Source organism: Aquimarina muelleri DSM 19832 (assembly GCF_000430665.1).
Taxonomy (GTDB): Bacteria; Bacteroidota; Bacteroidia; order Flavobacteriales; family Flavobacteriaceae; genus Aquimarina; species Aquimarina muelleri.
The window spans coordinates 1-57,671 of sequence record NZ_AUML01000028.1 but is presented as its reverse complement, the minus strand read 5'-3'; the positions used below and the strand labels follow the sequence as shown (position 1 = coordinate 57,671).

Sequence of the window (57,671 nt, the reverse complement as noted above, 5' to 3'; positions counted from 1 at the left end):
GAAAAAACCAATGGATACTTTGATATTATAGTAAAAAATAAAATTACTAAAACCAAAAATATTGAAGATGAAAATGGAGAATGTGATTCTAAAGAAATCATTACTAATAGAACTGTAGTACTAAAATTTAATGGAGAAACTTATCCTAAAAATGAATAATACGATTTACGAATAAAAATCTCGCATATAATCGCATTCTTTTTCTACTATATTTTCTTCATAAAATGAAACAATAGCTATGGCTATTCTTTAATTTGATTCATCAATCTAGCGAAAAACCTTTGCAATTATTTATACGCAATTCTCATCCGTAAATTGTATAAAACAAAAGAAGAAGTTTTAATCTTTATATAAAATTATCAACAGAATTTTAAACTCACGCATTTTAAATGAATCTAAGCTTAGATGAATACATATAATCAATCAGATTTAAAGCCGAAGGCATAGAGTTTGATTTTTGGCATGTAACTATCTAGGCTGAAAGAACAATAATTATTGTGAAATGTAAAACAGTGAAAAAATAAATAAGATTCAATAAAATTATCAAAGCCTACAATATAATTAATGCTTTTCTGTAAGGTATAGTTTTTATAGATAAAGTAAAAAAATAACTTAATAATGGCACTAAAGCATGAAGTGGGTGACTTAAAAAATCTATTTTTAAGTATCTAAAAAGAGGGTGCTTGAAAAGTCAGACACCCTCTTTTTAGATTTTTAGAACAAGTATGTTTTATACTTGACTTAATCCACCATCTACTTCTAATTCTACACCATTTATATATGATGCATCCTCTGAGGCTAGAAATAATGCTGATTTTGCTATTTCTTCTGCTGTACCAAAACGTCCAAGTGGTACTTGTTGTGCAAAACCTTTACCCATTTCTTCTACAACATCTTGTGGTAGCCCCATTTTTCCATAAATAGGAGTGTCTATTGGTCCCGGAGCGATAGAATTAACACGTATACCTCTGGATTTTAATTCTGAAGTTAAAACACGTTGATATGCACGTAAGGCACCTTTGGTTGCAGAATACACTCCTAATCCATCAAATCCTTTTTGATGAACAATAGAATTGGTAAAAAGAATAGTTCCTCCATCATTTATATGTGGTATAGCTTCTTTGGTTGCCAATATAGGACCCTTAACATTAGTATTAAATAAAGTATCATAATGTTCTTCTGTAATTTCATTGGTTGGAGTAGGAGGAGCAATACCTGCATTAAGAAAAAGAATATCAATTTTCCCGTATTTATTTGTTGCTTCTTCAATTAACCTTTTATTATCTGCGGCGATAGATACATCTGCCTTAACTGTAATAAAATCTCCATCTAATGTAGCTGCAATTTCGTCTAAAGCTTCTTGCCTTCTTCCTGAAAGTACGACTTTAGCTCCTTCTTGTAAATATAGTTTAGCAGTTGCTAATCCAATACCACTATTTGCACCTGTAATAATAGCTACTTTGTTTTGTAATTTTTTCATTGTAATTATTCATATATTTATTAATTCTTATTGAAACGATCATTTCAAAATAAGACAAAAAAATTTAGTATAAGATCTTGGTTGTTATATATATAAGATTTTTAAGCTCTTTTTCGTTTTTGTTTAAAATTCCTATCATTCGCAATCCTTGTATAGACGAAAACAGATATAATGCATATTGATTTGCTGTTTGGTCTTGATTAAAAATCTTTTCCATTTGTCCTTTTGTAACAATATCTTCGAACATAGCTATCATTCTTTCTTGATTTTTTTCCATAAACGATTTTATAGAAACTTCTTGATTAGCCATCTCTGATTTGCAATTTATTACTAAACATCCTTTTCGATCATTGTCTTTAATAATTTCATTTAAATGAAGGTTAAAGATAGTCTCAATTGCTTCCTTAGCATTATATGACTTGACTAACGCCTGATTAAAATTGGTGCTATGTACAGATTGATAAAAGGAAAGAACTTCTAAAAACATGCTTAATTTGCTACCAAAAGAATTATAAATACTAGAGCGATTTAAGGATGTTGCATCTACTAAATCCTGCATAGAAGTACCATTGTATCCTTTTTTATGAAATACTTCTGTTGCTTTTTCTAAAACCTGAACTCTATTGAATGTTTCTTCTTTTGGCATTATCTTATTGAAATGATCGTTTCAAAATTAATAAAATATTTAATTAAAATTGTTATCAAAATCATAAAATTTACTTTAGCGGCTTATAATTCTAATTTCATGATAATATCTGTTTGTAAATCTGTTCCTAATAAAAACTGATGCGTATCGAATTGTTTAAAATCATTTCTTTTATAAAATCGTATAGCATCGATATTTTTTTCCCAAACACCTAACCAGATAAAATCTATTTCTTTTTGTTTGGCTATTTTAACAGTGTATTCCAGAAATAATTGGCCTATTTTTTTACCTTGAAATTCTTTTAAAACATAAATTCGCTCTATTTCCATAGAGTTATCATTTATAGGCTCGGTTTGTGCATAATCAAAATTTATTTTAATATACCCAGCTATTTCTTTATTGATAATTGCAAAATAAAATTTGGATTTTGGATTATTAATCTCTTTTACAATATTATTTAGAGTAATTTTTTCATTTAAATAATTAGTAATATTTTCCTCGCTATTGTGTGGTGGTCCAAAAGCTTCATAAAATGTCTGTCGACCAATATGTAATAATTTCTCAACATCCCTAGGTTGAACAGATTGTATTTTAACTTGTTTGTAGACCATTTTAATATTGTTTAAATACTAAATAATTATATCTTTTTTAAAAGATAAGTTTTGTAAATAAATATAGAGTAGGTTTTTTTAAATTGGTTAAGGGATTATACCAAACAACCTTAGAGCAAGTTCGTGAGAGATGCACTTACAGAAAATGTGTTTTTTTTCGAGACAAGTTTCTGATAATTAGACTTTCAATGGGGATTAAATAATTCGTTTAATAACTCTTAATTTATGGGTGTGTACACGTTTGTCTACATTATAAATGCCAGAGTGATCAATACGATCAATACGTACTTTACCATGTGCATGAATGATATAGTTGTCTTTCATCATAATTCCAACATGAGTTATTGCTCCTTCATCGTTATCAAAAAATGCTAGATCACCAGGTTCGCTTTCTTCGATAAAACTAAGTGATTCTCCTTGTGTTGCTTGTTGAGAAGCGTCTCTCAGTAATTTGTATCCGTTAAGTTTGTATACCATTTGTGTAAATCCACTACAATCGATACCAAAATTTGTTTTTCCTCCCCATAGATATGGAGCATTAAGAAATAAGAATGCTGTATTTATAATATTCTTTTTTTCTTGTGTTTTAATAATCCTAGTACCTTCGTAGTGGTGATTAAAGAAGTCTAAAGCACCTAAAGAAGACCCTAGGGGTATCGGCATTAATTGATTGTTTTTACAACTTACAAATTCTATGAGATCCCCGACTATAGAAAAGGGTTGTTTATCAAACTCATTATACTTTTCTGTAGTTATTTCTAAAAATTGTTTGTTATCTACCCAGCCTTCATAATTATCAAAAGCTAAACGAATTTTACTCCATTTTTTACGTTGTTCCAGAACTTTAAAATGTTCACCATATAAAATTTGAGAAACCATTTCACTAGTGTCTTGAGGCTCAAAACGTAATGGGACAATACTTAAATTACAAATACCGTATTGCATTAATTTTTTTATAGAAACAGACGATAAAACGTCAGATATTAATTAAAATTATTGATTTGGGTTATCTTAATAAACAGTGGTTACTATAAGGTTTAGATTTCATTTCATGTGTTGCGTTGGTTTATCCAAACCTTATAGTATAGTAACTGTATTATATTATTATGCTCGTTCTATAACCATAGCAGATGCACCACCGCCACCATTACAAATAGCAGCTGCACCTATCTTGGCATTATTTTGTTCCAGAACATTAATTAATGTAATTAATATTCTTACTCCAGAGCAACCTAGTGGATGTCCTAAAGAAACTGCTCCACCATTTACATTTGTATTGGTATCTGTAAGACCTAATATTTTTAGGTTTGCAAGCCCTACTACAGAGAAAGCTTCATTAAACTCAAAGAAATCAACATCATCAAGGGATATCCCTGCCTTTTCTATTGCTTTTGGTAATGCTTTTGCAGGAGCTGTTGTAAACCATTTTGGTTCTTGAGCAGCATCTGCAAAGCCTTTAATTTTAGCTAAAGGTTTTAAACCAAGTTCTGCCGCTTTTTCTGCACTCATAACCACTACAGCTCCAGCACCATCGTTTATAGTAGAAGCATTTGCCGCAGTAACGGTTCCTTCTTTAGAAAAAGCAGGACGTAAAGTAGGTATTTTTTCTAGTTTTACGTTTTTGTATTCTTCATCTTCTGTAACCATAACAGGCTCTCCACGACGTTGTGGTACAGCAACAGGAACAACTTCATTATCAAATTTACCTTCTGCCCATGCTTTTGCAGAACGCTCATAGGATTGAATAGCAAATGCATCCTGATCTTCTCTGCTAAAACTATATTCGTTGGCACAAAGATCTGCACATACTCCCATTGCATTTTGGTCATAAGCATCTACCAATCCATCTTTTTGCATACCGTCTTCTAAAGTTTGAGAACCAAACTTATGACCAGTTCTTAATCTTACGTAGTGTGGTATTAAACTCATGTTTTCCATTCCTCCTGCAACAACAATATCTGCATCACCAAGAGCTATTGTTTGTGCTGCAAGCATAACAGATTTCATTCCACTAGCACATACTTTATTAATGGTAGTACAAGGAACAGTATCGCTAATTCCAGCAGCAATTGCAGCTTGTCTAGCAGGAGCTTGCCCGTTTCCAGCTTGTACAACATTACCCATATATACTTCTTGAACCAATGAAGGGTCTAGGTTTATTTTATCTAGTGCACCTTTAATTGCAGTAGCCCCAAGTTGCGTTGCAGGAACAGTAGATAAACTTCCCATAAAACTTCCAATTGGCGTGCGTACTGCAGATACGATTACTACTTCTTTACTCATTATTTATATTTTAAAAAGTGTGTGTATTGTTATTTTGCGAATTTAATGATTTTTGGAGTATATGCATAAGGAAGTTGGTAATAAGAATGTTAATGTAATGCTCTCCAATTTTTTAGTATTTTTGGCTCATTTACAGAACATGAAATGAATTATAACTATAAATGAATACTAATCGAGGTGATTATTGGCGGTTTTATCTGACTTTTGAGATGACAAAAACTATGTATAGATGAAAAGAATTTTAAACAAATTATACAGAAAACAGTCTTCTATATATAAGATTTTTCTTTTTATATGTACGACACTATTGATAGTATATTTATTTCCTAAAGGGGGAGTGTTTAAATATGAGTTTGCTAAAGGTAAACCTTGGCAATATGAAAATCTGTATGCTCCATTTGATTTTGCGATAGCAAAAACCCAAACAGAGATTGAAGCAGAAAAAAAAGAGATTACTGATAATGTAATACCGTATTTTGAGTATGATACTATAATAGCAACTAAAGCTAAAGAATCTTATGATAAAGCTTTTTCTAATTACTTATCTGCTATTAATCAAAGTAGTGCTAAAGATCAAGCCAAACTTTTTGGTAGAATATTACTTAATGATATATATAGATATGGAGTATTACAAGAGACTTATTCTTATAATAATAAAAGACAAATCTTTTTAAATAAAGGCAATACTGCGGAAGCAATTACTTATGGTCAGATTTTTACTCCAAACGCATTAACTAAAACCATTAGCTCAAGGATATATAATAGTGAATATATTAAGTTTAAAAGTGACTTTGTAGCACTATATTATGATATTGTAAAACCAAATGTAAAGTTAAATAAAAGGTTAACAGAGGGTATATTAGAAAGTGAACTAGCAAAAGTTCTTACAACAAGAGGTGGTATTTCAAAAGGGATTAGAATCATTGCAAAAGGCGAAGTAGTAGAGGGTGAGAAATTACAAATTTTAAATTCATTAAAAGCAGAGTACGAATCTCAAGTATGGAGTGATAAAAACTTTTATTGGATAGTTTTAGGATATTGTGTTTTAGTTTCTTTGGCATTAATGATGCTTTTGTTATTTATTAAAAAATACAGAAATGACATATATGATAATAATACACAAGTAACTTTTATTTTCTTTAATGTTCTTTTTATGGTATTCATAACAACCATGGTTGTTAAATACAAATCAGATTTTATATATGTTGTTCCACTTTGTATTCTTCCTTTGATATTAAAAGCATTTTTTGATTCTAGGTTGGGGTTATTTACTCATATAATAACAGTATTAATTCTTGGGTTTGTAGTTCCTAATAGTTATCAATATACTTTTTTACAAATTATAGCTGGTATAGTCACTATATTAACAATTTCAGAATCTTTTAAAAGAGCGAACTTGTTTATCTCTGTAGGGCAAATTACAGCTATATATATTATTGCATATATTTCTTTTCACGTAATTCATGAAGGTAATATAAATAATATAGATTGGATTATTGTTGGTTTGTTTATTATTAGTGGGTTTACTACTTTAATAGTACATCCTTTAATTTATGCTTATGAAAAGATTTTTGGATTAATATCTGACGTATCCTTATTAGAGCTCAGCGATACAAATTCTATTTTACTTAAAGAGTTATCTAATAAAGCTCCTGGAACTTTTCATCATTCTTTAAATGTAGCTAATATTGCAGAGGCAGCGGCAAATGAAATTGGTGCTAATGCAATGTTGGTAAGAGTAGGAGCATTATATCATGATATAGGTAAAATGGCTAATCCAACCTATTTTATCGAAAACCAATCTGCCTCTGGCAATGCTCATGATATATTATCGCCTATAGAAAGTGCAAAAATTATTATCAATCATGTTATATTGGGGATAGAGATTGCTAAGAAATATAAACTTCCGGATCGGGTAATTGATTTTATTCGTACTCATCATGGAACGAGTTTGGTATATTATTTTTATACCAAAGAAAAAGAGAGTAATGAAAATGTAAATATAGAAGACTTTAGATATCCAGGACCAAAGCCTTTTTCTAAAGAAACAGCTATTTTAATGATGAGTGATAGTGTTGAGGCTGCATCAAAAAGTCTTAAAAACCCAACGAGTAGCTTAATAGATATATTTGTAGAGAAGATTGTAAGCAAGCAGATGGAGGATGATCAGTTTATTAATGCTAATATCACTTTTAAAGAAATTCAACAGATTAAAAAAATATTTAAGCGTAAACTAACCAATATATATCATCTTAGGATAGAATATCCAGAGTAATATAATTCTGGATATTCTAGTTATATTAAAATAAATGTATGTTTTAAGTAAATAACTTTTTAAGATTCTTTGGTTAAATATTTTTTATCCATCCAAAAGGTTCCGAAAGGGATAATAGAGCAAAGTAATACAATGACCAAAGTTTTTGGGCTCCATTGTTTTTCATATTTTACAAGAATTGCAAATACGATATAAATTAGAAAAAGAAAGCCATGTGCCATACCAATAATTTTATTAGGCTCTGGAGAGTCAAACATGTACTTTAAAGGCATAGTTACAAATAGTATTAATAGGTATGAAATACCTTCGAGATAGCTAATAATCCTAAAACTTGATATCATAAAAATTGTATTAGTTTAATAATTTATTTTTCTATAGTCAATAATCTCGGAATATATTCACAAGGCATGCTTCCGAAATATATTTTGTTTTCGAGGCAAGCCTCTGGTAATTAAACCCTCAATGAGGGATTAAATTGTAATTCAAAAACTTCTAATTTGAAATAAGGGATTGCAGATAGTAAGTGATCAAAAATATCTGCCATGATTTTTTCATAGTTTTTCCATACTTTATCATTACTAAAAGCATATATCTCTAAAGGTGTTCCTTGGGCAGATGGTTCTAACTGTCGACTCATTATCGTCATTTCCTTATTAATATGTGGGTGCTTCTCCAAATATATTTCTAAATAGGCTCTAAAAACTCCCATATTGGTTAAGTTCCGACCGTTGATCAATATATTTTTATCTATAGAGCGTTCTTGATTATAACTATTAATTTCTGTTTGAATTGAATTAAGATATTCTTTAAGAATGTCTATTTTTTTTAATTCTTCGATATCTTTTGTAGATAAAAATGAAATACTTGAAGTTTTAATAAGAAGAGCTCTTTTAATTCTTCTTCCTCCAGAATTCATCATACCACGCCAATTTCTAAAAGATTCTGAGGTAAGGTAATATGTTGGTATTGTGGTGATAGTTTTATCAAAATTTTGAACTTTTACAGAGGATAGATTGATTTCAATGACATCTCCATCTGCACCATATTTTTCCATAGTAATCCAATCTCCTATTCTAACAGTATCATTTACTGCAACTTGAATACTGGCAACAAAACCTAATATAGTATCCTTAAAAATTAATAAAATAACAGCAGACATCGCTCCTAGGGCAGTTAAAAATGTCCATATAGATTTTCCGGTTATAAAAGAAAACATCATGATTCCACCTATAAACCATATAAAGATCATAAATACTTGAACGTAGCTATCGATTGGCTTGTCTTTAAAAGAATTTAAAGATTTTAAAAAATCTCTAAATGTTCTAAGGATGCTTCTTATAATCCATATAGCTAAAACGATGGTCATGATAGCAAATAGATTTTCTAAATATTTTTCTGCTGTTGGAAAAGCATGAAATAATAAAGGAACAATCCAAATAGTTAAAGATAGAGGAACAATATGTGCTAAGTAATCAAAAGTTTTATTTTTAACCAAATAATCATCAAAAGTGTTTTTAGATTTTGAGGCATAATTTTTAAAAACAGTTACAATAACTTTTGTCATTACAAAATCTAATATAAAAAGAACGACAAGTAATATAAAGACACCTATAAGAAGATTTAAATATTCTGCAGTATTTTCAGAAACACCTTTTGAAATAAGAAGGTTATAGAAGTATCGTGCTAAATCTTTCATGAATGTGTATTACTAAATTTCCTGCAAAAGTATAACTCTATGGATTGATAAGGGATATAAAATGTAATATTTTTATTGTTAAAAATATTACAAAAAATTACCCTCCTATGTTTTCAGAAAAACATAGGAGGGTAATAGTGTTAAATTAAATTAGGATGTTATAATTTATAGTTTAAAGATAAGCTAAACATAGTGCCTAATTGACTAAAGTGATATCCATCATAAGTCATTTGTGAATACCTTTGGTTGAATGTAACTAAATTAGAAGCTGTTTTTTCTGCTGCAGCATTATTTAAAACTGCTGTTCCTGTTGGGGTAAGAGATTTAAACTCCCATTCTGGTAAAACATTTAAAAGATTATTTACATTTAATGCAATTGTTAATTTATCTGTTGCACTGTAATTTATACCTAAATCAGTTACAACTTTTGTTAAAAACTCAACACTCAAATCCGATTTACCATCACTGTCCGAAGCATTACCACCTACCAATGACTCTAAATCTTGTAATCCTTGATTTTTAAATCTAGTAGGACCAAATAAAGTATTATTTAAAGAAAAACTGAATTTACCTATGTCATAATTAGTTCCAAGTATTACTTTATATTCAGGTCTGGAAGTAAAAAATAAAGCTTCTTGGGTGTCATTAACTACAGATTGACCAGTTCCTGCTAAAAATGCAGGATCTTTAACTTTTCCATCTCTTTCGTTTTCTATAGTGTAATTACCAGAAAGGCTGAAGCTAAGTTCTCCTTTTCCTAAAGCTATATCTCTATAATTAGCTACTAAATCAACTCCTGATGTTTTGGTATCTAAAGCATTTACAAAGAAACTTAAATCAGATAAACCTTCAAAAGCAGGTCCTGCAGGAGGAGTAACTTCTGACCCTAAAACAATTCTGTCTTCTACTGCAATATTATAATAATCTACAGTAAAATTGATCTTACTATTTATTTTTGCACCAATACCAACTGTAAAGTTTGTAGATTTTTCTGCATCTAATTTATCAAGGTTTAATAACCTTGCTTGAGGCGAAACATTATTTACTAAACCGCCCACTTGAATTCCTTGCCCCGGAACAAAACTATATTGTGCTTTTTGAGTGTATATTTGATGTAGTGTAGGTGCTCTAAACCCTGTAGATACAGAGCCTCTTAGTGTTAATTTATCTTGTAAAAACTTATATCGGGTACTTAACTTCCAAACAAAAGCCTCTCCAAAATCACTATAATCTTCTAATCGAACGGTACCATTAACTAAAAAATCTTTGGTAATATCTGCAGAGATATCAAAGTACCCTCCAAAATTGTAGCGATTAAATTTACCTGAATTTTCAGGGCTATTACCAGCAAAAGAATCTGCTCCACCACCATCATAAGAAGCAAGATCTCCTTCAATAATTTCAAAAGTTTCGGTTCTAAACTCTGCTCCAAACCCTATACTTATTTTCTCGGTTACTAGTTTAGCAATATCAATATTCCCTACACTATGTCTAAATCCAGTTCCTCCTGGATCAAAAGATATAGGGCTATTTTCTCTATATAGCTCAGACCCCTCAGTAACCTCACCATTATCTACTATACCATTACCATTTGTATCGGTCCATGTAGAAGGAGAGTATACAGTGTTTCCATTCTGAGAATTATTTATAGAATAATCCTGTGTATTTCCTCCAGTTGTATAACTTAAATCATAGTTCCAACCGTTCTTTTTAGTTTTAAAACCAATGGTTGCATTATAATCATTAAGATCTCCTTCAAAAGTAGGAGCATAGCCAACATAAGAACCATTTGGTCCATCAGGGAAAAAATCTGCTAAATAAGGAAATTCAGATTCTGTTTTCCAATATGGTGTTCTATAATTAGCAAAACTGTTTACTTTTTTATACACATAGGCTGCATTCATATAGATTTGAGTATTTTCATTAATATCATATCCACCATTTACTAAAAACTTAGCAGCAGCTGTTTCTGGAGCACCATTAATATTTCCTGCATCAGGTTTTAGAGCAAGAAAACTTCTAACATCTGCTATATCTGCTTCAAAATCTACCGCATCTCCTTCTGCATCAACGGTACCTGGTCTATTTGCAAGTTCTACTTTAGAAAAGTCTACTGTATAATTAAAGAACCCTTTATCTTCTCCGATAGAAGAGCCGTTGTTTAAACTAACCCCTACCATTTCTCCATCACCTTCAGAAGTAATCCCAGATCTTATAGTTACAGACCCATCTTTAGGGTTATCTTTTAAAATAATATTCATAACTCCTGCAATAGCATCAGAGCCATATTGTGCGGATGCCCCGTCTCTTAATATCTCAACTCTTTTGATAGCATCTGTAGGTATTGCAGAGATATCAGAACCAGTTTCTCCTCTTCCTGGTGAGGTTTGAGTATATAATAAGGAGCTTAAGTTCTTACGTTTTCCGTTAATAAGGATCAAAGTTCTACTAGGTCCCATATTTCTAATTTCATAAGGATCTAATAAAGAAGTAGCGTCATTTACAGGTGTTTGTACTGTGTTAAAGGAGGGGATCTTATATTGTAGAGCCTTGTCGAATGTGATTTGACCAGTAGAAGCTAGTTCTTTAGCTGGTAATACATCTACAGGAAGAGAAGAGGTTGTATTACTTCTTGGTAATGCTCTAGACCCTACTAAAATAATTTCTTCAAGTTCAGCCCCGCCACTTAAAGAAATATTAATAGTGCTTTGAGAGTTTACAGGTATTTCTTTAGTATTGAAGCCTATATAACTAAATATTAAAGTGCTTTTTGGGCTAACTTCAATACTATATTTTCCGTCAAAATCAGTTGTAGAACCATTTGAAGTTCCTTTTTCTATAATGTTAACTCCTGGTAAAGGAGCTCCATCAGGATCAGAAACAAGCCCTGTTACAGTTTGTTGTGAAAAACACAAACTAAAGGAAAATGCGATTAAAATAAATGTGAGTTTTTTCATGTGTTAAATATTTGTTTAAATGATTGTGGATCTAAATATATCCAAAATGACTTTGTTTAACATAAATTTTTAAGGAATTTTTAAATTATATTAAAAAAACATAATTAAAATTCAATATTTACTTTAAAACATTATCATTTTTACTGTTTTTAAGTAATTTTACTTATGTTAAATAAATAATAAAAAAGGGGTAGTAACTTAAATTACCACCCCTTTTTTCAATAGGTTTTTGTATATAATAAATAATCTACTTAATGTTTTATTGAAGATTTACCTTCAGAGTCTGTTAACCTTTTAAATTAAAAAAAATGATTTAATCTTATAATGGTTATCTTGGTTTATAAGATGTGAAAATAAAACCTAAGATAGGTGTTTAATTGTTGTGTATAGTAATAAAAAAAAACTTAACTATTTGATTTTGTATATTGTGACTGTTACTTGATCTATTTTAGAATCGTATTTTTCAATAATAAAACTATTGTTTTCGTCAAAATGGCCAATACAATTATTATCATCTCCAAAATTAACAATATAATATTCATTGCTAAGAGGTCTTACTTTAGCGATTTGATTGTTCGTTTTATTAAAAAAGGTAATTACAAATCCTTTTTCATCAGGGATTTTTGTATAACTTCCCATTTCGGTAGAATCTAGAGATTCTTTTATTATTACCTCTTTATCTGTATATATGGCAGATTGATCGGTTTTACCTTCATCCTCTGGATTAAGTTTTATTTCACTTTTTGTTGTTATAACTTCTTGTTTTTTTATAACTTTTTCTTCTCCATTAGCTCCTTTAATACGTATAATTTTAGTTATGGTTTCTTCTGAAGAATTTTCTTGACCTTTTTTTTCTTCTGTTTGCGCGTAACCAAAGGTATAACCTGCTATTAAGATTGTTGTTGTTATAATTTTTAAAGCTTTCATTTGAAATTTATTAGTCTATAAAATTACAAAAAAAATATAAATGATAACATTCAATTTGTTTAGTGAGATATCAAAAAAACTTTTATAATTGTAATAGTCTACTATTATTTACTTCACTATTTATAAGAAACAAAAAACAAAAATGATAAACAGATCAAACTGTATTTGTATACTATGTAAGAATACCATTATCTTTGCATTTTTAAAATTGGGAACAGAATCTTTAGAATATCCCAAACCTTATTAATTTGTGTATCATGAAAGCAGGAATCGTAGGATTACCAAATGTTGGAAAATCAACATTATTTAATTGTTTATCTAATGCCAAAGCGCAAAGTGCTAACTTTCCTTTTTGTACTATAGAACCTAATATAGGAGTGGTTAATGTGCCAGATTCGAGACTAGAAAAATTAGAAGAGCTAGTAAATCCAGAACGAGTAATTCCTGCTACAGTAGAAATAGTGGATATTGCAGGTTTAGTAAAAGGAGCAAGTAAAGGAGAAGGATTAGGAAATCAATTTTTAGGTAATATTAGAGAAACAGATGCTATAATACATGTTTTACGTTGTTTTGATAACGACAACATTGTTCATGTCGATGGTTCTGTAGATCCTATTAGAGATAAAGAAACTATCGATATCGAGTTGCAACTTAAGGATCTGGAGAGTGTAGATAAAAAATTAGAAAAGGTAAAGCGTGCAGCTAAAACAGGTAATAAAGATGCTCAAAAAGAGGAATCCATTTTATTACAGTTAAAAAAAGGATTAGAAGCTGGAGTTTCGATTAGAGCATTGAGTATCTCTGATGATGATCGTGTTGCCTATGTTATACCAGGACAATTTATTACCGATAAACCAGTGCTATACGTTTGTAATGTAGATGAAGGTGCAGCTGTTTCTGGTAATGATTATGTAGATAAAGTTAAAACTACAGTTGCGTCAGAAAATGCAGAAGTAATTGTTTTGGCAGTGGGCACAGAAGCAGATATTACAGAATTGGATGATTATGAAGAAAGAAAAATATTTTTAGAAGATATTGGCTTGGAAGAAGCAGGTGCTTCTGTTTTAATTAGAGCAGCATATAAATTATTAAACCAACAAACTTATTTTACTGCTGGAGTTAAAGAGGTTAGAGCATGGACTATAAACGTTGGATCCACTGCGCCACAAGCGGCAGGAGTAATACATACCGATTTTGAAAAAGGTTTTATTCGTGCTGAAGTAGTAAAATATGAGGATTTTGTAAAGTATGGAAGTGAATCTAAAGCTAGAGAAGCTGGTAAATTAGGAGTAGAAGGTAAAACATATATAGTAAATGACGGAGATGTTATGCATTTCTTATTTAATGTTTAAAAAAAAAATATTTTGATTTTAAAAACCTTTCTGATAAATCTAGAAAGGTTTTTTTATTGGGTATCGTAATAGTAACTTTTAAAAACAGGTATTAAAAACAAGTACGATTATTTTTGATAAATGCAAAACACCCAGTTATCATCCCAAGGAATTATTTTAGCTATTATTGGTATCATCTTATTTTCTGCAAAAGCAGTATTAGTCAAATTAGCATATAAATATAACATAAGTTCAGAGCATTTATTATTATTTAGAATGCTTTTCTCCCTACCTATATACTTAGTTTTTGCTACATACAAAAAACCATTACAGAAAGAAAAAATTAGAAAAATAGATTATGTCTGGATTTTGTTTTTTGGATTTGTAGGGTACTATTTGGCTAGTTATTTTGATTTTTTAGGTTTGCAGTATATAAAAGCAGGCTTAGAACGAATAATTCTTTTTGTTTATCCAACATTAGTCATTATTATTTCATGGCTGTTTTTTAAAAAATCAATAACAAATAAACAGTTATTTGCTATTTTAATCACATATATAGGCGTGATAGTTACCTTTTGGGGAGAAATACAGCTAGAAAATACTAATATCGTTTTAGGAGTATCTCTTATTTTTTTAAGTGCCTTGACTTATGCTATTTATTTAGTTGGTAGTGGATGGCTAATTCCAAAATTTGGAGTCGTAACTTTTACCTCCTATGCAATGATCGTATCTTCTATGTGTATTATAATTCAATATATAATGTTTGATAGGCAAGATATAATGAGTTATCCGTTAGAACTATATATTATTTGTATTATAATGGCTATTTTTTCAACAATTATTCCATCTTATTTAATTTCAGCAGCTATAGCCAAATTAGGAGCTTCTGATTTTTCGATTATAGCAAGTTTGGGACCGGTATCTACCATTGTTCTTGCACACTTTTTTTTAGGAGAAAACCTATCCTATATTCAGATTTCAGGAGCCGTAGTTGTCATCTTGGGAGTATATGTAGTTTCTAATAAAAACAAAACGATCTAGAAATAGATTATTAAAGTATAAGAAGTAACTATATCATTTATAAAGGAGGTTACTATTTTTTTATTAATTTAACAACCTAAATTTGTAAGTGTTTGTTTCTATAAAACATCCATGCACTATACTTAAAAGAAGTAGCATAATAATTAGACTACGAGGATTTATGAGTAAAAGGCGTTTAAAAATAATGATATTTTTATGTTGTATCGTTTTTATTGGATATGGACAAATAAATTATGTCGCTAATGAACTATCATTACTACAAAAAAATAGCGAAGAAAAATTAGAAATAAATACCAATCAAAATATACAGAAAAAACAAAAAATAGTTACTGATAATCAAAAGTATATAGAAGAAATAGCTAGAAAGGATTTGATTATTACTATTTTTTTTGTGGGGTCTATTCTATTTTTAGGGATCTTGTTTTTCGTGTTTAGAAAATATAAATCAGAGAAAAAAAGTAATGATAATCTAAAGAAGGAAAATCAAAAATTAATTGAAGCAAAAATAGAAGCGGAAAAACTTACCAATACAAAATCTCAATTTATTTCTACTGTAAGCCATGAATTAAGAACCCCTTTGTATGGCGTTGTTGGTATTACGACCTTATTATTAGAAGAAAATGATATTGCTTTAAAGCATAAAAAATTATTGAGATCCTTAAAGTTTTCTGGGGATTATTTGTTAGATTTAATAAATAAAGTTCTTAAAATAAGTAAGATAGAGTCTAATAACGAAAAATTAACAAAAACTCCAACAAATCTTTTTAAACTTTCTCAAAATTTACTTCACTCTTTTGAGTATCAAGCAAAAAATAAAAATAATGAACTAATCCTTGAAATACCGCAAGAATTACCAGATGTTTTGCAGGTTGATTCTCTTAAAATATCTGAAATTTTAATCAATTTAATAGGGAATTCTTCCAAATTTACCGAGAATGGTAAAATTTGGCTTAGAATTAAAATAATCTCTTTAGAAAAAGCTTATATAACTATTCGATATGAAGTAGAAGACAATGGAGTAGGTATCCCAGAAGATAAAAGAGAATTTGTATTTGAAAAATTTTCTCAAGTAGGCAGAGAATTTAATAAATCTGAGGGGACAGGGCTAGGATTATCTATTGTAAAAAACCTTCTTGAAATGATGGGTAGTCAAATTCATTTAGATAGTAAAGAAGGTCGAGGTACCCGTTTTTATTTTGATTTAAAATTAGAAATAATTAAGATTAAAGAAGAACAAGATTTAGATACACATAATAATACTATAAGTAATATTTATAGAAGAATATTAGTAGCAGAGGATAATAAGATAAACCAAATCGTCACAAAAAACTTTTTAAACATTATAGGATACGATTGTATTATAGTCGAAAACGGTTTTAATGCTTTGCAAATGGTGCAAAAAGAAGATTTTGATCTTATTTTAATGGATCTTAATATGCCATACCTTAATGGAACAGAGGCGACTAAACGTATTAGAGAGTTTGATCAAACTACTCCTATTATAGCCCTTACTGCATCAGAGTTAAGTGAAGTAGAAGAAGAGTGTTTAAAAATAGGGATGAATGATATCATTAATAAACCATTAAATAAGAATGATCTAAAAAATATAATAGCCAAACACTTAATACATTAATAATGTTGTTTATCTTGTTTTAAACTATTAATAAAGGAAACAACATTTTTAATAACAATATTTGTGTTTTCTCTATGAGGAGTATGTCCGATTTTTGGTATTATAACAGAAGTAGATTTGCCAGATGTGTTTTTTATGATAGAGTGTACTTGATCAATTGTACCATATTCATCTTGTTCTCCTTGAATTATTAGTGAGGGACATTTTATTTTTGGTAAATACTGTTCAATATTCCAAAGTTTATACTTTTCAGAAAGCCAGGTTTCTGTCCACAACCTAAAAACAGCATCCGTTTTATCTTCATGATATTTGCTTAATTTTTCTTTTAAAGATGTTTTATGATAAGCTAGTTTAGCAGCTTTAATCCCATTAAGAGTTTCTTGCTCTACAAATACGTGTGCTCCTTCTGTTATAATACCTATTATTTTTTCTGGAAACAAAGCCGCTGTTAATAAAGCAATACTACCGCCATCACTATGTCCAAATAGTATAATATCCTTAGATGGGATTATATCTAGTATTTTACCTAAAACGAGCGCTTCTTTTTCTAAATAATCAAGTTCTCTTTCTTTTATAGTAAAAGGATCCGATTTTCCATACCCTTGTCTATCATATGCTATGGTGTTATAACCTGTTTGAGATGTTATTTGTTCAGGAAAATTTTTCCATAATTCAATACATCCCAAAGAGTCATGTAGGAAAATTATAGTCGTATTATCTGGATTAAGTAAAGCGAAATCTTTAGAAAATCGTAATCGATGCCTGTCTATTATTACATCCAAAGTGCATGGTTTTATTATAAAAAGTGCTAAAAATAAGCTAAAGTCTGCACAAATTGTATATTTTGCACAATTAAACTCGAAACACTAGACTTTTTTTACAGTTCTAGATAATAGTAAACAGTTAATTTTATAAAATGAAGAAAACATTTGCCAAGATTTCAATTGGTGTATTATTAATTGGTTGTGGAACCAAGAATCCTACAAATGACATAGCAACGAGCTTACCAATAGTAACTGCTATAGATTTAACCCAAGTAAAAGAAGATAAGGTACCAGTACTTATCAATCCAGGACGATTTGTTCAGGACACAGTAAAATATTATATTCCAAAAGTCGTGCAGGGTACTTATGCAGTTAGTGATTTTGGGAAATTTATTGATGATTTTAAAGCTTTTGATTATGAAGGTAAAGAGCTTAAAACCATTAAAGAAGACACCAATATATGGGCTATTCCTAATGCAAAACAATTAGATAAGATAAGTTATTTTGTAAATGACACCTATGATATAGAAAATACAGACATAGGAACCCCTTTTTCTCCATCAGGAACTAACATAGAACCAGAGAATTACGTATTAAATCTTCATGGATTTATTGGTTATTTTGATGTATTAAAAAATAGCCAGTATGCTTTAGAGGTAAAAGCCCCTACAAGCATGAAAAGAACTTCTGCGTTACAAAAATTAGGATCTGATACCAGTACTGATGGGACTGTTACAATAGATAAATATCTGGCAGCACGATATTTTGAAATTACAGATAATCCAATGATGTATGGAGATTTAGATGTTGAGGAGTTTATGGTAGGAGATATTAAAATTGTATTAAGTATTTACTCTCCAAATAAAGTGCATACCGCGGCTAAAATAAAAGAAACGGTATTTAAAATGATGAAAGCACAAAAAGCATACCTTGGGGATATTAACAGTACACCCAGATATGATATATATTTATATTTAGCATCTGGTGATGAAGACGCACCTATGGGATTTGGAGCATTAGAACACCATACATCTACAGTTGTTGTACTACCAGAACAAATGCCAGATGAAGCTTTGGCGTCTGCAATGATAGATGTAGTATCGCATGAGTTTTTTCATATTGTAACACCACTTAGTGTACATTCTGAAGATGTACATTATTTTGATTACAATAATCCAACATTTTCTAAACACTTATGGATGTATGAAGGAGTGACAGAGTATTTTGCTACTTTATTTCAAGTAAATCAAGGATTAGTAGAAGAGCAGGAGTTTTATGATAAAATAATGGATAAAATTCAAGGAGCTAGTGGTTTTGATGATACAATGAGCTTTACAGAAATGAGTGAAAATATATTAGAACAACCGTATGCGTCTAATTATATTAATGTATATGAAAAAGGCGCATTGATAGGTATGTGTATCGATATTTTGATGCGCCAGGAAAGTAATGGTAATCGTGGAATTTTATCTTTAATGAAAGAATTGTCTTTAAAATATGGTAAAAATAAACCTTTTGAAGATGATAAAATTATAGAAGAAATTACAGCAATGACATATCCATCTATTGGGGAGTTTTTAAAAACACACGTCATAGGCAAGACACCAATCCATTACGAAGGATTTTTTAAGAAAGCCGATCTCGAGGTAATTATAGAAAAAGTAGAAACCAATTATATTCAAAATTCAGGAGCTTTAATTGTAGCAGGTAATCAAGAAAAAGAGACTATATTTTTTACAGAATTAGTTGAAGATAATAGCTTTTGGGCAGAAAATGGCGCTAAACCTAACGACGATATTATAGAAGTAAATGGTACAAAACTAACACTACAAAACGCCAATAATATACTGGGCTCTACATTTCAGTGGCAAGAAGGAGATGATATCGAAGTTAAATTAGGTAGGGCAGGAGAAGAAATAATTATTAAAACGAAGGTAACTAAGTCTTTTACCAAAGGAAAAAAGCTTGCAATAACCAAAAATCCAACAAAAGAAGGCGAAGCTCTTAGAAAAGCATGGTTAAAAGGCTAGTTCTATAAAATGATTATAATAAATTAATCAATTAATCAATAATCTTGGATTAATAAACCTTTAATAAGATTTTAAAGATTTAAAAAATAAGAGTTCGTTTCAAAAGCGAACTCTTATTTTTTTAACATATCCATAAGCACAAACATATTCGCTAGGTTTGATCTAATTACCAATTTTAAAGAGGGATTTTCGGATTATACAATAGTATGTTTTAACATATTGATTATAACTTCCCTGTTGCCTATAATAACTTCAAAAGAAAAAATATTTTTTATACCAGTTTTAAAAAAACACATTGAAATCTGTTTTTTCTTAAAAAGATACGGATTAAAATGACCAATTCGCTGCATATCAAATAGTCAACAAAATTTAGTATAGATTTGTTAATTACTTTGTTGGTTGGCTGTTTTTAATTTGTGTGTGATATATTATATTAGCCAGCATACTACCCAAAATTTTATGAGCGAAGAAACCAAATATACCGAAGATAATATACGATCCCTCGATTGGAAAGAACACATCCGTATGCGCCCCGGAATGTATATCGGGAAACTAGGGGACGGATCTTCTGCAGATGATGGAATCTATATTTTAGTAAAAGAAGTACTCGATAATTCTATCGATGAATTTGTAATGGGAGGCGGTAAAACCATTGAGATTTCTATACAAGGAGACAAAGTTATTGTTCGGGATTATGGTCGTGGTATACCACTTGGTAAAGTTGTGGATGTAGTGTCTAAAATGAATACCGGAGGAAAATACGACTCTAAAGCGTTTAAAAAATCAGTAGGACTTAATGGAGTTGGTACCAAGGCAGTTAATGCATTGTCATCATTTTTTAGAGTAGAGTCTACACGAGATGGCAAATCGGCTTCTGCAGAGTTCGAAAAAGGAAACCTAACCAATCAGGATATATTAGACGAAACCTCGAGAAGAAGAGGAACCAAGGTGTCTTTTGTGCCAGATAATACTATTTTTAAAAATTATAAGTATCGTACAGAGTATGTAGCAAAGATGCTTAAAAACTATGTATACCTTAATCCTGGCTTAACCATTATTTTTAATGGAGAAAAGTATTTTTCTGAAAATGGATTAAAAGATTTACTATCCGATACTATAAATGAAGAGGATAGACTGTATGATATTATTCATCTTAAGGGAGAGGATATAGAAGTAGCCATAACACATAGTAAAACACAATATAGTGAGGAGTATCACTCTTTTGTAAATGGACAACACACCACACAAGGAGGTACTCATCTTGCAGCTTTTAGAGAAGCAGTAGTAAAAACAATACGAGAGTATTATGGCAAAAACTATGAAGCTAGTGATATTCGTAAATCGATTGTTTCTGCTATAAGTATTAAAGTAATGGAGCCTGTTTTTGAAAGTCAGACCAAAACGAAACTGGGATCTACAGAAATGGGAGAGAAATTACCTACAGTACGTACCTATATTAATGATTTTCTTAAAACCAAATTAGATAATTTTTTACATAAAAATCCACAAACAGCAGAAAACCTGCAACGTAAAATTTTGCAGGCAGAGCGAGAGCGTAAAGACCTTTCAGGGATTCGGAAATTAGCAAAAGACAGAGCTAAAAAAGCAAGTTTACATAATAAAAAATTAAGAGACTGTCGAGTGCATCTTACCGATAGTAAAAACGAACGAAATTTAGAGAGTACTTTATTCATTACCGAGGGAGATTCTGCAAGTGGTTCTATAACCAAATCCAGAGATGTAAATACACAAGCCGTTTTTAGCTTAAGAGGAAAACCTCTTAATTGCTATAATATGAGTAAAAAAATTGTGTATGAAAATGAAGAATTTAATCTTTTACAAGCAGCACTAAATATCGAAGAATCGTTAGAAGATTTAAGATATAATAATATAGTAATAGCAACAGATGCCGATGTCGATGGTATGCACATACGATTATTACTAATTACCTTCTTTCTACAATTTTTTCCTGAAGTAATAAAAGAAGGACATTTATACATATTACAAACCCCTTTATTTAGAGTACGTAATAAAAAAGAAACCATTTATTGCTATTCTGAGCAAGAAAGAAGAAATGCTATAACCAAACTAACAGGTAAACCCGAAATAACACGATTTAAAGGATTGGGAGAAATATCACCAGATGAATTTGTTCACTTTATTGGAGATAATATACGGTTGGATCCTGTAATGTTGGATAAAGAAAGATCTATAGAAGATCTACTGTCATTTTATATGGGAAAAAACACACCAGATCGACAAGAATTTATTATAGACAATCTAAAAGTAGAATTAGATACTATTGAAGAAGAAATCTAACTAAAACATTAGAATTGTAGGAATATACTATGAAGAAAATAGAAATACATAAAAAAGAGAAACTATATTATAATTTAATGATTATAACCAGCGTTTTGCTTTGTATTCCAGGTATTCTTTTTTTGCCTTATATGTTACTTATAGGACTTTTTGTTTTTCTTAGTACAGGTCTTTTTATTGGATATATTAAAGGAAGTGGAGTACATGTAAATAAAGATCAATTTCCTGATTTATATACTATAGTAATAGAACAATGTAAAATATTATCTATTAAAAAAGTGCCAGAAGTTTATATTGTAGAGTCCGGAGGACTGCTTAACGCCATGGCTACAAAATTTGTTGGAGCCAATTATTTGATCATATATAGTGATCTCTATGAAGTTATAATGGATGGAAGAAAAGATATCGTAGAATTTATTATTGCGCATGAACTTTGCCATGTAAAAAGAAATCATGTATACAAAAAGATGTATGTATTTCCATCTCTGATTATTCCGTTTTTACATTTGGCATATTCTAGGGCATGCGAATATACATGTGATAGAGTAGGTTATGAATTAAGCCCTAAAGGTGCTATTGATGGAATTAAATTATTAGCTTCAGGAAAAAGACTCTATACAAAAATGGATACAAGAGTGTATGCAAAACAACTTGAGGTTACCGATAGTTTTTGGGTTTGGCTTTCCGAAAAACTATCTACACATCCTCATCTTTCAAAACGAATAACACCAGAGATGCAGCGTGCAAGCTTTAATTCATTTCGGTATTCAGATACTAAAAAAACACTACCTAATACAACAGCAAAAGACGATATAAACAATACTCCTGATTTTAAAAAAAATAAAGAAGGAGACACGCTAAAAAAAGAAGATAACCAGAGATTTATGCCTAATTTTTAATGCAAATTATAGCAGAATTACATGTCAGAAGAAAATAAAAACGAAGAACTACATCACGATTCTATACCAGAGGCTCACCAACCGCAAGAGGTGATTACAAAGGTAACAGGAATGTATAAAGACTGGTTCCTGGATTATGCATCCTATGTAATCCTTGAGCGTGCAGTACCTGCAATAGAAGATGGATTAAAACCAGTACAACGTCGTATTCTTCATTCAATGAAAGATTTAGATGACGGTAGATACAATAAAGTAGCCAATATTGTTGGGCATACAATGCAATATCATCCGCATGGAGACGCTAGTATTGCAGATGCCATGGTACAGGTTGGACAAAAAGAATTATTAATCGATATGCAAGGTAACTGGGGTAATATCCTTACAGGGGATAGAGCAGCAGCATCTCGATATATTGAAGCTCGTTTATCTAAATTTGCATTAGATGTAGTATATAATCCTAAAGTTACAGAATGGCAATTATCTTATGATGGGCGTAAAAAAGAACCTATTAATTTACCAGTTAAATTTCCATTATTATTAGCCCAGGGGGCAGAGGGTATAGCAGTAGGATTAAGCACAAAGATTTTACCACATAATTTTATAGAGTTAATCGATGCATCGATTAAACATTTACAAGGAAAACGATTTACTATACTACCCGATTTTCCAACTTCGGGGATAGCCGATTTTACAAACTATAATGATGGACAAAGAGGAGGTAAAGTTAGAGTGCGAGCAGAAATATCGCAATTAGATAAAAATACATTAGTTATTAATGAGATACCGTTTTCTACTACAACTACAACTTTAATCGATTCTGTTCTTAAAGCAAATGAAAAAGGGAAGATAAAAATCAAAAAAATCGAGGATAATACAGCTGCAGAAGTAGAAATATTAATACATCTTCCTGCAGGAATTTCTCCAGATAAAACAATTGACGCCTTATATGCTTTTACGAATTGCGAAGTCTCGATCTCTCCATTAGGCTGTGTTATCGAAGATAATAAGCCAAACTTTATAGGAGTTTCAGAAATGTTACGCCGATCTACAGATAATACTGTAGAACTATTAAAAAGAGAACTGGAAATTCAGTTAGAGGAGTTACAAGAGCAATGGCATTATGCATCCTTAGAAAGGATATTTATCGAAAATCGTATTTATCGAGATATTGAAGAAGTAGAAACCTGGGAAGGAGTAATAGAAGCAATTGATAAAGGATTAAAACCACATATAAAACACCTTAAAAGAGCAGTTACAGAAGAAGATATTGTGCGATTAACAGAAATACGAATTAAACGTATTTCGAAATTTGATATAGATAAAGCACAACAAAAAATTGATGCTCTCGAAGAAGATATAGCAAAGGTAAGACACCATTTAGAACATCTTATAGAGTTTGCTATAGATTACTTTAAAAGACTAAAAACTACCTACGGTAAAGGAAAAGAACGTAAAACCGAAATCAAGATTTTTGATGATATCGAAGCCACCAAAGTAGTAATTCGTAATACTAAATTGTATGTAAATCGAGAAGAAGGATTTATAGGAACTTCGCTTCGTAAAGATGAGTATGTAGATGATTGCTCAGATATTGATGATATTATCTGTTTTACGGCAGACGCTAAGTTGATGATAACAAAAGTTGATGCAAAAACTTTTATAGGCAAAGATATTATTCATGTAGCAGTCTTTAAAAAGAAAGATAAACGTACTATTTATAATATGATTTATCAAGACGGCAAAGGAGGAGCATCCTATGTAAAACGATTTGCCGTTACAGGAGTAACCAGAGATAAAGAATATGATCTGGCACAAGGCAAAAAATCTTCTAAAATAGTATACTTCTCAGCTAATCCAAATGGAGAAGCCGAAGTGATAACTATTTTATTACGCCAAGCAGGAAGTATTAAAAAATTAAAATTTGATCTTGACTTTGCAGATTTATTAATTAAAGGAAGAGGAGTAAAAGGAAATATAGTCACCAAATATAATATCAAACGAGTAGAATTAAAAGAACAAGGAGTCTCTACTCTAAAACCTCGTAAAATTTGGTTTGATGAATCTGTTCGACGCCTTAATGTAGATGGAAGAGGAGAATTATTAGGAGAATTTAAAGGAGAAGATAGACTTTTAATAATTACCCAAAAAGGAATAGCAAAGACTGTAACACCAGAAATGACACTACATTTTAGCTCCGATATGATCGTTCTTGAAAAATGGAAACCTCAAAAACCAATATCTGCTATTTATTGGGATGGAGAAAAAGAAAAATATTATGTAAAACGATTTTTAATCGAAAATACAGAACGAGAAGAAATTTTTATTACAGAGCATTTAAAATCGTATTTAGAAGTTGTTTCTATAGATTACAGACCAATTGCAGAAATTGTGTTTACTAAGATAAGAGGCAAAGACCAAAGACCAAATGAAGAAGTAAACTTAGAAGAATTTATTTCTATTAAAGGAATTAAAGCTTTAGGAAATCAACTTACAACTCATATGGTAAAACAAATTAACCTATTAGACCCTTTGCCGTTTGAAGAACCAGAATCTATTCCTACCGAAGATATAGAAGTAATAGAAGAAGAAAATGTTTCTTCTGAAATTGCTGATAATCAAGAATCAAAAAAGTTGTCATCTAATAATGATGACGATAATACAGAAAATGGAGAGCAAGCAAGTTTATTTTAAGATAAGTGGTGATATCCAATAAACTTAAAATAATGTTTAGAATGATGTTTTTATAATTTAACGGTCATTCTCTTTATTGTCGACTTATAAAGTTAAAATAATATTACTTCTGAATTCTCTTCAACGAAGAAATTCAGAAGTAATTAATTATATACGTAATAGCTTGTTACACAATGTAAAAAGCATATTAGATTTAACCACATTTTTTTTCTAAATCAGGAAAAGGTCTGTATGCATAATACTGTAAAACTTCTTCTAAAGCCATTTTAAGAGCTTTGTTTACAGGTATTATTATGTTTCCTAAGTGAAAATCTATTTGATTTAATCGCATATAATATTCTGTAAATACGGGGACATACAACCCTTTAGTAATTGCTTCAGCAACAGAATTATAGTTATCAGTCTGACCTTCTTTGATAATTTTACAAGTAGCCAATCTCAAATTTCCATATTTATCTGTATTGGCTGCAAATCCAAACAGTCGACAAATTAAACCCCGGTATTTATAACTACTACAACGTCCCTGATTAATTATAGATAATGGCTTGTAAATAAAACAGGTAGAGGCTTGTGTTTTATTAAGTAAAGTGTGGGTTTTTTCTGCTTTTCCATTTAAAAACAAATGAAACGCCCAAGGTAAGAACTCTAAAGGAGAAGCTTCTATTTCTGGATTGGTACAGCATTTTCCACAACCAGCTACACAGCTAATCCCTGATGATTTTTCAAATCGAGCGCTTTCTTGTTCTAATTTATTAAAAAGGTCTTCTACTAATCCCACTCTTCGCTCTATCGACATTATTTTTTACCGAAGGTAGACTTAATAGGTCTATGAAGTTTGATTTTTTTCTTAAAAGAAACTAAGATGACTTTATTTTCTTATATCACTTTAATGTTGAAATCGTGCATATGGAAATTAAATTTGTTTTTTAATCTATTATAGTAGAGTATATTATTCTGTCACAGTTTTTTCATTTTTAGTTGGAGTGCGATACAGTTTTCGTTTTGCAGGTTGTTCTTCAAAAACATAATTTGCAACAGTATTTACTTTTTGCAACAGTTTATACAGCTCGTTAAGTGTTTCTATACGTTTTGCAGTAGCTACAGCACGCTTTCCTTTTTTTTGTTCTTGATTTTTGTTAGCTATACGTAACGTATTGGATAAGATAGAAGATTGGTTTAGTAACTCTATAGGAGTTCCTGCGGCTATCATTTCAGACCGATATTCTTCTATTGTTTCTTCAAGACCTTCGATATACTGCATCATTTTAGGCTGGCTGTTACGAATGTTTTTAAGCATTCCTACACCAAAGTGCTTTTGTATTGCATCCTCCTCAGGAAAAGTTTCTACAACCCAATATTTTAGTCTCTTGTAATAGGTAAGGCAGGATTTCATAGCATTTTCTACTAATTTTGTATCCTGTTTTAACTCCATCATATTGGATAAATCACCGCCTTCTTCATACCCTTGTTTTATCTGTTGTTGCAAGTTTGTAATAAATTGGGTATCAAACTTTGGATCAAAATCTGCAAATTGCTTTATATCTAATTTTAAGTGACTAATAATTACATCTCCCCATTCTAGAAGTATGCTATCTTTAAAATTATAGGTACGTCTTAACATGTTTCATTTTTTTAAAGTATAGGAGTTAATATTGTTTATAACTATACAAATTGGCTTTATATCTTGTAACAGATTATTATATATGAGATAAATATATTTAAAAAACTAATTATATATAATCATTTGTTATCTAAATACACTTAGTTGTTAATAATATGTAATACGTTTATAAATTAATCTTTTCAGTTTATAAATAATACATATACGTTATATATTATACATATTACGCTTCAATTTTTTATTAGTAGTTGTTAATTTTATATAGTACGTTATGTTTCGCTCTAAAATAAATTAACATCTGACTTAATAAAAATATATACTATTTTAAATTTAAAAATAAATAAAATAGTTTTAATCTATTTTTAAAACAAAATATTAAATACTACTAACCTTATTTTAAAATATAACTATATAATAGATTCTTTTTATAACGAACTATACTATAAATCTATGATTATATAGTAACAATTAGGTTTTTTTGAGAAAGAACTTAAATTTTTAAATAAAAAAAAACTGCGATACTATTATAGAATAGTATCACAGTTTTGGATATATAAGTAGTTGTGTAGATTTAAGGTTCTACTACTTTTTTATTATTTAAGTTTTCTTTACAAACTTTGTGAGAATAACTATATGTTGACCACTAACCCGACCTTCAATATGTTCTGGATTATCATGAACCAGCGAAATATTTCGTACTGCTGTACCGCGTTTAGCTGTAAAATTGGCTCCTTTTACATCCAAATCTTTAATCAAAACAACAGAATCTCCTGCTTGTAAAATAACACCATTAGCATCTATATGTTTTACAGTATCTTCCTCATCATCACCCTCTCCAGTTGCATTTGCCCAAGCAATAGTATCTTCATCCAGATACAACATATCTAACAAATCTTGCGGCCAGCCTTCAGATTTTAATCTGTTTAACATTCTCCATGCCATTACTTGTACAGCAGGAACGGTACTCCACATACTATCGTTAAGACAACGCCAGTGATTAGGATCTGTTTTTTCAGAATCTTCAATTTGATCTAAACATGTTTGAGAAATTAAAATATGCGAATCTAATCCTGTTCCTGGGGATTTTGGCACTTCATATACTTTTAAATTTTCAGTTTCTCCGGATAATTCACATACAGACCCACTACGCTTATTTAATTCTCTTTCTAGACTCATTTTTAGATATAATTAGAAATAATATATTCGATTTTTGCAAAAATGCATATAATTTTATGATTATAATAATACAGTACCACCATATTTTGAACAAAAGCTAAAGTATATTTGAATTTTTATTATTATTGGGTATTAAGCCAGGGGTTTATTTTTTTTAATAGGTAATATTTTTTTATAAGAAAAACATCTCCATATCCACTCCAAAGGACCATAGTTAAAATAATCAAGCCAAATTTTGCTAAAAACTACTTGTAAAGTAAATACTGCTATTGCTAGCATAGTAGTTTCATAAGGACTTAAAGTCTCATATAATTGGAGTCCTATAGATGAGAAAATAAATAAACCAATGAGACTGTGCAAGATATAGTTGGTTAATGCCATTCTACCAACGTATGTAAAAGGAATAAATATTTTTTTCCATATAGGGTAACGTATCAACCATGCAATAATCCATAAATAAAATAACCCCATAAAAATATCTGAAACTACCATTAATTTAGTAAAGATTGGATAAAATATTTCATTTTTATATATAGGGTGATCTATAAGAATAAATAAAAAGATCAAACGATATATGTTGGATAAAATAGCTATACATAGTATTGGTTTTTTTATCTTTTTTACTACAATTTCTATAGAGTTTATATAATTTTTTTTTCCAAAATAAATACCTAGAATAAACATGGACAATGCAATAGGCATTAAATAAAAGAACAAAACAGGAATATTAGAAATATACTCTAATAAACGAAGCTGAATTCCTTTTATATAAGGTGCATACCGAATAGTATATGTTATATTTTCAGAAGAGTATTCTTTTAACATTTGTGAAGGAAAAAATCCGATCCACTCAAAAAATAATCCAAAGATGTGTTCGTAAAAAGGAAATAGAAGTAATAAAAGCACAGACCATATAAGGACTGTATTTGATTTTTTTATAAGAAAAATACTAAATACTCCCAGTATAGCATATAAGTGTATAACATCTCCAGACCATAAAAAAATAATATGCAGTACACCAAAAATAAATAGTAGAATCATTCGTCGTATAAAAAAATAAATAGAATAAGTATTATTTTTTATCCGACTCGTTATCTGCATAGCAATCCCAAGGCCAAAAAGAAAAGAAAAAATAGGAAAGAATTTACTGTAAAAAAATAATTGTAGTATACGAATAGCTAATTGATCTAGATTAGAATACCATTGTTTATGAAACACCTCTTGATTGATAAAGGTGCAATTCATGATTTCTATATTCACTATAAATATTCCAAAAATAGCGAATCCACGAAATATATCAAGAAGGTCTATTCTTTTTTGTGCAGTAGTAGGTATAAAGTTGGTGTTATCTAATATTGCAGTATTCTTACTCATAAAAATTATTACAAATCACCTAAATCATAGGTGTGTCCTTCGTTTATTTTATCTTCAAGATCTTTTCTAAGTTCAGTATTTTCTCCAGGATCGATAGTTATAGGCATAGCAAAAGCTACTTTTACACCATGTTGGGTTAGAGTAGCTATTTTTTTAGGATTGTTAGTTAACATTCTAATAGACTTAACACCTAATTCTTTTAAAATTTCTGCTGCTTTTGTAAAATCTCGTGCATCTTCTTTAAAACCTACGGCTTTATAAGATTCAGATTGTGGCAACCCCAATTTTTTATGTTCTTTACTTTTTAGTAGTGCAAAATGACCGTTAGCTTTACCTTCTTGGTCTAACCAAATTATAACACCTTTACCTTCTTTTTGTATAAGCTGTTGTGAAATTTCCATTTGCTCTCTACAATCACATTCGATACTATTAAAGTGGTGTGCAAATATACAAGAAGAATGAACTCTACATAATACTTCTTCTTCACCGCTTACATTTCCCATAATTAATGCAAAAGATTCTTTTTGTCCGTCATAAAAAAGTACTTCATGATACTCGCCATATTTTGTCTTAAGATTTCCTTCTGCTATTTTAATAACCATAGGTTTTGTTTTTTATTTTATAAAAATGTCTAAAAAATGTGTGTCGCTGTTAAAATGAGATTACCGATGTTTCAATAATTTAGTTACTAATTAATCTTCGATAAGTTAAAATGGATTAAAGTAGCATACATTTATTTTTATAAAGATCTTTTTTGATTTTCTTTTCTATGATTTTCTGAAGTTTAAAAAACTTTATAGATAACTATTGAGGATTAAATTTTAAAACATCATTTTATTTTTTTTACGGTTCCGCGTTGTTTATTACTAGATCCCACTAGTCCGTATTCAAAGGTATAGGTGTTTTTGTTTGTATTCAATATCTTTATGTGTATAGCTTTTTGTTCAGCCATATTTTTTGGATGTAGGTTTTGTAGAATATATTCACAATCATTAATCCATCTAATACTAGCCGTATCACTTTTTTTTCTAAAATAATCTATCTCTATAGTGTCATTTCTAACAAAAGTAGTTTTAGTTAATTCTCCATTTAGAAAAGTTTCAAACTCAAAAGTTCCTTTATGAAAATTAACACAGTTACGTTCTTGTTGATAACAACCAGTAATAAAAAGAGGTAATAATAAAAGTAAAGTAACTAGTCTCATATTGGATTCAAATTAAAGACGAAAATAAATTTATTTCGATAAACTTAATAGTTAGAAGAGGAAAAGTTGTTAAGTTTTTTTCATTTGATAAGAACTAAATGTACCATCTTCATAAAAAATAACAATACGATCTATTTTAGAATCTGAAGAGATAGCGATAGTCTTTTTTTCTTCTGCAGAAATGGGTTTATCTATACTTTCGTTTTCAGGAGCTGATTCTGAAAATAAATCCTGTTTAGGATTTAAAGTAGAAGAGTGTTTAACATTGTAAACAGGTGGAGCTTCGGTTAGATTTTTCTTTTCTTCTATATTAGGAACTTCTGATTTTGGAAATGTTCCTTCTCCATACAAAAGCCATTTTAAATCTACATCAGTATAAGCTTCCGTTATCTTCATTACAAAATCTAAACTAGGCTTATTTCGGCCACTTAATATATGTGAAATAGAAGAACGACCTACTCCCATATAATCTGCAAAAGAGGATGCTGATACAGCATAATAATCCATTATTTTTTGGATCCTTTTTCCGAAGTCTTTCTCGTTTACCATTGTAAACTAAATTTAATGTAACACATGTTACAAAGGTAAACAAAATAGTTTAAACTAGCTGTTTACAAATGTAAAAAAGCAAACCATAATATTAAATAAGTTGATTAAGTAAAGATCTTTAAATAGCTAATTAACAGTCTTTAGTAGTTATTTAATTACTTAAATTAATTAAATGTTAATAATCTAACTATTATTAAAAATAGAAGAACTTTGTTTGTTTACATCTATAAACAAAAAGTATTATTTTGATTGTTTACAAATGTAAAGAAAGGTATTTTACACTTGTAAACTTTGAATGTATTCACAAGTGTAAATAATAAATATATTTATTATGATACCTCAGTAAACTGTAGTAATTTCGTTATTTTATTATAGGATATGGATATTAAAAGCTTACAAGATTATTTTACTTTATACAAAGAAGATTCATTAAATGGTAGATATATTACTTTAGAAAACATTTTACCTCTTCTAGAAAAATTATCTCAAAAATTAGAAATAAAAGAAATAGGTTTATCTGAGAATAACGCTCCTATTCATCTAATTAAATTAGGAAAAGGATCTAATAAACTTTTGTTTTGGTCCCAAATGCATGGTAATGAAAGTACAACTACAAAGTCTCTTTTTGACCTTTTAAATTTACTTACCGATAGCTCTAATAGTTTTGGTAAAGAGATTTTTAAAGAATGTACCATATATATAATACCTATTTTAAATCCAGATGGAGCAAAAGCATATACAAGGCTAAATTATAATCAAGTAGATCTTAATAGAGATGCACAACAAAAAACACAAAAAGAAAGTATTATTTTTAGTGATTTAGTAGAGCGTATACAACCTGATTTTGCTTTTAACCTGCATGGACAACGTACTATTTTTAGTGCAGGACAATCTAATTACTCTGCAACAGTATCTTTTTTATCTCCAGCAAGCGATATGGAGCGTTCTATAACGCAAAGTCGTAAAGTAGCTATGGATATTATAGGCAAAATGAATTCTACACTTCAAAAATGTATTCCTAATATGGTAGGAAGATATGATGATGGTTTTAACTTAAACTGTGTAGGAGATACTCTCTCAAATATAGAGATTCCAACTATATTATTTGAAGCAGGACATTTTCCAGATGACTATAAGAGGGAGAAAACCCGAGAATTTATTTTTTATTCCTTAGTTACAGCAATAGAGTATATAGCTACCACCAAAATTACTGGAAAAAATTATGAAGACTATTTTTTGATACCAGAAAACGGAAAATGTTTTTATGATATTATAATAAGAAATGTTATTCTAAAAGATAAAAATGTAGATATAGCTATTCAATACAGTGAAAAATTAATAGAAAATGAAGTTAAATTCATTCCAAAAATTGTTAAAGTTGATATGTTACAGAATTTTCATGGACATAGAGAAATACAGGGCGAAAAAAGAGAGATACGTAACGAAAACGTTACAGTAGAGATACTTCCAGAGGCCGAGTTGTTAAAATTTTACCTAAACTCTGAATTATTCTTAATAGAACCAGTAAAAAGTTGAAATAAAACGTGCAGATACTGTATTTTTCTGCTAAATTTGCAATGTAAATAATCGGGAAAAATAATAAAAATACTATGGCAAAGTTTAAATTAGACGAAGTTGATCATCAAATTCTAGATATGTTAATTGAAAATACCCGTACACCTTTTACAGATATCGCAAAAAAATTGTTGATTTCTGCGGGTACGGTACATGTACGAGTAAAAAAAATGGAAGAAGCAGGTATTATTGAAGGATCTTCATTAACATTAGATTACAGAAAATTAGGCTACTCATTTATAGCATATGTAGGTATTTATCTTCAGAATACTTCGCAAACAAAATTTGTTTTACAAAGGATCAACGAAATACCATACGTTACAGTTGCTCATATTACTACAGGAAAATTTAATATTTTTTGTAAAGTAAGAGCCAAAGACACTAATCATGCTAAGGAAATAATCTTTAAGTTAGATGATATTGATGGAGTTTATCGAACAGAAACTATGATTTCGTTAGAAGAAAGTATTAATGATAAAAAACGTTTAATGCATTCTATCTTTCAAGAATTATAAAGGGATATACTTTTAATATGACAACAACCCTTTAAGAAATCTCTTAGAGGGTTTTTTTATTGTAAAAAAGAAATCATTAACCAAAAATCAACATACCACCACACAAAATGGCTAGAAAACCAAAAATCGAACGTTTTAATGAAAATGTTCTTGCAAAGTACCAGATATACAATAGTATATTTATAACATTACCTTTTGATTCTATTAGCAATACAGGAGTTTTATTACCACTCTTTAAAGAAGCTTGTGAAAAAGGATATGACAATCATAAAAACCCTACAGAAATCGTAGAAGATTTTTTTTCACGTTATCAAGATAACCCTGGGCTTAAAGAAAGACATGATTTATTATTTAGGTTTATTCAATATATAGAGCGACAGGTAGTATTGTTTGACGCTATTGAAGATGCTGCATTTCCTATTGTTAATAATATGGATGGTCGTGGTACTTTAAGAAGTATTAAGGAAGAGGCGCAAGCTAAAGGGCAACTAAACGAGCTTAAAGAGTATTTAAGGCGATTTAAAATTCGCCCAACTTTAACTGCACACCCTACACAGTTTTATCCAGGCACAGTTTTAGGTATTATTCATGATCTAGATGCTTCTATACGAAATAATGATTCTTCAAGAATAAAAAAACTGCTTTCTCAATTAGGTAAAACTGCTTTCTTTAAAAAAGAAAAGCCTACACCTTATGATGAGGCCGTTAGCTTAATATGGTATTTAGAAAATGTTTTTTATCATGTTGCAGGAAACATTTATAGCTATATTCAACAAAATGTATTTGATGGAGAAGATCTTGAAAATGAATTAATTAATATTGGGTTTTGGCCAGGTGGAGACAGAGATGGAAACCCTTTTGTTACTACAGAAACTACATTAAAAGTAGCTAAACGTTTGCGTAAAACAATATTGTTAAATTACTATAGAGATATACGGGAGTTAAAACGTAGAATAACCTTTGGTAATTTACAGGATAAGATAATGGTTTTAGAAAATGCTCTTTATGATAATTTCTATTATGCAAAAACCGCAGAGCCATTATCTATAGAAACATTAATGAATGGTTTGCTAGAGATACGAGAGGAACTAATTGCAGAACATCAATCTTTATTCCTTGAAGATTTACAAGATTTGATTAATAAAGTGAAAATTTTTGGATTTCATTTTGGAATACTTGATATCCGTCAGGATTCTAGAATTCATCACAAAGTACTTAAGGATATTGTAAAAAAAACTAGTACGTTAGATTTAGGGATTTTTCCTAAAGACTATGAGACTCTTTCCGAAAAAAAACAAATAGAAATACTTTCTAAAACAACAGGCAAATTAGATCCTTCTATTTTTGATGAAGATATAACCAGAGCAACTTTAGAGTCTATATATGCTATTAAAACGATACAAAAAAATAACGGAGAAAAAGCTGCTAATCGTTATATAATTAGTAACAATGGTAGCGAGCTTAATATAATGGAAACCTTTGCAATGATTAGGCTCTGTGATTGGAAATTACCGACAATAGATGTGATTCCTTTATTTGAGACAGTACCAGATTTACAGGTTTCTCATCAGGTTATGGAGTCTTTATATAACAATCCTGTATATATAGAGCACTTAAAACGTCGCGGCATGAAACAAACCATAATGCTTGGTTTTTCTGATGGAACAAAGGATGGAGGATATCTAATGGCAAACTGGGGGATTTTTAAAGCAAAAGAAGCTTTAACCGAGGTTTCTAGAAAATATGATATAAAAGTAATATTTTTTGACGGTAGAGGGGGTCCGCCAGCAAGAGGAGGAGGAAATACAAATCAGTTTTATGCTTCGCTTGGTCCAACCATTGAAGATGAAGAGATTCAATTAACTATTCAAGGACAAACAATTAGTTCTAATTTTGGAACATTAGATTCTTGCCAATATAATTTAGAGCAACTTTTGGGCGCAGGGGTAGAAAATGAACTTACTAGTAACGAAGGAAATCTGTTTTCTGTAGAAAATAAACAGACTATGCAAGAGCTTGCAGATATAAGTTACCAAACGTATGTGGATTTTAAGAATCATCCTAAATTTCTACCATATTTAGAGAATATGAGTACCTTAAAATATTATGGAAAAGCAAATATAGGTAGTCGTCCATCTAAAAGAAGTACAGGTACAAGTTTAGATTTTGGAGATTTAAGAGCTATACCGTTTGTTGGAAGTTGGAGCCAGTTAAAACAAAATGTGCCAGGGTTTTATGGTGTTGGAACAGCATTAAAAAGCTTTGAGGATAAAAATATGTTTGATAAGGTGATCTCCTTGTATAAAGACTCTCCATTTTTTAGAACTTTGATAGCAAACAGTATGATGAGTCTTACCAAGTCATTTTTTGAACTCACAGCCTATATGAAAGAAGATAAAGAATATGGAGCTTTTTGGGATATTATTCATGATGAATATCTGCTAACCAAAAGATTACTCCTTAAGTTAACAGGGTATTCAGAACTAATGCAAAATGAACCTGCAGGAAAAGCATCTATCGCTATGAGAGAGAATATCGTATTGCCATTACTTACAATACAGCAATATGCATTGAAAAAAATACAAGATTTGCATAAAGCTAACGAAGTGAACCCTAAAGATCTCGAAATCTATGAAAAAATGGTTACCAGATCTTTATTTGGAAACATTAATGCCAGTCGTAATTCAGCATAAATTTTTAATAAAGTGCTGTTAATATTATTAGAAATGAGGCGGAATTGTTAAATTCCACCTCATTTCTTATTTTAAATCTATGTTATCTCAATTAAAAGAAGGAGAATATAATTCATATTACGCAACCTATATCTCTAAAGCAGAATATCCAAATATTGTAGAAGGATTAAAAAATAGTCAAAAAGAATTTGTGGATTTTATACAATCTATTCCTCAAGAAAAATTTATTCATGCTTATGCAGAGGGAAAATGGACTATAGCCGAAGTGTTTCAACATATAATAGATACAGAACGTATTTTTGCATATCGAGCATTGCGTTTTGCTAGAAATGACAAAACACCAATTATGGGGTTTGAACAAGATGATTATGTGCCTAACTCTAATGCAAATAATCTTAGTCAAAAAGATTTAATAACAGATTTTAATGCTGTTAGAAACTGCTCGATTTCTTTATTTAATAGTTTTACAGATGAAATGCTAACAAGAATAGGAGAGGCTAGTGGTAGCCCTATGAGTGCTAGAGCGGCAGGTTACATCTTAGCAGGTCATCAAAAACATCATTTAGAAGTTATTAAAGAGAGGTATTCATGAATATTACAAAAGAAGAAGTGGCTCATAACTACCTTGCTTTTTTAGAAAAAAATGAAGTGGATAAAGTAGTTAGTTTATTTGCAGAAGATGGGATTGTAGAATCGCCGTTATATGGAATAATGCAAGCCAAAGATTTTTATAAAGTTTTAGCAGAAGACACTAACGCATCTGATTTAAAGTTTGATGGTTTATTTTTTGAAAAAAATACGAATAGGATTTCATTACTTTTTGATTTTAATTGGGAGTTAAAAGACGGAAAAAAAGTAACTTTTAAAGTAGTAGATATTATAAGTTTAAATTCGGATAATAAAATTAAAAAACTAACTATAATTTATGATACTGTACATAGCCGATCTGCTATAGAAGAGTTGAAGAGATAATACAAAACAAACAGATCCTAAAACAATTCATGTAATGTTTTGGGATCTAATTCATGTCCTCCAGAATGTGTCCTAAATTCAATTTGAGGTAAAATTTGTTGTACCCGTATTTTTTCTGCTTCTACTTTTTCAATTTCAAAATAAGGATCTTTCTCTCCCAGTATATGTACAATCTTTGTTTTAGTTGTTAAAAAACTAAAATTTTCTTTTTGTAATTCTTTAGGAAAACCACCAGAAACCATAACCAAAGCATCACAATGTATCTTTCTACTAGCAACCCATCTACTAGCAATACTCACCCCTTGCGAATACCCTAGTACAACCAGTTTGGTGTGTTCAGGGATATTCTCTTCAGTCATAATAGCATCTACATATTGTAGTACATTCTTAGTTTCTGTTTTAGTATTCTCTTTAGTAAGCCAACTAGAACCAACACTTCTGTAGTTTTCACCTTTATAAAATTTGGAGGGTGCCTGTGGAGCAATAAAAAAATTTTCTTCTTTATTAAAACTATCAAATAATCGAATAAAATATCTACTTAAATATCCAATACCATGAAAAACTAACCAAACAGTTTTAGTGTTAGGGGTTAAATTATTTAAAGTAGAGTAGGAATTGATTGTACTGTAAGAGACTTCTTTTTCGTTAATATGCATAAGGATTATGATAATATTTAATTAAGATGAAACCAATCATCGATAATGGCCACAATATATTTCGATTTTTTTAAACAAAAAATTGAAATGACTAATAGATTTAATTTTCTCTTATAGAATAAAAATAAAAAGGTAATAATTTATTAACTGCACATTTACAAAATTACCAATAGTATAATTTAGAATTATTGATACGCATTCTATATTTTTGCTTTAAATACTATGACTTATGAATTTGACTCAAGAAGAAATACTGGAACAGTGTACTAAGATGTGTAAAAATACTTTGATGGAAACTTTAGACATTTCTTTTTGTGAAGTAGGTAAAGATTATTTAGTGGCTAAGATGCCTGTTACCTCAAAAGTACATCAGCCAGATGGGGTGTTACATGGAGGGGCAATGGTTGCTCTTGCAGAAAGCGTAGGCAGTGCAGCTTCTTTTATGTTTTTAAACGCAAAAGATTTTTATATTCGAGGTATTGAGATTTCTGCTAATCATGTAAAAAGTGTAAAAGAAGGAAATGTATATGCAAAAGCAGAAATTATACATAATGGGCGCACTACGCAGTTATGGGATATAAAAATTAGGGACGAGGAACACAACCTTGTATCTGTAGTAAAACTTACAACTATAGCCCTTCCAAAAACTAAATAATATGGGCATAGAGGATATTTATGCTAAAATTAAAAATCATACAGAACAACAGTTACCATTTGTTATATATAGAAAAGCAGGGTCTAATGTATTACAAGCATTGCTTCAACAAGATAATATGGTACATGAGTCCCAAGGTTTTTTAACTTCTGGTTTTGTTTTTGCTCCTTTTAGTAATAATCATAAAACTATAATTATTCCTACAAAAAAAAGTGAGTATTATAGTGTTGTTATTCCTGAACAAGAGTTAGAACGTAATTTACAAACTTCTGTAATAAAAAGTAATGCTGAAGAAGATAAGGAAGCTAGAGAAAAACATATTTTACTCGTTGAAGATGGCATTAAAACGATAAAATCTGGCAGTTTTAAAAAAGTAGTACTATCTCGCAAAGAAGAAGTTTTTAAATCAGATTCACTTAGTGCTGTGAAGGTATTTCAACGTTTAATTAAAAAATACTCAAACGCTTTTGTTTATTTATGGTATCATCCAGAAATTGGAACCTGGCTAGGGGCAACTCCAGAGACTCTAATTTCTGTTAAAAAAACTAATTTTTTTACAATGGCTCTTGCAGGTACTCAACCATACAGAGGTACAATGAATGTAAATTGGAAGGATAAAGAATTAGTAGAACAAAGTATGGTTACTTCTTTTTTAGTCAAAGAGTTATCTTTTTTCATTAAAGATTTAAAAGTCTCTGAAACATATACTTATAGAGCAGGAACACTTTTACATTTACGTACAGATATTAGAGGCTATTTAGATATAAAAAATCATGGAGTAAGGGATGTAATTAAAATTCTACACCCAACTCCAGCTGTTTGTGGTTTACCAAAAAATCAATCAAAATTTTATATCTTAAATAATGAATCATATGATCGTAAATATTATACTGGTTTTTTAGGGGAGGTTAATATGGATTTAGATAGTGTTATACAATCCAATATATTTGTAAACTTACGTTGTATGGAGTTTAAAAAAGAAAAAGCGGTGCTTTATATAGGTGGGGGGGTTACTAAAGATTCTGATCCACAAAAAGAATGGGAAGAAACCGTTAAGAAAACAGAAACGATGAAAAAAGTTTTGTTTTAAGGGATCTAAAAAATTGAATCAACTAGTTTGATATTATAATTAAAATGTTTGAATGAAAAAAAGATTATATTCAAAAATTCCTTTGGCGCAATCTATAGTTGCTTTGTGTGAAGCTAAAGGAATTACAAATATTGTTATCTCACCAGGATCACGTAATGCACCTTTGATCATTGGTTTCAGTGAGCACCCAAAGATGCAGTGTTACAGTATTGTAGATGAAAGATGCGCAGCATTTTTTGCATTAGGTATAGCACAGCAAATTCAAAAACCAGTTGCTTTAGTATGTACTTCTGGAAGTGCTTTACTTAATTATTATCCAGCAATTTCAGAAGCGTTTTATAGCGATATTCCATTAGTGGTTTTAAGTGCAGATCGACCAGTAGAAAGAATTGATATTGGAGATGGACAGACGATTCGTCAAAAAAATGTATTCGAAAATCATATTTTATATTCTGCTAACCTATATTCAGAAATAGTTGCAGAAACCAAAATTAACGACCCTAGGGTAAACCAAAAACAACGAGAGGCTCAGAAGCATAATGAGAGAGAAATCAATCTAGCTCTTAATATGGTAATAGAACAAAAAGGACCAGTGCATATTAATGTTCCTTTTTATGAACCATTATACGATAAAATAGAGTTTCCTACAATTACTCCTAAAAATATCCCCGTAGAAACACCTTGTCATCAATTTTCTAAAGAATTAGAGGTCGAAATGCTTCTAGAGTGGAGCCAAGCAAAGCGTAAAATGATATTGATTGGTGTAAACTCTCCAGATTCTATAGATCAAGAATGGATAGAATATTTTGCTAATGATCCATCGGTTTTAGTGTTAACAGAAACTACATCAAACATCCATCATCATTCTCACATTAATTGTATTGATCAATTAATTTCAACTTTAAAAGATAAAGAGTTTAAGGAGTTACAACCAGATATTTTGCTAACTATAGGTGGGATGGTTGTATCTAAACGGATTAAAAGTTTTTTAAGACAGTACCAACCAAAATCACATTGGCATATTAATTTAAAAAAGGCATATGATACTTATTTTTGCCTAACCGAGCATATAAAATTAGAACCTAACGTATTTTTTTCTAGATTTTTTAAAGATAAAAAAATTAAAGAAAGTCCCTATAAATCCTTTTGGCTTTTTGTTAGAAATCAAAGAAGAATAAAACATGAAGAATATTTAAAAAAAATTTCTTTTACAGATCTAAAAGCGTACGAAGCTATTTTTAAAGAAATTCCAGATAAACAAATGATACAATTAAGTAACAGCTCTACAGTTCGTTATGCACAACTATTTACCTTAAAACCATCTCTTAAAATGTTTTGTAATAGAGGAACAAGTGGTATTGATGGTAGTACTTCTACTGCTATAGGAGCTGCATTGGCATCAGGAGGTTCTACAACCTTATTAACAGGAGATTTAAGTTTCTTTTATGATAGTAATGGGTTATGGAATTCGTATATTCCATCTGATTTTAAAATTATAGTTATTAATAATGAAGGGGGGGGGATTTTTAGAATTCTACCTGGTAAAGAAGAAAGTTTGAACTTTAGTACATATTTTGAGACAACTCATAATCTTACAGCTATACATTTAAGCAAAATGTTTGGCTTTGATTATCACACTGCTCATAATTTAGAAGAAGTTAATGCAGAAATTCAAAAAATCTATAAAAATGATAGCACCCCTCAATTATTAGAGATTTTTACGCCAAGAAAAGAAAATGATAATACTTTAATCGATTATTTTAAGTATTTTATCTAATAATGGGGTTTTAATATACTTTTAGGATAAAATATTCATTTATAATTAATCTATATTTGAAATACAATTTTTAAAAATAACTAGAAACCTAAAAACACTATCATCCTATGAGTAAAAGAGACGAATTGATCGCAAAATATGCAGCAGACATTAAAGATAAAATTGGTGAAACACCAGATATGGATCTACTAACCAAAGTAACTATTGGTTGTGGTCCTTCTATTTATAATAGTGACTCTTCTACAGTATCTGGTAGCGATGAAAAAGAATTGAACACAGTAAAACAAAATTTTCTTATTAAAAAATTAGGGCTTTCTGATGGACCAAAACTAGATGAAGCTATAACTGCAGTTATCGAAAAATATGGAAAATCTAACCGAAATAAATACAGAGCGGTTGTTTACTATCTTTTGGCAAAACATTTTGGAAAAGAGTCTGTATATAACAAATAGTAGTGTCTAATATATAAAAGTTAAAAAAGGTGTTCTTTTAAGAACACCTTTTTTGTTTAAAATCATCGATGCTATAATGATAAAAAAGTATCTTTGCGCAAAATAAAATGTAATGCTGAAACTTGGTGTATATAATACTTTAGAAATTGTAAGAGAAAGAGATCAGGGGATTTACCTTTGTGATGATGATGGGGATGAAGTTTTATTACCCAATAAATATGTTCCGGAACAATTTAAAATTAGAGATGAACTGAAGGTTTTTGTGTATTTAGACAGTGCAGAACGTATTGTGGCTACTACATTAGAACCATATGCAACTGTAAAATCCTTTGCATACCTTAAGTGTACAAATGTATCTGATATAGGTGCTTTTTTAGATTGGGGGCTGGAAAAAGATCTTTTTGTTCCTTTTAAAGAACAAGCCTCAAAAATGAGAGCTGGCAGCTGGTATCTTGTATACGTATATCTGGATGAAGAAACTAATAGGTTAGTAGCTTCTAGTAAAACAAATGCTTTTTTAGATAATTCATTAGTTTTATTGTCTCCGTATGATGAAGTTGATCTTATGGCTTCACATCCTTCTCCACAAGGATGGAATATGATAGTAAATCAAAAACACTTAGGTTTAGTATATGGGGATGAAATTTTTCAAAAAATAACTCCAGGAGACCAAATTAAAGGATATGTAAAAAAAGTAAGACCAGATGGTAAAATAGATCTTACTTTACAACAACATGGGTTTAGAGGTATTGAACCTAATGCAGAACAGATTTTAAAAGAATTAGAAGCAAGTGGAGGCTTTATCAATTTAAATGATAAATCAGATCCAGAGGATATTAAAGAAGTTTTTCAGTTAAGTAAAAAAAGTTTCAAAAAAGCTATAGGAACTCTTTATAAAGCAAGAAAGATTGCTATTGAAGAAGATGGAATACGACTTATTGAATAAGTTATTTTTTTTTAATAAATAAACATACTGGTACCATGATTACGTCTATGTCTGGTATATGGGTTGCTATAATTATGAAGGTATATCCCTGCATCTTTATAAGCAGTATTTTTTAAACGACCAGTATTGGTATTTAGATTAGAACCATTACCAGAAATAGTAAATCCAGAAGATTTAGAAGTAGAAGGTTTAATTTTATATACGGAAGAAACATCTTTATATTTTGGCGTATCTATAAACATAGTATAATTTTTTCTAAGAGATTGCCGTCTTAAATCTACACTTAAATTAACTTCTAGCAATTCATATTTATGTATCTCAGATTCATTTTTTTCTATAGATAAAGGTGCGCTTAATTCTTCCCACTCTATGGCTACAGAGTTTAGACTGTTCTCCTGACCATAAGATGCAAAACCTATACTTGCTATAATTGCTATCAAAAAAGCTTTCATAACGGTAAATATATTATCATTTCATGACAAATCCTTAAAACCATAAAAAAAGAAGTGTTAAATTATATAGCCTTGTGGTAACTAAATAATGATATAGATAAAATACAAAAGATATAATTATAAAACAAGTACTATTGTTTTTGATTGTTTTCTTTTTAGAACCAAACTTGAGTAAGAGCAGAAAATATCTATTTTTTACTAAATAAGTACTAAGCCAACTTAAAAACATAAAAAAAACAATGAAATTAGTAGTCTGGCTGTGTATTTATAAATTTAAAAGAGCTGGTTGTATTGTTTGATTCTTTGATTTAGGAATCATCTTTATCGACTTGTTTTAAAAGAAAAATATATTTTCAAAAGATAATTAGAGTTAAATAATGCTTTAATTCTTTTAGCTTGATATAATATATTGTAGTATTTTTGAAAGTATAAATAAAAATATATAATGAGTTCAATAGACTGGAAAACTGTAAAAGAATATGAAGATATTACGTATAAAAAATCTAACGGGGTTGCTCGTATAGCTTTTAATAGACCAAATGTACGTAATGCTTTTAGGCCTAAAACAACTAGTGAACTTTATGATGCTTTTTATAATGTACAAGAAGATACATCGGTAGGAGTTGTTTTACTTTCGGCAGAAGGACCTTCTACAAAAGATGGTGTATATAGTTTTTGTAGCGGTGGAGATCAAAAAGCAAGAGGACATCAAGGGTATGTGGGAGAGGATGGAATGCATAGGTTAAATATTTTAGAAGTACAGAGGCTTATTCGATTTATGCCAAAAGTAGTAATTGCAGTAGTGCCAGGATGGGCAGTAGGAGGAGGGCATAGTCTACATGTAGTTTGTGACCTTACATTAGCTAGTAAAGAACATGCTATTTTTAAACAAACGGATGCAGATGTAACAAGTTTTGATGGAGGGTATGGTTCTGCTTACTTAGCAAAAATGGTTGGGCAAAAAAAAGCACGTGAAATCTTTTTTTTAGGTAGAAATTATTCTGCACAACAAGCTTATGAAATGGGAATGGTAAATGCTGTTATACCGCATGAAGAATTAGAGGATACAGCATACCAATGGGGGCAAGAAATTTTAGAAAAATCTCCTACATCGATTAAGATGTTAAAATTTGCAATGAACCTTACTGATGACGGGATGGTAGGGCAGCAGGTGTTTGCAGGAGAAGCTACGCGACTAGCATATATGACAGAAGAGGCAAAAGAAGGAAGAAATGCATTTCTTGAAAAAAGGAAACCTGATTTTAAAAATATTAAATGGATACCATAACAATTTCTTAATTAATTTGTTTTTATAGTATTTATATAGGAATTGTTTCTTTTTATATAAATTATTACATTGTAAATAAGTAGTTTATCAATATAATAATATAGCTTAAAAAAAATATTCCTGAATATTGTAGAAGTGTGTTGTCAAAGAAAAAATTGTAAAACTAAAGAATATAATTAATCACAATTTTAGGAATTTATAATAGTTGATGTTTAATAAAGCTTACTTGAACATTGTTTGCTGTGATTAATTTAAAATATCAAATAACTCTTAAGATACCCCAACAATGAAAGTTATTAAAGATGAAGACCTTTTATATTTACATTATCAGATAGAAAAATCCGAAGTTAAACAGAAAAAACTTGAAGATCTTTTAAAGGAAGAGTCTAAAAAATCGAAAAAAATAAAAACATCTAATAAAATATTAGGTTTTTTATCTTTGATATTTTTTATTTCAACTGTTTTTCTTGCTAGTAATATGTTTTTTTTTAAGGTGCCAGAGACAGATAGTGTACAAAAAAAATCTATAATTGAAAAAGAATTAATTGTAGTAAAAGAAGAATTAGAAGCACTAAAAAATAAAAAAATAAATATTGAGGAAATAAAGAATCTGTATCTGTATAGAAAATTAATAGATAAAGATACGGTATATTCTGTACAGGTTAAAGCGCTTAATTCTAAAGGTATATCCTCAATATCTAATAAATATACTAATACTCTTGTTTATAACGATACTTCGTATTATAAAATGAGCTTAGGTATTTTTGAAACCCTGAACGAAGCTCAGGATTTCAGAAAGCTATTAATAAACTCTGGATTTGATAAAAGAATATTTGTGATCTCTTATAAGGACGGTAAAAGATTAAAAATAGAAAATTACCAATAAAAAGAGTGTTTTTTATCTTAATTCAGGATATTTAACAGGATTTACTTCATTCATTATTTCATATATTTTTTCATATATATCTTCGATAGAAGGTTTGCTAAAATAATCCCCATCAGTTCCAAAAGCTGGTCTATGTGGTTGTGCGCTCAAAGTTTGTGGTTTACTATCTAGATATTGGTATATATTTTGTTCGTCAATTAATTTATGTAAAATATACCCTGTTCCTCCACCAGAAACATCTTCATCAATAATTAATAATCGGTTTGTTTTAGCTACGCTTTTTACTATATCGTGATTTAAATCAAAGGGTAATAAAGATTGTATATCAATTATTTCGGCATTAATACCTGCAGATAATAACTCTTTTGCTGCTTGTTCTACTAATCTTAAAGTAGAGCCATAAGATACTAGTGTAATATCTGTTCCTTCTTTAATAGTTTCTACGACACCTATAGGAGTCCTGGTTTCAGGCAAATTAGAAGGCATTTTTTCTTTTAAGCGATAACCATTAAGGCATTCTATTACTAATGCAGGTTCATCGCTATCCATTAGTGTGTTATAAAAACCAGCAGCTTTTACCATATTTCTTGGTACTAAAATATGAATACCTCTCAATAAATGAATTAAACCTCCCATTTGAGAACCCGAATGCCATATTCCCTCTAGTCTATGTCCTCTTGTTCGTATAATTAATGGTGCTTTTTGTTTAGCAAAAGTTCTATAACGTAATGTAGCAAGATCATCACTAAGGCCTTGTATACAATATAAGATATAATCTAGATATTGTATTTCTGCAATTGGCCTAAGTCCACGCATTGCCATTCCTATTCCTTGGCCAATTATGGTAGCTTCTCGGATTCCGGTATCAGCAACTCTAATTTCTCCAAATTTTTCTTGAAGTCCTTCTAACCCCTGATTTACATCTCCTATCTTACCACTATCTTCTCCAAAAATAAGTATGTCAGTAAATTTAGAAAATAGACTATCAAAATTATCTCTAATGATAACTCTTCCGTCTACTATTTCTGCATTTTCATCATATTCTGGTTTTACTTCATTGATATGTACGGCTCCAGATTCAGTTTCATTATGTAAATGAGCACTGTATTTTGGTTGAATAGTAGCTATATAATTATTAACCCATTTTTGTAGAATTAATTTTTCTTCAAATTTTTCTTTTGTAATATATCGTAATGTTTTTCTTGTAGCTTCAAGAATATCTTTTCTAATAGGTTCATTTTTAGAAGACAAAGATTTTACTAAAGGTGAAATAAAATTTTTATTACTACTTTTATTTTCGACTAGTTTTAAAATTTCTAAAGCATCCTTTTGTTCTGATTTTATTTCAGACAAATACGCATTCCATGCTTCATTTTTACCTTTTCGTACTTCTTTTTTTGCTGCTTTTTCAAACTCTAGTAACTCTTCTGTTGTAGCAATTTTATGTTCAATAATCCATTCTTTGAACTTTTTATTACAATCATATTCTCTTTCCCAATTTAAGCGATCTTCGTTTTTATACCTTTCGTGCGATCCAGAAGTAGAATGTCCTTGTGGCTGTGTTAATTCTTTAACATGAATAATAATAGGGATGTGGCTCTCACGAGCTAACTTTTCTGCTTTTTCATAAGTATCTATTAAAGCTGCATAATCCCAACCATTAACCTTAAAAATTTCAAAACCTTCATGGTCTTTATCACGTCTAAAACCTTCAAGAATAAGAGAAATATCTTCTTTAGTTGTTTGATGTTTTGCATGAACAGAAATACCATATTCATCGTCCCAAATACTAATAACCATTGGTACTTGCAGAACTCCTGCAGCATTTATAGTTTCCCAAAATAAACCTTCACTAGTACTGGCGTTTCCGATTGTTCCCCAAGCTACTTCATTTCCTTGGTTAGAAAAATTAGAACTATCGGTAATGCTTTTTTCATTTCGGTATACTTTAGATGCTTGGGCTAGTCCTAATAATCTAGGCATTTGACCAGCAGTAGGAGAAATATCTGAACTAGAGTTTTTTTGTTTTATTAAATTTTTCCAAGTACCATCTTCATTTAAACTTTGGGTTGCAAAATGACCTCCCATTTGTCTTCCTGCAGAGAAAGGTTCTTTTTCAATATTAGTATGTGCATACAGACCTGCAAAGAATTGTTCTACTGTATATTGATCAATGGCCATCATAAATGTTTGATCTCTATAGTAGCCAGATCTAAAGTCACCATCGCGAAAAACTCTTGCCATTGCAAGTTGTGGCAGTTCTTTTCCTCCTCCAAATATTCCAAATTTGGATTTACCAGTTAATACTTCCCGTCTGCCTAAGAGACTACATTCTCTACTAATTATGGCAATTTTGTAATCTCTAAGTATTTGATCTTTATACTCTTCGAAAGAAATATTAGATAAAGTAACGGTTTCAGACTGCATGTGAACGATGTTTATAATGGATTGCAAATTTAGCTAAAATACTAACCATTTGCAAGGCGTAAAGCCTTATTTTTTTTGAAGATAATGCAATTAAAAGTAGATTTTGTTAGAAGATTATTGTTTTTGGGTGATATTTTAAGATTTGGTTAGTGAATGTTTAAAAAATTCACATATTTTCTATTTAAAATTTTAAAAAATATTTAATACCACTCTCTAGTAAAGAGTCCAATTAGTGTTTCTGGGCTAAGAGTTATAATAAACCGTATTTGCTGGCTATAATTTGGTTGTGAGATTTCCCAACCTTTATTAGAGACTACAGGGAAGAAAAGTTCAAAGTAATCAGCAACCAAGCTTAACCGAACCCCTGCATCGTATACAAATTTAGGAGTAACTCCTTTATTTTTAACTAAACCGATATCTCCATATGCATATATCCAATTCCAAATATTGGTATTAGCATTAAAAGTGGTTATCCATTGGTTAGCGAAAGAGTGTTTAAGTTGAGATTTAAAACCTCCTTCTGCCAAAATAATCTGTTGACTTACCAGTCCAGTATCCTCACTACGCCCTAAGTAACTATAATCGAACAAATAATCTGTAGGTCTATCTAATGCAAAACTAAAGAAATCACCATCTTTTTTAGTATCATTAAAAATAAAAGATCCTGCAAAAAAACGAAGGTTTAATTGGCGATTGTTAAGAAATAATTTTCTATAGTTTATAGATGTAGATAGTTTTCCGAAATTTTTTGATACTTGATAATCAATAGTATACCCTAGAAAATCGATAAGGTTGAAATCGGAGTATTTGTATCTTGCATCAAATACGTTATAGTCTGGTGTTACTACAGGGTCTTCTTTGTCTTTTTCTCTAAAAACATTTATATTTCTAATAGTTAATTTTTGCTTTTCGTTAGATCTTAAATCTTTTGGCCTAAAATGAAAACTTATAGATGTAGAAAAACGTCTAAATAATAAATCAGGAGCATAGCTAAACATGCTTCCGTTTACGCCATACCTCATTTGATATAAGCCGTAATCAGATAGCTGTTGTCTATAAAATATAGATGCAGATCCTAGTAGTTTTTTTGATTTAAGACCATAAGCTGGAGATATATTGTATTCTATATCTTTTTTAATAAAAGTTCTATTATAAAATTTTGATGCTAATGTAAAACCATCGTATACATTAAATTCAAATTCTGGAATAAAAAATATTTGACTATATCTAGGGTCTTCAAGATCTTGTAAAATTCTAAACTGAATAGGTTTATTGAATATCCATTTTAAATTTCTGTAATTATTGCGTCTGTTTATTTCAGGAATATTTTGATCGTAATCTATTACTAGCTTACTAATATTTTCGTTTGCAATTTTAACTTTAGATGTTCCATTAACTCCTATTGTCCAAGTTTTAGATACTAAATCTTTTTTTCTAAAACCATAAAGAGAAACTGGCATCGAATTATTTTCTTTATTTTTTATGGTTACTTCTAAAGAGTCTTTGGTCTTTTTTACAGATTTTATTTTAAAATCTAACTTTTTATTAGTTGTAATAAAATCATCAAAAAACCAATCTATATTTTTGGTAGTTATGGAGCTAAGTACTTTTTTGTAATCTTTGGAGCTTGTATATTGTAATACATTTTGAGAATAAAAATCTTTAATACTTTTATCTACAAGATTATCATCCCCCAAATAATCTTCTAAATACTTAAATCCAATACCTGCTTTATATGCATTAGATATATTTTTATTAAATTTCACTAATTTGTCTTGTTGCTCTGTTAATGGCTGATCTAAGAAAAGGCGGGCCATATTTTTATATCCTAAAAAGTATTGGTCATTAAATTCTAAATCTGCAGCATGAAACCATCGTATACCAATAACTTTACTAAGCTTACCTATCATTTTCATCTTAGGATAATATTGTTCTGTATAGGCCATCATAAGATAAATGTGTATAGCATCTTTTATCCAGGTATCATATCTTGGGTTTATTATTAAAGTTTTTTCAAGATAATTTTCGGTTATGGTTTTTAGTTGTTTAATTTCGTATTGGAAACCATCAGGAAAAGGTCTTAAAATATCAGGTAATTGATTTAGTCCATATACAGGGTTATTTTTATAGTCATTTTCTGACACTAAAATTTTATCAAAAGGATATGGTCCGAGTTTTTTTTGTAAAAAACTAATAATTCTTTCTACAGCAATAGATTTCATTTTAGGATTAAGATCATTATCATCTATGTTGCTTATAAACTGAACTCCATCGGCAGAAAAGTTATAAAAAGAGGTTTCCTTTTCGAGATATAGGTTTACTTCATTTCTTTTGTCTCCATTTAAGTGTACTGTTTTTATAGTTTCGTCATTAGAAATGATATTTTTTTCTTCATTTAAATCACTTGAAACGCTATAAGTACTTGGTAGAGTAAAATTAACTTGATAGTTAATTATAGGAGTATATAGGTCATCTAAATTTTTATGACTGTATATATTCCATTTTTTATCATAAACAGCTGGGACTATATACCAATATTTTAGGCTAAAATTTCCGTTATCATGGTACCCATATCTGGTAAATTTATTGCTAGGGATTTTTATTTTATATTTTATAAGAAAAGTTTTTTCTTCTCCTGGGAAAATAGGGGTAGAAGGTTGTATCCACATTATATCTGGTATATCTTCCTGCCGACCCCATCGTAAAGGTTCTAGTTTTTTATCGGTAATATTTTGAATTATCGTGGCTCCTCGTTCTTCATTTTTAGCAAAGTAAAAGCGTTTTAAAAAATCTTCATTAAACCTTTTTGCTAAGGGAGTGGTTTTATTAGAAAAACTATTAGCCCAATCATGAAAAAATACTTTTGTAAGTGTGTCTTTTGAAGAATTTGTATAGATTACTTTCTGATTTATTGTTATTACTTTTTTTTCAGAATCTAAATCTGCATTAATTATGACATCATGTTGCGCATAAGCAACAGAAAGTATAAAAAAGACAATTACAAAATTATATAGTTTTATTATTTTCAAATTTCACGATTAATTAAAGATATATTTAAGTAAGTTTCTTAGGTAAAACTATATTTTTTAAAATTAATACTAAAATACTTTAGAAATTAGGGCTTAAATTATATTCTGCATAGAACTTGTCTAAAATTTGTAATACTTGATCAGGGGTATCTACAATATGTATAAGGTCTAAATCTCCAGGGCTTATGCTTTCAAATTTCTGAAGTAATGTACTTTTAACCCAATCTATAAGTCCTCCCCAAAATTCAGTACTAACTAATATAATAGGAAATTTATCTATTTTTTTAGTTTGAATCAATGTTATTGCTTCAAATAATTCATCTAAAGTTCCAAATCCTCCTGGCATAACTACAAATCCTTGAGAATATTTTACAAACATCACTTTACGAACAAAAAAATAATCAAAGTCCAGACTTTTATCACTGTCAATATATGGATTGTCATGCTGCTCAAAAGGTAAGTCTATATTTAAGCCTACAGAGGTTCCTCCTCCTAGATGCGCTCCTTTATTTCCGGCCTCCATAATACCAGGACCTCCACCAGTAATAACGCCATATCCATGATCTACAATTTGCTTTGCGATATCTACAGCTAATTGATAATACTTATCATCTATTTTTGTACGAGCAGACCCAAAAATAGAGACACAAGGTCCGATTTTACTCATTTTTTCAAATCCGCTAACAAATTCCCCCATAATCTTGAAAATTGCCCAAGAGTCATTAGTTTTGATTTGATTCCATCCCTTATGGTGTTGTTCTTTTTGCATAATTTTTATATTTTAAATGATAGTTTCTAGTTCTTTTTTTAGAAACTTTGCAGTATAGCTTTTTTTAACTTTAATAATTTCTTCTGGAGTTCCTTTAGCAATTACTTTTCCTCCATTTCTACCTCCTTCATGACCTATGTCTATGATATAATCTGCCATTTTTATTACATCCATATTGTGTTCTATAATAAGAACAGTATTACCTTTGTCTACTAATTTATTTAAAACATCCATAAGTACGCGAACGTCTTCAAAATGAAGTCCAGTTGTTGGTTCATCTAAAATATAAAAAGTATTACCAGTATCTCTTTTGGATAATTCTGTAGCTAATTTAATTCGTTGTGCTTCTCCACCAGATAGTGTCGTGGATTGTTGTCCTAGCGTTATATACCCCAGACCAACATTTTGAATTGTTTTTAATTTTCTTGAAATTTTTGGAATTTGTTCAAAAAACAAACAAGATTCATTAATTGTCATTTCTAGTACATCTGAAATTGATTTTCCTTTATATCTAATTTCTAAAGTTTCTCTATTAAAACGTTTTCCTTGACAGGTTTCGCACTCGACATAGACATCTGGCAAAAAATTCATTTCTATAACTCTTAAACCACCACCTTTACAAGTTTCGCATCTACCACCTGTAACATTAAAGCTAAAACGCCCGGGTTTATAACCACGTATCATAGCTTCGGGAGTTTTTGCAAACAGATTTCGTATTTCAGAAAAAACACCTGTATACGTAGCAGGGTTGGATCTGGGCGTACGACCAATAGGAGACTGATTTATGTCTATTACTTTATCTGAATGTTCAAGCCCTTTAATACTTTTGTAAGGCATTGGTTTTTTTACACCATTAAAATAGTAGGCATTAAGAATAGGGTATAATGTTTCGTTAATTAGAGTAGATTTTCCGCTACCAGAAACTCCAGTCACAGCAATCATTTTTCCTAAAGGAATATCAATAGATACATTTTTTAGGTTATTTCCTGTAGCTCCTTTTAGCGAAATTGTTTTACCATTTCCTTCTCTTCGTTTAGATGGTACTTTAATTTGTTTTTTTCCGCTTAAATAATCTGCGGTAAGTGTATTAAAATTTTGCAATTCTTGTGGAGTACCCTGACTAATTATTTCTCCTCCATGTTTTCCTGCAAATGGTCCTATGTCAATAACATGATCTGCTCTTTCTATCATATCTTTGTCATGCTCTACGACTATTACCGAATTGCCAATATCTCTTAATTGAATAAGAGAATTTATTAGTTTTTCATTATCTCTTTGATGCAAACCAATACTAGGCTCATCTAGTATGTATAAAACACCAACAAGTTGTGAGCCGATTTGTGTAGCTAGACGTATACGTTGTGCTTCTCCACCAGAAAGGGATTTACTGCTTCTGTTTAAAGAAAGGTATGTAAGACCAACATCTATCAAAAACTGAAGTCTTGCGTTGATTTCTTTTATAATTTCGCCAGAGATTTTATTTTGCTTTTCACTTAATTGGGAAGGAAGAGTTTTAAACCAATCTGTAAGTTCTATAATGTCCATTGCAGCTAATTCTGCAATATTTCTTTTATTCACTTTAAAATAGAGAGATTCTTTACGCAATCTAGATCCATTACATGTTGCGCATTGGATATTATCCATAAAATCTTTAGCCCATCTTTTTAAAGAGGTAGAGTCGTTATTATGATAAGTGTTTTCTATAAAAGTTGCTATTCCTTCAAAGTCGATTTTATATTCTCTGGTAACTCCTAAAGTTTTGCTAGTTATATTAAATTTTTCTTTTCCTCCATATAGTATAACCTGCATAGCTTCTTTTGGAATACTTTTTATAGGGTCATTTAGAGTAAATTCAAAGCGTTGCGCAATTAATTCTAATTGTTTAAAAATCCAATTGTTCTTTTGTGGTCCTTGGGGTGCTAATCCTCCATTTTTTATAGACTTAGAATCGTCTGGAATTATCTTTTTTAAATTTACTTCATAGAGGTTACCTATGCCATTACATTTAGGACATGCTCCTTTGGGAGAATTAAAAGAAAAATTATTTGGCTCTGGATTTGGATAGGAGATTCCACTAGACGGGCACATTAAGTTGCGACTAAAAAATCGTACTTCTTTAGATTCTTGTTCAATAACCATTAATACATCATCGCCATGATACATAGCGGTATTAATAGTTTCCATAAGACGTTTCGAGTTGTCTTGATCTTTAGTAACCATTAAACGATCAATTACAATCTCTATATCATGTGTCTTGTATCGGTCTAATTTCATTCCTTTGGAGATATCTTTAATTTCTCCATCAGTACGTACTTTTACAAACCCTTGTTTAGCAATTTGTTCAAATAACTCTCGATAATGCCCTTTTCTTGATCGTATAATAGGAGCGAGGATATTTATTTTCTTTCCAGAAAAGTCTTTAAGGATAAGGCTTTTGATTTGCTCATCACTATAGCTAACCATTTTTTCTCCGGTATTATAGCTATAGGCATCACTTGCTCTTGAAAATAGTAATCTAAGAAAGTCATATATTTCTGTAATTGTACCTACTGTACTACGCGGGCTTTTACTTGTCGTCTTTTGCTCTATAGCAATAACAGGAGATAAACCATCAATTTTATCAACATCGGGTCGTTCTAGTCCACCCAAAAATTGTCTTGCATAGGCAGAGAAAGTTTCTATATATCGCCGTTGTCCTTCGGCATATATAGTATCAAATGCTAAAGATGATTTTCCTGATCCTGATAGACCAGTTATAACTACAAGTTTTTCACGAGGAATAGTAACATCTATGTTTTTTAAGTTATGAACACGTGCTCCTATAACTTCAATATTTTCTTCTGATGTGATCATAAATTTTTAACCAAGATTGCAAATGTAGTTATTTGAATGCGTTTTGTGAAATAGGTAGAGTTTCAGTTTTGTTAAATCAGTTTTTATCTAAAAATGATTTTAAAGAGATTAATTAGTTTGGATCTTTTTTTTTACATAAACAACTGTTTAATAGTAATTTGTATAAGGCTAATACATAGTATTATAGTACTAAAATTCTTTCACGAAAAAATAATGTAAGAATTTGTTTTGGGTTTGTAAGGCATTGTATAAAGTTATTATCAAAATGTATTTTTTGTGGATCTTAATGTATTCTATTTTTTTATTTTTTAATCAAAAAAATAAAATTTAATAAATCTAATAAATTCTCATGATATACAATTAAGTCTTTTTTTTGTTAAAATCAGTTATTTGAATTAGAATATTTTAGTTTTTTAACTAAAAACAAAGCAATATAGTATTTTTTAAACCTTTTGTATATGTCTTTTTAATGAATTCATAAAATTAGTAACTTAATGATTCACAAACTCTTTGAAGTTTTTGTTATTGATAGTTTAAATAGCCCAATATAGTCAATATAAAAATTCTTCAAAATTAAAACTATTCACGATGAAAAACATGTTCAAAATTGTAATTACCTTTTTTATGGTAATAAATTTTATGCAAGCACAACAGCATAAACCTAATGACTTGGTACAGCATCAAAAAAGCCAAGGTTCAGATTTTCAAGACGTTAATTTGTTTAGTTTAATAACTGCTAAACAAAAATCTAATATTCAATTACCCAAAGAGGTTAAAGATTATACTTTATTTTCTTTAGATGTAAATAAGTTAAGATCTATGAAGTCTAGTGCTCCCGAAACTATGAATTTGGAAATCCCAGGGCAAAAAACTTCTATGGTTTTAGAATTAGTAAAAGTGGATATTGCTACAGAGGATTTTAAGATGGTAGAAATGCCATCTGGTAATGTTGTTCAAAATAAGAATGGCATATCTCATTATAGAGGGGTAGTACGTGGTAAATCAAACTCTATTGCAGCAGTAAGTTTGCTAGATGGCGAGGTTTCTGGGGTTATTAGCTTAGAGGGTGATAATGGAAACTTAGTTATGGGTAAACTTAAAAATAGTGCAGAGCATATTATGTATGAGGATAATGATTTACTTCATTTACAAGATTTTACTTGTAGTACAGAAGCAAATTATGAAGGCTATACAGAAGAACAGCTTACAGAAAACCCTTCTACTAGCAAAGCTGCAGCAAAATGTGTAAAAGTATACTTTGATATAGGGAATGATGTAGTTAGAGATAAAGGTGGAAGTCAGGCAGCATCAAATTACTTGCAATCTATATTTAATCAAGTAGCTATATTGTATGCAAATGATAATATGACTGTAAAAATATCTCAAATAAATGCATGGACTTCTCAACAGCCATTTAGTGGATTGTCTGATTATGCTAGTTATAGAGAAAGAAATGGTTTAAATGGAGCCGATTTAGGACATTTTGCAACATATGATTTCTCTGGTGGAGTAGCATATTTAACAGGTGTTTGTAGATCTAATATACGTTATGGGGTTTCTGGTATTAACAAAACTTTCAGTAATGTACCTACGTATTCGTTTTCTGTAATGGTAATAGCGCACGAGATGGGGCATAATTTAGGTTCTAATCATACACAAGCTTGTGTATGGAATGGAAATAATACAGCTATTGATGGCTGCTACAATGTAGAAGGTAATTGTTCTAGACCAGCAATCCCATCGGATGGAGGAACTATTATGAGTTATTGTCATCTTACTAGTGCAGGAATCAATTTTACAAAAGGATTTGGTACTCAACCAGGAAACGTAATTCGTAACACGATAAGTTCTGCAAGTTGTCTTCAGGCATGTGGTACTACAGGTTGTAATACAGGAGATTCTGCAACAGTAACATTTAATAATAATACTAATTGTACTTTAGAGTATTTTACGAATAATACCTCTAGGTTTTCGATTGTTTCTGGACAAACAAGACAAGTTTCAACTACAAGAGGTGCAAATTGGGAAGCTAAAAACTCATCTAATAATACTACTATAGATAGTTTTACTGTTCAATGTAGTCAAGATAGTTATGTATCTACAGGTAATTGTAATGATGGTGGAGGAATTACTTGTGTTGGTGTAAGTCCTTGGTCTGGATCGGTAACCTACTCAACGGGAGATAGAGTTACATATCAAGGTAATTTATACGAGTGGACGGGGTCTAGCTGGAAAAACCTTGGACCTTGCCCTTCTAATCCTTCAGATCCATGTGCAGGAGTGCCTGCATACTCAAGTGGTACAGCATATTCTGTAGGGGATAGAGTTACATATCAAGGTAATTTATTTGAAAGAACTTCTAATGGATGGACAAATCTTGGGCCTTGTGGTTCTGCTACTCAGGCGTCATTACAAGATACTTTAGTTTCTACAGATTTTGAAATTAAAACATATCCAAATCCTGCTCATGATGTTCTTACTATTGAAGTTAGTAATGTATTGAATACTTCATCTAAACTATCTATTAAAGATATTAATGGAAGAATATTAAAAGTTGTAGTTTTAGATACTCCTCCTGGAGGAAAAGATCGACACACTATTGATATTAGTAGATTCTCTCCTGGTATGTATTTTGTTCAAGTAACAGACGCAAAAAGAACGATTACCAAAAAAGTATCTATAAAATAAGTATAATATAATTTTTGGGCTATTTATAAAGGGGTGGGGCGTATGCTTCACCTTTTTATATTTATTATACGATTTACGAATAAAAACCTCGCATATAATCCCAGTTTATGCGTTAGAATGACACTGTTTCATTAAGTGTGTAACTAAAATATCGAGGGTTTGACTTTTTTAAAGTCTTACCCTTTTTTCATATATAATTAAGAACTGATTAAGGATTATTCCCCAATTTGCGATTGGCATAGACCATTTTTTGGTTGCTTCTCTGGTAGCCAAATATACAGATTTCATCACAGCTTGATCCGTAGGGAATGATAATTTGTTTTTGGTATACTTTCTGATTTTTCCATTCAGGTTTTCAATAAGGTTTGTTGTGTAAATAATTTTTCTGATCTCTAGTGGAAATTCAAAGAAAGCTGTAAGCTCCTCCCAATTGTCTCTCCA

The 57,671-nt window shown here is 30.0% G+C and carries 46 protein-coding genes (1 of these 46 running past the window's edge); 22 read left to right on the top strand and 24 right to left on the bottom strand.

Annotated features, from left to right (window positions below; translation table 11 throughout):
* Nucleotides 1-159, top strand: partial view of a PA3715 family protein gene (locus H527_RS23165; protein WP_155837884.1) — the final stretch only. The gene continues 1,128 nt to the left of window position 1, outside the view; only the last 159 of its 1,287 coding nucleotides appear in the window; its start codon lies off the left edge, out of view; its stop codon occupies nt 157-159.
* A 571-nt stretch (nt 160-730) separates the two neighbouring features.
* On the opposite strand, the gene H527_RS0112245 is transcribed toward H527_RS23165, so the two are convergent.
* The 5 genes from H527_RS0112245 to H527_RS0112225 all read right to left on the bottom strand — a co-directional run bounded on the left by H527_RS0112245 (nt 731) and on the right by H527_RS0112225 (nt 5,020).
* Nucleotides 731-1,480, bottom strand: coding sequence for an SDR family NAD(P)-dependent oxidoreductase (locus H527_RS0112245; protein ID WP_027412983.1), 750 nt, complete (start codon nt 1,478-1,480; stop codon nt 731-733).
* A gap of 64 nt (nt 1,481-1,544) precedes the next feature.
* Nucleotides 1,545-2,126 carry a TetR/AcrR family transcriptional regulator gene (locus H527_RS0112240; RefSeq protein ID WP_027412982.1) on the bottom strand — a complete coding sequence of 194 codons (582 nt, stop codon included), beginning with the start codon at nt 2,124-2,126 and terminating at the stop codon, nt 1,545-1,547.
* A gap of 83 nt (nt 2,127-2,209) precedes the next feature.
* Nucleotides 2,210-2,737 carry a GNAT family N-acetyltransferase gene (locus tag H527_RS0112235; RefSeq protein ID WP_035088084.1) on the bottom strand — a complete coding sequence of 176 codons (528 nt, stop codon included), beginning with the start codon at nt 2,735-2,737 and terminating at the stop codon, nt 2,210-2,212.
* A 195-nt stretch (nt 2,738-2,932) separates the two neighbouring features.
* The gene (locus H527_RS0112230; RefSeq protein ID WP_027412980.1) at nt 2,933-3,682 is read right to left on the bottom strand and encodes a C40 family peptidase; all 750 of its coding nucleotides are present in this window, start codon (nt 3,680-3,682) and stop codon (nt 2,933-2,935) included.
* Between the two features lie 159 nt (nt 3,683-3,841).
* Nucleotides 3,842-5,020, bottom strand: coding sequence for an acetyl-CoA C-acyltransferase (locus H527_RS0112225; protein WP_027412979.1), 1,179 nt, complete (start codon nt 5,018-5,020; stop codon nt 3,842-3,844).
* A 229-nt stretch (nt 5,021-5,249) separates the two neighbouring features.
* Here H527_RS0112225 and H527_RS0112220 point away from each other — a divergent pair, with 229 nt between their 5' ends.
* Complete coding sequence (locus H527_RS0112220; protein ID WP_027412978.1) at nt 5,250-7,295, top strand: HD family phosphohydrolase; 2,046 nt, start codon at nt 5,250-5,252, stop codon at nt 7,293-7,295.
* A 59-nt stretch (nt 7,296-7,354) separates the two neighbouring features.
* Here the strand turns inward: H527_RS0112220 and H527_RS0112215 are convergent, their stop codons facing one another.
* The 4 genes from H527_RS0112215 to H527_RS0112200 all read right to left on the bottom strand — a co-directional run bounded on the left by H527_RS0112215 (nt 7,355) and on the right by H527_RS0112200 (nt 12,875).
* Nucleotides 7,355-7,636, bottom strand: coding sequence for a DUF3817 domain-containing protein (locus tag H527_RS0112215; RefSeq protein WP_027412977.1), 282 nt, complete (start codon nt 7,634-7,636; stop codon nt 7,355-7,357).
* A 110-nt stretch (nt 7,637-7,746) separates the two neighbouring features.
* Nucleotides 7,747-8,991, bottom strand: coding sequence for a mechanosensitive ion channel family protein (locus H527_RS22030; protein ID WP_035088081.1), 1,245 nt, complete (start codon nt 8,989-8,991; stop codon nt 7,747-7,749).
* Nucleotides 8,992-9,149: 158 nt separating this feature from the next.
* Nucleotides 9,150-11,948: a TonB-dependent receptor gene (locus H527_RS0112205; RefSeq protein ID WP_027412976.1), complete on the bottom strand. Its 2,799-nt coding sequence runs from the start codon at nt 11,946-11,948 to the stop codon at nt 9,150-9,152.
* A 408-nt stretch (nt 11,949-12,356) separates the two neighbouring features.
* On the bottom strand, nt 12,357-12,875 hold the full coding sequence (locus H527_RS0112200) for a hypothetical protein (protein ID WP_027412975.1): 519 nt from the start codon (nt 12,873-12,875) through the stop codon (nt 12,357-12,359).
* 257 nt (nt 12,876-13,132) lie between these two features.
* On the opposite strand from H527_RS0112200, the gene ychF reads away from it, so the two are divergent.
* From ychF to H527_RS22025, 3 genes are all read left to right on the top strand, one after another.
* Nucleotides 13,133-14,227 (top strand): redox-regulated ATPase YchF, encoded by a 1,095-nt coding sequence (gene ychF, locus H527_RS0112195; protein WP_027412974.1) that lies wholly within the window; start codon nt 13,133-13,135, stop codon nt 14,225-14,227.
* A gap of 120 nt (nt 14,228-14,347) precedes the next feature.
* Nucleotides 14,348-15,247: a DMT family transporter gene (locus H527_RS0112190; RefSeq protein WP_027412973.1), complete on the top strand. Its 900-nt coding sequence runs from the start codon at nt 14,348-14,350 to the stop codon at nt 15,245-15,247.
* Nucleotides 15,248-15,407: 160 nt separating this feature from the next.
* The gene (locus H527_RS22025) at nt 15,408-16,880 is read left to right on the top strand and encodes a response regulator (protein ID WP_081414604.1); all 1,473 of its coding nucleotides are present in this window, start codon (nt 15,408-15,410) and stop codon (nt 16,878-16,880) included.
* Here the strand turns inward: H527_RS22025 and H527_RS22020 are convergent.
* Nucleotides 16,877-17,662 (bottom strand): alpha/beta fold hydrolase, encoded by a 786-nt coding sequence (locus H527_RS22020; RefSeq protein ID WP_051316747.1) that lies wholly within the window; start codon nt 17,660-17,662, stop codon nt 16,877-16,879. The genes H527_RS22025 and H527_RS22020 overlap by 4 nt on opposite strands.
* Nucleotides 17,663-17,796: 134 nt before the next feature.
* Between H527_RS22020 and H527_RS0112175 the strand changes: the two genes are divergently transcribed.
* From H527_RS0112175 to H527_RS0112160, 4 genes are all read left to right on the top strand, one after another.
* Nucleotides 17,797-19,674: a M61 family metallopeptidase gene (locus tag H527_RS0112175; RefSeq protein ID WP_027412972.1), complete on the top strand. Its 1,878-nt coding sequence runs from the start codon at nt 17,797-17,799 to the stop codon at nt 19,672-19,674.
* A gap of 459 nt (nt 19,675-20,133) precedes the next feature.
* The gene (locus H527_RS0112170) at nt 20,134-21,993 is read left to right on the top strand and encodes a DNA topoisomerase IV subunit B (RefSeq protein WP_027412971.1); all 1,860 of its coding nucleotides are present in this window, start codon (nt 20,134-20,136) and stop codon (nt 21,991-21,993) included.
* Between the two features lie 29 nt (nt 21,994-22,022).
* On the top strand, nt 22,023-22,892 hold the full coding sequence (locus H527_RS22015) for a M48 family metallopeptidase (protein WP_051316746.1): 870 nt from the start codon (nt 22,023-22,025) through the stop codon (nt 22,890-22,892).
* A gap of 21 nt (nt 22,893-22,913) precedes the next feature.
* Entirely contained in the window at nt 22,914-25,583 is a 2,670-nt protein-coding gene (locus H527_RS0112160; RefSeq protein WP_027412970.1) for a DNA gyrase/topoisomerase IV subunit A, read from the top strand.
* A 193-nt stretch (nt 25,584-25,776) separates the two neighbouring features.
* Here H527_RS0112160 and H527_RS0112155 read toward each other — a convergent pair whose 3' ends face one another.
* From H527_RS0112155 to H527_RS0112125, 7 genes are all read right to left on the bottom strand, one after another.
* Nucleotides 25,777-26,379 (bottom strand): YkgJ family cysteine cluster protein, encoded by a 603-nt coding sequence (locus H527_RS0112155; RefSeq protein WP_027412969.1) that lies wholly within the window; start codon nt 26,377-26,379, stop codon nt 25,777-25,779.
* Nucleotides 26,380-26,532: 153 nt separating this feature from the next.
* Nucleotides 26,533-27,204, bottom strand: coding sequence for a hypothetical protein (locus tag H527_RS0112150; RefSeq protein ID WP_027412968.1), 672 nt, complete (start codon nt 27,202-27,204; stop codon nt 26,533-26,535).
* 597 nt (nt 27,205-27,801) lie between these two features.
* Nucleotides 27,802-28,380 carry a PhnA domain-containing protein gene (locus tag H527_RS0112145; protein WP_027412967.1) on the bottom strand — a complete coding sequence of 193 codons (579 nt, stop codon included), beginning with the start codon at nt 28,378-28,380 and terminating at the stop codon, nt 27,802-27,804.
* Between the two features lie 132 nt (nt 28,381-28,512).
* Nucleotides 28,513-29,754: a DUF418 domain-containing protein gene (locus H527_RS0112140; protein WP_051316745.1), complete on the bottom strand. Its 1,242-nt coding sequence runs from the start codon at nt 29,752-29,754 to the stop codon at nt 28,513-28,515.
* Nucleotides 29,755-29,762: 8 nt separating this feature from the next.
* Complete coding sequence (locus tag H527_RS22010; RefSeq protein WP_081414603.1) at nt 29,763-30,356, bottom strand: GTP cyclohydrolase II; 594 nt, start codon at nt 30,354-30,356, stop codon at nt 29,763-29,765.
* 227 nt (nt 30,357-30,583) lie between these two features.
* On the bottom strand, nt 30,584-30,958 hold the full coding sequence (locus H527_RS0112130) for a hypothetical protein (RefSeq protein WP_027412965.1): 375 nt from the start codon (nt 30,956-30,958) through the stop codon (nt 30,584-30,586).
* A 69-nt stretch (nt 30,959-31,027) separates the two neighbouring features.
* Nucleotides 31,028-31,507, bottom strand: a complete 480-nt coding sequence (locus tag H527_RS0112125; protein WP_027412964.1) for a helix-turn-helix domain-containing protein — start codon at nt 31,505-31,507, stop codon at nt 31,028-31,030.
* A 378-nt stretch (nt 31,508-31,885) separates the two neighbouring features.
* Here H527_RS0112125 and H527_RS0112120 point away from each other — a divergent pair, with 378 nt between their 5' ends.
* The 5 genes from H527_RS0112120 (at nt 31,886) to H527_RS0112100 (ending at nt 37,262) form a co-directional block, all read left to right on the top strand.
* Complete coding sequence (locus H527_RS0112120; protein ID WP_027412963.1) at nt 31,886-33,043, top strand: M14 family zinc carboxypeptidase; 1,158 nt, start codon at nt 31,886-31,888, stop codon at nt 33,041-33,043.
* 74 nt (nt 33,044-33,117) lie between these two features.
* Nucleotides 33,118-33,597, top strand: coding sequence for an Lrp/AsnC family transcriptional regulator (locus H527_RS0112115; protein WP_027412962.1), 480 nt, complete (start codon nt 33,118-33,120; stop codon nt 33,595-33,597).
* 107 nt (nt 33,598-33,704) lie between these two features.
* Entirely contained in the window at nt 33,705-36,290 is a 2,586-nt protein-coding gene (locus tag H527_RS0112110; protein ID WP_027412961.1) for a phosphoenolpyruvate carboxylase, read from the top strand.
* 79 nt (nt 36,291-36,369) lie between these two features.
* Complete coding sequence (locus H527_RS0112105) at nt 36,370-36,882, top strand: DinB family protein (RefSeq protein WP_027412960.1); 513 nt, start codon at nt 36,370-36,372, stop codon at nt 36,880-36,882.
* A complete protein-coding gene (locus H527_RS0112100; RefSeq protein ID WP_035088075.1) occupies nt 36,879-37,262 on the top strand; it encodes a nuclear transport factor 2 family protein in 384 nt (127 codons plus the stop codon). The genes H527_RS0112105 and H527_RS0112100 overlap by 4 nt, the downstream gene beginning before the upstream one ends.
* A gap of 17 nt (nt 37,263-37,279) precedes the next feature.
* Here the strand turns inward: H527_RS0112100 and H527_RS0112095 are convergent, their stop codons facing one another.
* Entirely contained in the window at nt 37,280-37,918 is a 639-nt protein-coding gene (locus H527_RS0112095; RefSeq protein WP_027412958.1) for an alpha/beta hydrolase, read from the bottom strand.
* Nucleotides 37,919-38,147: 229 nt separating this feature from the next.
* Here H527_RS0112095 and H527_RS0112090 point away from each other — a divergent pair, with 229 nt between their 5' ends.
* The 5 genes from H527_RS0112090 (at nt 38,148) to H527_RS0112070 (ending at nt 42,838) form a co-directional block, all read left to right on the top strand.
* Complete coding sequence (locus H527_RS0112090) at nt 38,148-38,573, top strand: PaaI family thioesterase (RefSeq protein WP_027412957.1); 426 nt, start codon at nt 38,148-38,150, stop codon at nt 38,571-38,573.
* Nucleotide 38,574: 1 nt separating this feature from the next.
* Complete coding sequence (locus H527_RS0112085; protein WP_027412956.1) at nt 38,575-39,663, top strand: isochorismate synthase; 1,089 nt, start codon at nt 38,575-38,577, stop codon at nt 39,661-39,663.
* Between the two features lie 52 nt (nt 39,664-39,715).
* Complete coding sequence (gene menD / locus H527_RS0112080) at nt 39,716-41,440, top strand: 2-succinyl-5-enolpyruvyl-6-hydroxy-3-cyclohexene-1-carboxylic-acid synthase (protein WP_027412955.1); 1,725 nt, start codon at nt 39,716-39,718, stop codon at nt 41,438-41,440.
* A 107-nt stretch (nt 41,441-41,547) separates the two neighbouring features.
* Nucleotides 41,548-41,892 carry a DUF2853 family protein gene (locus H527_RS0112075; RefSeq protein WP_027412954.1) on the top strand — a complete coding sequence of 115 codons (345 nt, stop codon included), beginning with the start codon at nt 41,548-41,550 and terminating at the stop codon, nt 41,890-41,892.
* 112 nt (nt 41,893-42,004) lie between these two features.
* The gene (locus H527_RS0112070) at nt 42,005-42,838 is read left to right on the top strand and encodes a CvfB family protein (RefSeq protein ID WP_027412953.1); all 834 of its coding nucleotides are present in this window, start codon (nt 42,005-42,007) and stop codon (nt 42,836-42,838) included.
* A gap of 11 nt (nt 42,839-42,849) precedes the next feature.
* Here the strand turns inward: H527_RS0112070 and H527_RS0112065 are convergent, their stop codons facing one another.
* Nucleotides 42,850-43,290: a hypothetical protein gene (locus tag H527_RS0112065; protein ID WP_027412952.1), complete on the bottom strand. Its 441-nt coding sequence runs from the start codon at nt 43,288-43,290 to the stop codon at nt 42,850-42,852.
* 445 nt (nt 43,291-43,735) lie between these two features.
* Between H527_RS0112065 and H527_RS0112060 the strand changes: the two genes are divergently transcribed.
* Both H527_RS0112060 and H527_RS0112055 read left to right on the top strand, forming a co-directional pair.
* Nucleotides 43,736-44,578: a 1,4-dihydroxy-2-naphthoyl-CoA synthase gene (locus H527_RS0112060; RefSeq protein WP_027412951.1), complete on the top strand. Its 843-nt coding sequence runs from the start codon at nt 43,736-43,738 to the stop codon at nt 44,576-44,578.
* 286 nt (nt 44,579-44,864) lie between these two features.
* Nucleotides 44,865-45,464 carry a hypothetical protein gene (locus H527_RS0112055; RefSeq protein WP_027412950.1) on the top strand — a complete coding sequence of 200 codons (600 nt, stop codon included), beginning with the start codon at nt 44,865-44,867 and terminating at the stop codon, nt 45,462-45,464.
* 12 nt (nt 45,465-45,476) lie between these two features.
* On the opposite strand, the gene H527_RS0112050 is transcribed toward H527_RS0112055, so the two are convergent.
* From H527_RS0112050 to uvrA, 4 genes are all read right to left on the bottom strand, one after another.
* Complete coding sequence (locus tag H527_RS0112050; protein WP_027412949.1) at nt 45,477-47,891, bottom strand: alpha-ketoacid dehydrogenase subunit alpha/beta; 2,415 nt, start codon at nt 47,889-47,891, stop codon at nt 45,477-45,479.
* A 200-nt stretch (nt 47,892-48,091) separates the two neighbouring features.
* Entirely contained in the window at nt 48,092-50,920 is a 2,829-nt protein-coding gene (locus tag H527_RS0112045; RefSeq protein WP_051316744.1) for a metalloprotease, read from the bottom strand.
* 79 nt (nt 50,921-50,999) lie between these two features.
* Nucleotides 51,000-51,689 (bottom strand): LOG family protein, encoded by a 690-nt coding sequence (locus H527_RS0112040; RefSeq protein WP_027412947.1) that lies wholly within the window; start codon nt 51,687-51,689, stop codon nt 51,000-51,002.
* Nucleotides 51,690-51,701: 12 nt separating this feature from the next.
* On the bottom strand, nt 51,702-54,542 hold the full coding sequence (uvrA, locus tag H527_RS0112035) for an excinuclease ABC subunit UvrA (protein WP_027412946.1): 2,841 nt from the start codon (nt 54,540-54,542) through the stop codon (nt 51,702-51,704).
* A gap of 588 nt (nt 54,543-55,130) precedes the next feature.
* Here uvrA and H527_RS0112030 point away from each other — a divergent pair.
* Nucleotides 55,131-57,230, top strand: coding sequence for a M12 family metallo-peptidase (locus H527_RS0112030; protein ID WP_027412945.1), 2,100 nt, complete (start codon nt 55,131-55,133; stop codon nt 57,228-57,230).
* Between the two features lie 168 nt (nt 57,231-57,398).
* Here H527_RS0112030 and H527_RS22005 read toward each other — a convergent pair.
* Nucleotides 57,399-57,671, bottom strand: a 273-nt coding sequence (locus H527_RS22005; RefSeq protein ID WP_035088070.1) for a transposase, incomplete at its 5' end; no start/stop codon positions are given.

Bases quoted from the DNA above. Each gene is read 5' to 3' on its own strand.
- H527_RS0112170 (WP_027412971.1), top strand. From the start codon at position 20,134: ATGAGCGAAGAAACCAAATATACCGAAGATAATATACGATCCCTCGAT.
- H527_RS22015 (WP_051316746.1), top strand. From the start codon at position 22,023: ATGAAGAAAATAGAAATACATAAAAAAGAGAAACTATATTATAATTTA.
- H527_RS0112060 (WP_027412951.1), top strand. From the start codon at position 43,736: ATGAGTTCAATAGACTGGAAAACTGTAAAAGAATATGAAGATATTACG.
- H527_RS0112125 (WP_027412964.1), bottom strand. From the start codon at position 31,507: ATGGTAAACGAGAAAGACTTCGGAAAAAGGATCCAAAAAATAATGGAT.
- H527_RS0112175 (WP_027412972.1), top strand. From the start codon at position 17,797: ATGAAGAAAACATTTGCCAAGATTTCAATTGGTGTATTATTAATTGGT.
- H527_RS0112215 (WP_027412977.1), bottom strand. From the start codon at position 7,636: ATGATATCAAGTTTTAGGATTATTAGCTATCTCGAAGGTATTTCATAC.
- H527_RS0112090 (WP_027412957.1), top strand. From the start codon at position 38,148: ATGAATTTGACTCAAGAAGAAATACTGGAACAGTGTACTAAGATGTGT.
- H527_RS0112110 (WP_027412961.1), top strand. From the start codon at position 33,705: ATGGCTAGAAAACCAAAAATCGAACGTTTTAATGAAAATGTTCTTGCA.
- H527_RS0112070 (WP_027412953.1), top strand. From the start codon at position 42,005: ATGCTGAAACTTGGTGTATATAATACTTTAGAAATTGTAAGAGAAAGA.
- H527_RS0112100 (WP_035088075.1), top strand. From the start codon at position 36,879: ATGAATATTACAAAAGAAGAAGTGGCTCATAACTACCTTGCTTTTTTA.
- H527_RS0112065 (WP_027412952.1), bottom strand. From the start codon at position 43,290: ATGAAAGCTTTTTTGATAGCAATTATAGCAAGTATAGGTTTTGCATCT.
- H527_RS22010 (WP_081414603.1), bottom strand. From the start codon at position 30,356: ATGGTTATTAAAATAGCAGAAGGAAATCTTAAGACAAAATATGGCGAG.
- H527_RS0112085 (WP_027412956.1), top strand. From the start codon at position 38,575: ATGGGCATAGAGGATATTTATGCTAAAATTAAAAATCATACAGAACAA.
- H527_RS0112050 (WP_027412949.1), bottom strand. From the start codon at position 47,891: ATGCAGTCTGAAACCGTTACTTTATCTAATATTTCTTTCGAAGAGTAT.
- H527_RS0112230 (WP_027412980.1), bottom strand. From the start codon at position 3,682: ATGCAATACGGTATTTGTAATTTAAGTATTGTCCCATTACGTTTTGAG.
- H527_RS0112220 (WP_027412978.1), top strand. From the start codon at position 5,250: ATGAAAAGAATTTTAAACAAATTATACAGAAAACAGTCTTCTATATAT.
- ychF (WP_027412974.1), top strand. From the start codon at position 13,133: ATGAAAGCAGGAATCGTAGGATTACCAAATGTTGGAAAATCAACATTA.
- H527_RS0112130 (WP_027412965.1), bottom strand. From the start codon at position 30,958: ATGAGACTAGTTACTTTACTTTTATTATTACCTCTTTTTATTACTGGT.
- H527_RS0112190 (WP_027412973.1), top strand. From the start codon at position 14,348: ATGCAAAACACCCAGTTATCATCCCAAGGAATTATTTTAGCTATTATT.
- H527_RS0112055 (WP_027412950.1), top strand. From the start codon at position 44,865: ATGAAAGTTATTAAAGATGAAGACCTTTTATATTTACATTATCAGATA.
- H527_RS0112120 (WP_027412963.1), top strand. From the start codon at position 31,886: ATGGATATTAAAAGCTTACAAGATTATTTTACTTTATACAAAGAAGAT.
- H527_RS0112235 (WP_035088084.1), bottom strand. From the start codon at position 2,737: ATGGTCTACAAACAAGTTAAAATACAATCTGTTCAACCTAGGGATGTT.
- H527_RS0112115 (WP_027412962.1), top strand. From the start codon at position 33,118: ATGGCAAAGTTTAAATTAGACGAAGTTGATCATCAAATTCTAGATATG.
- H527_RS0112200 (WP_027412975.1), bottom strand. From the start codon at position 12,875: ATGAAAGCTTTAAAAATTATAACAACAACAATCTTAATAGCAGGTTAT.
- H527_RS0112155 (WP_027412969.1), bottom strand. From the start codon at position 26,379: ATGTCGATAGAGCGAAGAGTGGGATTAGTAGAAGACCTTTTTAATAAA.
- H527_RS0112040 (WP_027412947.1), bottom strand. From the start codon at position 51,689: ATGCAAAAAGAACAACACCATAAGGGATGGAATCAAATCAAAACTAAT.
- H527_RS0112105 (WP_027412960.1), top strand. From the start codon at position 36,370: ATGTTATCTCAATTAAAAGAAGGAGAATATAATTCATATTACGCAACC.
- uvrA (WP_027412946.1), bottom strand. From the start codon at position 54,542: ATGATCACATCAGAAGAAAATATTGAAGTTATAGGAGCACGTGTTCAT.
- H527_RS22030 (WP_035088081.1), bottom strand. From the start codon at position 8,991: ATGAAAGATTTAGCACGATACTTCTATAACCTTCTTATTTCAAAAGGT.
- H527_RS0112160 (WP_027412970.1), top strand. From the start codon at position 22,914: ATGTCAGAAGAAAATAAAAACGAAGAACTACATCACGATTCTATACCA.
- H527_RS0112245 (WP_027412983.1), bottom strand. From the start codon at position 1,480: ATGAAAAAATTACAAAACAAAGTAGCTATTATTACAGGTGCAAATAGT.
- H527_RS0112225 (WP_027412979.1), bottom strand. From the start codon at position 5,020: ATGAGTAAAGAAGTAGTAATCGTATCTGCAGTACGCACGCCAATTGGA.
- H527_RS0112140 (WP_051316745.1), bottom strand. From the start codon at position 29,754: ATGAGTAAGAATACTGCAATATTAGATAACACCAACTTTATACCTACT.
- H527_RS0112095 (WP_027412958.1), bottom strand. From the start codon at position 37,918: ATGCATATTAACGAAAAAGAAGTCTCTTACAGTACAATCAATTCCTAC.
- H527_RS22025 (WP_081414604.1), top strand. From the start codon at position 15,408: ATGAGTAAAAGGCGTTTAAAAATAATGATATTTTTATGTTGTATCGTT.
- H527_RS0112240 (WP_027412982.1), bottom strand. From the start codon at position 2,126: ATGCCAAAAGAAGAAACATTCAATAGAGTTCAGGTTTTAGAAAAAGCA.
- H527_RS0112075 (WP_027412954.1), top strand. From the start codon at position 41,548: ATGAGTAAAAGAGACGAATTGATCGCAAAATATGCAGCAGACATTAAA.
- menD (WP_027412955.1), top strand. From the start codon at position 39,716: ATGAAAAAAAGATTATATTCAAAAATTCCTTTGGCGCAATCTATAGTT.
- H527_RS0112145 (WP_027412967.1), bottom strand. From the start codon at position 28,380: ATGAGTCTAGAAAGAGAATTAAATAAGCGTAGTGGGTCTGTATGTGAA.
- H527_RS0112205 (WP_027412976.1), bottom strand. From the start codon at position 11,948: ATGAAAAAACTCACATTTATTTTAATCGCATTTTCCTTTAGTTTGTGT.
- H527_RS0112030 (WP_027412945.1), top strand. From the start codon at position 55,131: ATGAAAAACATGTTCAAAATTGTAATTACCTTTTTTATGGTAATAAAT.
- H527_RS0112150 (WP_027412968.1), bottom strand. From the start codon at position 27,204: ATGTTAAGACGTACCTATAATTTTAAAGATAGCATACTTCTAGAATGG.